The 56,318-nt window shown below is 66.7% G+C and carries 54 protein-coding genes and 3 pseudogenes; 39 read left to right on the forward strand and 18 right to left on the reverse strand.

The window, feature by feature from the left end:
• Nucleotides 1-581 (forward strand): annotated as a pseudogene (locus BN4332_RS19305) (hypothetical protein); the annotation flags it as partial.
• Nucleotides 582-676: 95 nt separating this feature from the next.
• On the opposite strand, the gene BN4332_RS19310 reads toward BN4332_RS19305, so the two are convergent.
• Nucleotides 677-1,846, reverse strand: coding sequence for a glycosyltransferase family 4 protein (locus tag BN4332_RS19310; protein WP_066900725.1), 1,170 nt, complete (start codon nucleotides 1,844-1,846; stop codon nucleotides 677-679).
• Between the two features lie 48 nt (nucleotides 1,847-1,894).
• Here BN4332_RS19310 and BN4332_RS19315 point away from each other — a divergent pair, with 48 nt between their 5' ends.
• Together BN4332_RS19315 and BN4332_RS19320 are read left to right on the forward strand one after the other, a co-directional pair.
• The gene (locus BN4332_RS19315) at nucleotides 1,895-2,653 is read left to right on the forward strand and encodes a class I SAM-dependent methyltransferase (RefSeq protein ID WP_435405198.1); all 759 of its coding nucleotides are present in this window, start codon (nucleotides 1,895-1,897) and stop codon (nucleotides 2,651-2,653) included.
• 55 nt (nucleotides 2,654-2,708) lie between these two features.
• Nucleotides 2,709-4,184, forward strand: coding sequence for an aldehyde dehydrogenase (locus BN4332_RS19320; RefSeq protein ID WP_066900729.1), 1,476 nt, complete (start codon nucleotides 2,709-2,711; stop codon nucleotides 4,182-4,184).
• Nucleotides 4,185-4,533: 349 nt separating this feature from the next.
• On the opposite strand, the gene BN4332_RS19330 is transcribed toward BN4332_RS19320, so the two are convergent.
• The 3 genes from BN4332_RS19330 to BN4332_RS19340 are packed head-to-tail and all read right to left on the reverse strand — an operon-like array spanning nucleotide 4,534 to nucleotide 6,891.
• Nucleotides 4,534-5,067: a dihydrofolate reductase family protein gene (locus BN4332_RS19330; RefSeq protein ID WP_066900735.1), complete on the reverse strand. Its 534-nt coding sequence runs from the start codon at nucleotides 5,065-5,067 to the stop codon at nucleotides 4,534-4,536.
• A 3-nt stretch (nucleotides 5,068-5,070) separates the two neighbouring features.
• Complete coding sequence (locus tag BN4332_RS19335; RefSeq protein ID WP_074133119.1) at nucleotides 5,071-5,994, reverse strand: helix-turn-helix domain-containing protein; 924 nt, start codon at nucleotides 5,992-5,994, stop codon at nucleotides 5,071-5,073.
• A gap of 57 nt (nucleotides 5,995-6,051) precedes the next feature.
• Entirely contained in the window at nucleotides 6,052-6,891 is an 840-nt protein-coding gene (locus BN4332_RS19340) for an arylamine N-acetyltransferase family protein (RefSeq protein ID WP_066900737.1), read from the reverse strand.
• 59 nt (nucleotides 6,892-6,950) lie between these two features.
• On the opposite strand from BN4332_RS19340, the gene BN4332_RS19345 reads away from it, so the two are divergent.
• From BN4332_RS19345 to BN4332_RS19365, 5 genes are all read left to right on the forward strand, one after another.
• Complete coding sequence (locus tag BN4332_RS19345; protein ID WP_066900739.1) at nucleotides 6,951-7,523, forward strand: HD domain-containing protein; 573 nt, start codon at nucleotides 6,951-6,953, stop codon at nucleotides 7,521-7,523.
• A gap of 160 nt (nucleotides 7,524-7,683) precedes the next feature.
• Complete coding sequence (locus tag BN4332_RS19350; protein WP_066900741.1) at nucleotides 7,684-8,493, forward strand: 1-acyl-sn-glycerol-3-phosphate acyltransferase; 810 nt, start codon at nucleotides 7,684-7,686, stop codon at nucleotides 8,491-8,493.
• A gap of 6 nt (nucleotides 8,494-8,499) precedes the next feature.
• Entirely contained in the window at nucleotides 8,500-10,137 is a 1,638-nt protein-coding gene (fadD12, locus tag BN4332_RS19355; protein WP_264077782.1) for an acyl-CoA ligase FadD12, read from the forward strand.
• Entirely contained in the window at nucleotides 10,130-11,374 is a 1,245-nt protein-coding gene (locus BN4332_RS19360; protein ID WP_066900743.1) for an alpha/beta hydrolase, read from the forward strand. Before fadD12 ends, BN4332_RS19360 begins: the two co-directional genes overlap by 8 nt.
• Nucleotides 11,375-11,384: 10 nt before the next feature.
• Nucleotides 11,385-12,758, forward strand: coding sequence for an FAD-binding oxidoreductase (locus BN4332_RS19365; protein WP_066900745.1), 1,374 nt, complete (start codon nucleotides 11,385-11,387; stop codon nucleotides 12,756-12,758).
• Here the strand turns inward: BN4332_RS19365 and BN4332_RS19370 are convergent.
• Genes BN4332_RS19370 through BN4332_RS19380 form a run of 3 tightly spaced genes read right to left on the reverse strand, consistent with a single transcriptional unit; the run spans nucleotide 12,755 to nucleotide 16,408 of the window.
• A complete protein-coding gene (locus tag BN4332_RS19370; protein WP_066900747.1) occupies nucleotides 12,755-14,425 on the reverse strand; it encodes a nitric oxide reductase activation protein NorD in 1,671 nt (556 codons plus the stop codon). The genes BN4332_RS19365 and BN4332_RS19370 overlap by 4 nt on opposite strands.
• Complete coding sequence (locus BN4332_RS19375; protein WP_066900749.1) at nucleotides 14,422-15,243, reverse strand: CbbQ/NirQ/NorQ/GpvN family protein; 822 nt, start codon at nucleotides 15,241-15,243, stop codon at nucleotides 14,422-14,424. Before BN4332_RS19375 ends, BN4332_RS19370 begins: the two co-directional genes overlap by 4 nt.
• The gene (locus tag BN4332_RS19380; protein ID WP_066900751.1) at nucleotides 15,230-16,408 is read right to left on the reverse strand and encodes a spirocyclase AveC family protein; all 1,179 of its coding nucleotides are present in this window, start codon (nucleotides 16,406-16,408) and stop codon (nucleotides 15,230-15,232) included. The genes BN4332_RS19375 and BN4332_RS19380 overlap by 14 nt, the downstream gene beginning before the upstream one ends.
• Nucleotides 16,409-16,533: 125 nt before the next feature.
• On the opposite strand from BN4332_RS19380, the gene BN4332_RS19385 reads away from it, so the two are divergent.
• Nucleotides 16,534-17,136, forward strand: coding sequence for a TetR/AcrR family transcriptional regulator (locus BN4332_RS19385; RefSeq protein ID WP_066900755.1), 603 nt, complete (start codon nucleotides 16,534-16,536; stop codon nucleotides 17,134-17,136).
• 78 nt (nucleotides 17,137-17,214) lie between these two features.
• Here BN4332_RS19385 and BN4332_RS19390 read toward each other — a convergent pair whose 3' ends face one another.
• Together BN4332_RS19390 and BN4332_RS19395 are read right to left on the reverse strand one after the other, a co-directional pair.
• Nucleotides 17,215-18,357, reverse strand: coding sequence for an amidohydrolase family protein (locus tag BN4332_RS19390; RefSeq protein WP_066900756.1), 1,143 nt, complete (start codon nucleotides 18,355-18,357; stop codon nucleotides 17,215-17,217).
• 10 nt (nucleotides 18,358-18,367) lie between these two features.
• Nucleotides 18,368-19,828 (reverse strand): aldehyde dehydrogenase, encoded by a 1,461-nt coding sequence (locus BN4332_RS19395; protein ID WP_066900758.1) that lies wholly within the window; start codon nucleotides 19,826-19,828, stop codon nucleotides 18,368-18,370.
• A 141-nt stretch (nucleotides 19,829-19,969) separates the two neighbouring features.
• On the opposite strand from BN4332_RS19395, the gene BN4332_RS19400 reads away from it, so the two are divergent.
• From BN4332_RS19400 to BN4332_RS19450, 11 genes are all read left to right on the forward strand, one after another.
• The gene (locus tag BN4332_RS19400; RefSeq protein ID WP_066900760.1) at nucleotides 19,970-21,235 is read left to right on the forward strand and encodes an aromatic ring-hydroxylating oxygenase subunit alpha; all 1,266 of its coding nucleotides are present in this window, start codon (nucleotides 19,970-19,972) and stop codon (nucleotides 21,233-21,235) included.
• Between the two features lie 4 nt (nucleotides 21,236-21,239).
• Nucleotides 21,240-21,569, forward strand: coding sequence for a hypothetical protein (locus BN4332_RS19405; RefSeq protein WP_066900762.1), 330 nt, complete (start codon nucleotides 21,240-21,242; stop codon nucleotides 21,567-21,569).
• A complete protein-coding gene (locus tag BN4332_RS19410; RefSeq protein ID WP_066900764.1) occupies nucleotides 21,566-22,831 on the forward strand; it encodes a metal-dependent hydrolase family protein in 1,266 nt (421 codons plus the stop codon). The genes BN4332_RS19405 and BN4332_RS19410 overlap by 4 nt, the downstream gene beginning before the upstream one ends.
• A 32-nt stretch (nucleotides 22,832-22,863) precedes the next feature.
• Nucleotides 22,864-23,316: a MarR family winged helix-turn-helix transcriptional regulator gene (locus BN4332_RS19415; protein WP_066900765.1), complete on the forward strand. Its 453-nt coding sequence runs from the start codon at nucleotides 22,864-22,866 to the stop codon at nucleotides 23,314-23,316.
• 68 nt (nucleotides 23,317-23,384) lie between these two features.
• Entirely contained in the window at nucleotides 23,385-24,443 is a 1,059-nt protein-coding gene (locus tag BN4332_RS19420) for a ferredoxin--NADP reductase (protein WP_066900766.1), read from the forward strand.
• A gap of 10 nt (nucleotides 24,444-24,453) precedes the next feature.
• Nucleotides 24,454-25,200 carry an SDR family NAD(P)-dependent oxidoreductase gene (locus BN4332_RS19425; RefSeq protein WP_066900767.1) on the forward strand — a complete coding sequence of 249 codons (747 nt, stop codon included), beginning with the start codon at nucleotides 24,454-24,456 and terminating at the stop codon, nucleotides 25,198-25,200.
• A 55-nt stretch (nucleotides 25,201-25,255) separates the two neighbouring features.
• A complete protein-coding gene (locus BN4332_RS19430) occupies nucleotides 25,256-26,524 on the forward strand; it encodes an aromatic ring-hydroxylating oxygenase subunit alpha (protein WP_066900768.1) in 1,269 nt (422 codons plus the stop codon).
• Nucleotides 26,525-26,526: 2 nt separating this feature from the next.
• The gene (locus BN4332_RS19435; protein WP_066900770.1) at nucleotides 26,527-26,862 is read left to right on the forward strand and encodes a hypothetical protein; all 336 of its coding nucleotides are present in this window, start codon (nucleotides 26,527-26,529) and stop codon (nucleotides 26,860-26,862) included.
• A 22-nt stretch (nucleotides 26,863-26,884) separates the two neighbouring features.
• Nucleotides 26,885-27,730, forward strand: coding sequence for a TauD/TfdA dioxygenase family protein (locus BN4332_RS19440; RefSeq protein ID WP_066900772.1), 846 nt, complete (start codon nucleotides 26,885-26,887; stop codon nucleotides 27,728-27,730).
• A gap of 40 nt (nucleotides 27,731-27,770) precedes the next feature.
• Nucleotides 27,771-28,259 carry a maleylpyruvate isomerase N-terminal domain-containing protein gene (locus BN4332_RS19445; RefSeq protein ID WP_066900774.1) on the forward strand — a complete coding sequence of 163 codons (489 nt, stop codon included), beginning with the start codon at nucleotides 27,771-27,773 and terminating at the stop codon, nucleotides 28,257-28,259.
• Nucleotides 28,256-28,837, forward strand: coding sequence for a hypothetical protein (locus BN4332_RS19450; protein ID WP_160110888.1), 582 nt, complete (start codon nucleotides 28,256-28,258; stop codon nucleotides 28,835-28,837). The genes BN4332_RS19445 and BN4332_RS19450 overlap by 4 nt, the downstream gene beginning before the upstream one ends.
• A gap of 13 nt (nucleotides 28,838-28,850) precedes the next feature.
• Here BN4332_RS19450 and BN4332_RS19455 read toward each other — a convergent pair whose 3' ends face one another.
• Entirely contained in the window at nucleotides 28,851-30,269 is a 1,419-nt protein-coding gene (locus BN4332_RS19455; RefSeq protein ID WP_066900778.1) for a WS/DGAT/MGAT family O-acyltransferase, read from the reverse strand.
• Nucleotides 30,270-30,296: 27 nt separating this feature from the next.
• Nucleotides 30,297-31,520, reverse strand: a complete 1,224-nt coding sequence (locus tag BN4332_RS19460) for an alpha/beta hydrolase (protein WP_066900781.1) — start codon at nucleotides 31,518-31,520, stop codon at nucleotides 30,297-30,299.
• A gap of 123 nt (nucleotides 31,521-31,643) precedes the next feature.
• Here BN4332_RS19460 and BN4332_RS19465 point away from each other — a divergent pair, with 123 nt between their 5' ends.
• Nucleotides 31,644-33,506: an acyl-CoA dehydrogenase family protein gene (locus tag BN4332_RS19465; RefSeq protein ID WP_066900783.1), complete on the forward strand. Its 1,863-nt coding sequence runs from the start codon at nucleotides 31,644-31,646 to the stop codon at nucleotides 33,504-33,506.
• Between the two features lie 145 nt (nucleotides 33,507-33,651).
• Nucleotides 33,652-34,397, forward strand: a pseudogene (locus tag BN4332_RS19470) (alpha/beta hydrolase fold domain-containing protein).
• On the opposite strand, the gene BN4332_RS19475 reads toward BN4332_RS19470, so the two are convergent.
• Nucleotides 34,377-34,622 carry a hypothetical protein gene (locus tag BN4332_RS19475; RefSeq protein WP_066900785.1) on the reverse strand — a complete coding sequence of 82 codons (246 nt, stop codon included), beginning with the start codon at nucleotides 34,620-34,622 and terminating at the stop codon, nucleotides 34,377-34,379. The pseudogene BN4332_RS19470 and the gene BN4332_RS19475 overlap by 21 nt on opposite strands.
• Nucleotides 34,623-34,672: 50 nt before the next feature.
• Complete coding sequence (locus tag BN4332_RS19480) at nucleotides 34,673-36,208, reverse strand: APC family permease (RefSeq protein WP_066900787.1); 1,536 nt, start codon at nucleotides 36,206-36,208, stop codon at nucleotides 34,673-34,675.
• Between the two features lie 185 nt (nucleotides 36,209-36,393).
• On the opposite strand from BN4332_RS19480, the gene BN4332_RS19485 reads away from it, so the two are divergent.
• From BN4332_RS19485 to BN4332_RS19530, 10 genes are all read left to right on the forward strand, one after another.
• Nucleotides 36,394-37,674 carry a class-III pyridoxal-phosphate-dependent aminotransferase gene (locus BN4332_RS19485; protein ID WP_066900789.1) on the forward strand — a complete coding sequence of 427 codons (1,281 nt, stop codon included), beginning with the start codon at nucleotides 36,394-36,396 and terminating at the stop codon, nucleotides 37,672-37,674.
• Nucleotides 37,671-39,224, forward strand: a complete 1,554-nt coding sequence (locus BN4332_RS19490; RefSeq protein ID WP_066900791.1) for an aldehyde dehydrogenase family protein — start codon at nucleotides 37,671-37,673, stop codon at nucleotides 39,222-39,224. The genes BN4332_RS19485 and BN4332_RS19490 overlap by 4 nt, the downstream gene beginning before the upstream one ends.
• 4 nt (nucleotides 39,225-39,228) lie before the next feature.
• A complete protein-coding gene (locus tag BN4332_RS19495; protein WP_066900793.1) occupies nucleotides 39,229-39,834 on the forward strand; it encodes a BMC domain-containing protein in 606 nt (201 codons plus the stop codon).
• 31 nt (nucleotides 39,835-39,865) lie between these two features.
• Nucleotides 39,866-40,378 (forward strand): hypothetical protein, encoded by a 513-nt coding sequence (locus BN4332_RS19500; RefSeq protein ID WP_066900795.1) that lies wholly within the window; start codon nucleotides 39,866-39,868, stop codon nucleotides 40,376-40,378.
• 25 nt (nucleotides 40,379-40,403) lie between these two features.
• Complete coding sequence (locus BN4332_RS19505; protein ID WP_066900797.1) at nucleotides 40,404-40,667, forward strand: EutN/CcmL family microcompartment protein; 264 nt, start codon at nucleotides 40,404-40,406, stop codon at nucleotides 40,665-40,667.
• Nucleotides 40,668-40,679: 12 nt separating this feature from the next.
• The gene (locus BN4332_RS19510; RefSeq protein ID WP_044514625.1) at nucleotides 40,680-40,961 is read left to right on the forward strand and encodes a BMC domain-containing protein; all 282 of its coding nucleotides are present in this window, start codon (nucleotides 40,680-40,682) and stop codon (nucleotides 40,959-40,961) included.
• 2 nt (nucleotides 40,962-40,963) lie between these two features.
• Nucleotides 40,964-41,626 carry a microcompartment protein gene (locus tag BN4332_RS19515; RefSeq protein WP_066900799.1) on the forward strand — a complete coding sequence of 221 codons (663 nt, stop codon included), beginning with the start codon at nucleotides 40,964-40,966 and terminating at the stop codon, nucleotides 41,624-41,626.
• Nucleotides 41,627-41,721: 95 nt separating this feature from the next.
• Nucleotides 41,722-42,726: a phosphotransferase enzyme family protein gene (locus tag BN4332_RS19520; protein WP_066900801.1), complete on the forward strand. Its 1,005-nt coding sequence runs from the start codon at nucleotides 41,722-41,724 to the stop codon at nucleotides 42,724-42,726.
• 19 nt (nucleotides 42,727-42,745) lie between these two features.
• Complete coding sequence (gene fabG, locus BN4332_RS19525; RefSeq protein WP_066900803.1) at nucleotides 42,746-43,525, forward strand: 3-oxoacyl-ACP reductase FabG; 780 nt, start codon at nucleotides 42,746-42,748, stop codon at nucleotides 43,523-43,525.
• A 49-nt stretch (nucleotides 43,526-43,574) separates the two neighbouring features.
• Nucleotides 43,575-44,342 (forward strand): GntR family transcriptional regulator, encoded by a 768-nt coding sequence (locus BN4332_RS19530; protein WP_066900805.1) that lies wholly within the window; start codon nucleotides 43,575-43,577, stop codon nucleotides 44,340-44,342.
• Nucleotides 44,343-44,346: 4 nt separating this feature from the next.
• Here BN4332_RS19530 and BN4332_RS19535 read toward each other — a convergent pair whose 3' ends face one another.
• From BN4332_RS19535 to BN4332_RS19545, 3 genes are read right to left on the reverse strand one after another with little or no spacing between them, the layout of a single operon-like run.
• Complete coding sequence (locus BN4332_RS19535) at nucleotides 44,347-44,598, reverse strand: hypothetical protein (protein WP_066900807.1); 252 nt, start codon at nucleotides 44,596-44,598, stop codon at nucleotides 44,347-44,349.
• Nucleotides 44,599-44,611: 13 nt separating this feature from the next.
• Nucleotides 44,612-46,711 (reverse strand): catalase, encoded by a 2,100-nt coding sequence (locus BN4332_RS19540; protein ID WP_066900842.1) that lies wholly within the window; start codon nucleotides 46,709-46,711, stop codon nucleotides 44,612-44,614.
• Nucleotides 46,712-46,753: 42 nt separating this feature from the next.
• A complete protein-coding gene (locus BN4332_RS19545; RefSeq protein ID WP_084459336.1) occupies nucleotides 46,754-47,779 on the reverse strand; it encodes an alpha/beta hydrolase in 1,026 nt (341 codons plus the stop codon).
• A 73-nt stretch (nucleotides 47,780-47,852) separates the two neighbouring features.
• Here BN4332_RS19545 and BN4332_RS19550 point away from each other — a divergent pair, with 73 nt between their 5' ends.
• Nucleotides 47,853-48,554, forward strand: coding sequence for a UdgX family uracil-DNA binding protein (locus tag BN4332_RS19550; protein WP_066900809.1), 702 nt, complete (start codon nucleotides 47,853-47,855; stop codon nucleotides 48,552-48,554).
• Here the strand turns inward: BN4332_RS19550 and BN4332_RS35010 are convergent.
• A pseudogene (locus tag BN4332_RS35010) lies at nucleotides 48,470-49,228 on the reverse strand (Orn/Lys/Arg family decarboxylase); the annotation flags it as partial. The gene BN4332_RS19550 and the pseudogene BN4332_RS35010 overlap by 85 nt on opposite strands.
• A 169-nt stretch (nucleotides 49,229-49,397) precedes the next feature.
• Here BN4332_RS35010 and BN4332_RS19560 point away from each other — a divergent pair.
• The 5 genes from BN4332_RS19560 to BN4332_RS19580 all read left to right on the forward strand — a co-directional run bounded on the left by BN4332_RS19560 (nucleotide 49,398) and on the right by BN4332_RS19580 (nucleotide 55,297).
• The gene (locus BN4332_RS19560) at nucleotides 49,398-50,111 is read left to right on the forward strand and encodes a hypothetical protein (RefSeq protein WP_049234150.1); all 714 of its coding nucleotides are present in this window, start codon (nucleotides 49,398-49,400) and stop codon (nucleotides 50,109-50,111) included.
• A gap of 64 nt (nucleotides 50,112-50,175) precedes the next feature.
• Nucleotides 50,176-51,432, forward strand: coding sequence for a helix-turn-helix domain-containing protein (locus BN4332_RS19565; protein ID WP_070930154.1), 1,257 nt, complete (start codon nucleotides 50,176-50,178; stop codon nucleotides 51,430-51,432).
• Nucleotides 51,433-51,454: 22 nt separating this feature from the next.
• Entirely contained in the window at nucleotides 51,455-52,660 is a 1,206-nt protein-coding gene (locus BN4332_RS19570; protein WP_036435507.1) for a tyrosine-type recombinase/integrase, read from the forward strand.
• On the forward strand, nucleotides 52,647-54,887 hold the full coding sequence (locus BN4332_RS19575) for a tyrosine-type recombinase/integrase (protein ID WP_072279042.1): 2,241 nt from the start codon (nucleotides 52,647-52,649) through the stop codon (nucleotides 54,885-54,887). Before BN4332_RS19570 ends, BN4332_RS19575 begins: the two co-directional genes overlap by 14 nt.
• Nucleotides 54,884-55,297, forward strand: coding sequence for a DUF6262 family protein (locus BN4332_RS19580; protein WP_036432609.1), 414 nt, complete (start codon nucleotides 54,884-54,886; stop codon nucleotides 55,295-55,297). The genes BN4332_RS19575 and BN4332_RS19580 overlap by 4 nt, the downstream gene beginning before the upstream one ends.
• Before the next feature lie 80 nt (nucleotides 55,298-55,377).
• Here BN4332_RS19580 and BN4332_RS19585 read toward each other — a convergent pair whose 3' ends face one another.
• Nucleotides 55,378-55,737 carry an Rv2640c family ArsR-like transcriptional regulator gene (locus tag BN4332_RS19585; protein WP_036432606.1) on the reverse strand — a complete coding sequence of 120 codons (360 nt, stop codon included), beginning with the start codon at nucleotides 55,735-55,737 and terminating at the stop codon, nucleotides 55,378-55,380.
• A 100-nt stretch (nucleotides 55,738-55,837) separates the two neighbouring features.
• On the opposite strand from BN4332_RS19585, the gene BN4332_RS19590 reads away from it, so the two are divergent.
• On the forward strand, nucleotides 55,838-56,314 hold the full coding sequence (locus BN4332_RS19590) for an ArsI/CadI family heavy metal resistance metalloenzyme (RefSeq protein ID WP_036432603.1): 477 nt from the start codon (nucleotides 55,838-55,840) through the stop codon (nucleotides 56,312-56,314).
• Nucleotides 56,315-56,318: the final 4 nt, after the last annotated feature.

Raw genomic sequence — 56,318 nt, forward strand, 5'->3', positions numbered from 1 at the left:
CGGACACGTTGCGCCGCTTGCGGATACCGGCCGCCGCGGCCGCCACCGTGAGTTGCGCGGCGCTGATCGCGGTGCTGCCCGATCTGGCCTGGGGCGTGGGCAATCAGATGCGCGCCGTGCAGTATCCCGGCAGCTGGACCGCTGCAGCCGCGCAGATCAACGCCGACCCGCGGCCGGTGACCGTGCTGCCGCCCGACAGCATGCGGGATTTCTCGTGGACACCGACCGGTCCGGTGCTCGACCCACTGCCCCGGTGGCTCCGCGCCGAGGTGCTGATCACGGGTGACCTGTCCATCGGTGGTCAGACGGTGCCCGGCGAGGGAGCACACGCCCGGGCCGTGCAGGACCTGGTGCTGTCCGGCGCGACCGATCAGCGACTGGCCGAGGCCGGCGTGGGTTGGGTGGTACACGAATCCGATCACCAGGTGACGGTGCACCGGGTGGGCGGCACGGCACCCGCGTCGACGCGGCGCGGCGTGATGATCGCCGCACACCTGGTGTGGTTGGCCGTGCTGGCTGGTGGGGCCGCCGGGATGGCGGTCAGCTTCTGGCGGGCTCGGCGCTCGTCGGGCCAGATCTAGATCGGCACCACCGGCGACGAGAGTGGCGTTGATGCCCGAAATCCGGGCCAATCGTGTGCCGGAACGTCACAGTCGGCACGGCGGCGGCCGAAGCCCTACACCAGCCCGCTGACGTACTGGCCCTCGTGCACGGATTCCAGCACCGAGCGCATCGCGTCCGCGCTGAGGGTCCAGGAGAATTCGTCGCTGCGGGTCTGAGCCTTGCTGCCCAACTGAATTCGCATCACCGGGTCCTTCAGGAGCTGACGCACCCCGGCGACCAGGGCGTCGCGGTCCTCGACCAGCAGCCCGGTGACCCCGTCGACGATCGAATCGGTCAGCCCACCCGAGGACCGGTAGCCGATGGTGGGCACGCCGTGCTGGGCGGCCTCGGTGACCGCCAGGCCCCAGCCCTCCTTGCGCGACGGCAGTACGTGGACCCAACTCTGCTGCAGCACACGGTGTTTGGTCTCTTCGTCGACGTGACCGTGGAACGTCACCGAATCGGAGATGCCGAGCAGCTCAGCGTGCTCGACCAGTCGCTGCTGCCACCAGCCCCCGCCGACGATGTCCAGGTGCAATCCGGGCACTTCGGCCCGCAGCGTCGCGACCGCCTCCAGCGCATCCTCGATCTGCTTGTGCGGGACCAGGCGGGACAGCACCACGAGCCGCGGAGTCGACGACCGAGGCAGCTCCAAGGTGCGACCGGGTGCCTCGTCCAGCCCGTTGCGCACCACCGCGATCCGGCCGGAATCGACACCGAGCTCGTTGAGGTCGCGCGCCGAGGGCAGCGACACCGTGACGTACTGGTTGCGACGGTGCAGCCGTGGGGAGAGCTTGGACTCCACGAACCAGCCGATCCGTCCCTTCATCGGGCCGGCCACCGGCCACAGTTCGCGGTGGCAATGGTGCACGAGCACGGCCACCCGGCGACCGAACGCCAGCCGGGCCAGGAACGGCAGCCCGTTCTGGGTGTCGACGACCACGTCGGGCCGGACCTTGCGCAGCGGCCCGAGGCCGATACGGGAAGCCACCATGGCCAGCCCGGCCCAGATGTACACGCTGTAGGGCCCGCCCGCGCGGTTGATCTGCACGCCGTCGACCACCTCGCGGCGGGCCGCGCCCGGGTAGCGCGCGGGGCGCAGCGTGACGTGGACACCTTCGTCGGCCAGACATGCGCCGATGCGCTGGAGATAGGCCTCGCTGCCACCGCCCTGGGGATGGCCGGTATCACGCCAGCACAGGAGCAGAACGCTCCGCAGGCGCGGGTCGGGACGGGCAGACATCGTGTTGAGGGTACCGGTCAGTAAGTTGGGTGGGTGCAGCCCAGCGACATCTCGGCACGCTTCGCCCGCCGCGCGACGCTGAGTCGGTCGGTGCGATTGCTGGCGCAGTTCCGCTTCGAGCAGAGCGAACCGGCCCGGTTCTACGGCGCGCTGGCCGCCGATACCGTCGCGCTGGTCACCGATCTGTGGACGTCGGCCACCGAGGAGGCCCCGGCCGGGCGCACGGTCCTCGACGTGGGCGGCGGGCCCGGTTACTTCGCCTCGGCGTTCGACCAGGCCGGCATGCGCTACATCGGGGTGGAGCCGGATCCCCGGGAAATGCATGCCGGGCCGGCCGCCGACGACTCGGAGGGCACGTTCGTCCGGGCCTCCGGGATGGCCCTGCCGTTCGCCGACGACAGCGTCGACATCTGCCTGTCCTCCAACGTGGCCGAGCATGTGCGGCATCCGTGGCGGCTCGGCAACGAGATGCTGCGGGTCACCCGTCCCGGCGGCCTGGCGGTGCTGTCCTACACGGTGTGGCTCGGCCCATTCGGCGGCCATGAGATGGGATTGACGCACTACCTCGGCGGCGCCCGGGCCGCCGAGCGCTACACCCGCAAGCACGGTCACCGGCCCAAGAACGACTACGGATCGTCGTTGTTCGCGGTGTCGGCGGCCGACGGCCTGCAGTGGGCGCGCTCCACTGGCTCACTGATCGCCGCTTTTCCCCGCTACCACCCACGATGGGCGTGGTGGATGACGTCGGTGCCGGGGTTGCGGGAGTTCCTGGTGAGCAATCTGGTGCTGGTTCTGCGGCCCCACTGAACCGACCAACTGGAACAGGTTCTCGTTTGGCCGAAATCTCGGTAGTGTGACGCTCATGACACAGAGTTCCACCGCCACGCGCACCGAGTTCGACAAGCTGTTCATCGGTGGCCAGTGGGTCGAGCCCTCGACCACCGAGATCATCGAAGTGTTCTCCCCGGCCACCGGCGAGAAGGTCGGCCAGGTCCCGCTGGCCGCCGAGGCCGATGTCAACGCCGCGTGCGCCGCGGCCCGCAAGGCGTTCGACGAGGGCCCCTGGCCCCACATGTCGCCCGAAGAGCGCCAGGCCGTGCTGGCCAAGGCCGTCGAGCTCATCAACGAGCGGGCCGAGGAGTTCAAGCATCTGCTGAAGCTGGAGACCGGCCAGCCGCCGACCATCGTCGACATGATGCAGTTCGGCGCGGGTGTGTCGAGCCTGCAGTACTACGCCGGCGCGGCCGACAAGTACGACTGGAAAGACATCCGCGACGGCATCTACGGCCAGACCCTGGTCATCAAGGAGGCCATCGGGGTTGTCGGCGCCGTCATCGCCTGGAACGTGCCGTTCTTCCTCGCCTGCAACAAGCTGGGCCCGGCCCTGCTCGCCGGCTGCACCGTGGTGCTCAAGCCGGCCGGTGAGACCCCGCTGACCACCAATCTGTTCGCCGAGGTGCTGACCGAGGCCGGCCTGCCCGAGGGCGTGCTCTCGGTGGTGCCCGGCGGCCCGGAGACCGGCCGCGCCCTGACCGCCAACCCGGAGCTGGACAAGTTCACCTTCACCGGCTCCAGCGGCGTCGGCAAGGAGATCGGCAAGATCGCGGCCGAGAAGCTCAAGCCGTGCACGCTGGAGCTCGGCGGCAAGTCCGCGGCGATCATCCTCGAGGACGCCGACGTGGACTCCACCCTGCCGATGCTGGTGTTCTCCGGCCTGATGAACTGCGGCCAGGCCTGTGTGGGCCAGACCCGCATCCTGGCGCCGCGGTCCCGCTACGACGAGATCGTCGAGAAGCTCTCGGCCGCGGTCGCGGCCATGCAGGTCGGCCTGCCCGACGACCCGGCTTCGATGATCGGCCCGCTGATCTCGGAGAAGCAGCGTGACCGCGTCGAGGGCTACATCAAGAAGGGCGTCGAGGAGGGCGCGCGCATCGTCACCGGTGGCGGCCGCCCCGAGGGCCTGGATTCGGGCTGGTTCGTGCAGCCGACCGTCTTCGCCGACGTCGACAACTCGATGACCATCGCCCAGGAGGAGATCTTCGGGCCGGTGCTCGTGGTCATCCCGTTCGACGACGAGGACGACGCGGTGCGCATCGCCAACGATTCGCCGTACGGCCTCGCCGGCAGTGTGTACACCACGGACTTCCCCAAGGCCATCGAGATCGCCTCGAAGATCCGCACCGGCACCTACGCGGTGAACATGTACGCCTTCGATCCGGGCGCACCGTTCGGCGGATACAAGAACTCGGGTATCGGCCGCGAGAACGGCCCCGAGGGCATCGACGCGTACACCCAGGCCAAGAGTGTGCTGCTGCCGTTCGGTTTCACCCCGCAGTAAATTCTCGAACAGTCGCAAATGTCCCGGAAGACCGCGGTTTTCCGGGACATTCGCGTCTTATCGGCCGAGATCGTGGCGCCCTCGTTCAGCAGCCGTTCATTTGCTGGACGTCTGCAGGTGCGCACGCTCGTTGACTGCTCGACACCACGCGCGGCTTCCATCGATGGTCAATGGTCGACGATAGAGAAAAGGCGGTGCGCGATGTGGGTCGTTGAACTCAACCTCGCCGGTCACCGGTTCACTCGTCGGGTCAGGGCGCCCCACGGCCCGGTGCGCACCATGACCCCCAGGATGTTGCTGCGCTGTTCGTCGCAGTTCCTGCACGACCGAGTGGCCTGAGCGGCCCGGTTCAGCCGACGGTCTGCGCCTTCACCCAGCGGGCACACAGGAACTCACCGTTGGCGGCCGATTCGGCCAACATCCATTCGGAACGAACCGGCAGCACCGGCGCGCCCGCCCCCAGTGAACACGGGGCGTAGCTGACGATCATCTCGTCGATCAGCCCCTCCGCGACGAACTGGGCGGCGACCTCTCCCCCGCCGACCACCCAGACATCCTTGCCCGCCGCGGCCGACGCGAGCTTGGCATACAGTTCGGCAATATCACCGGAGAACACCTGCACCGGATGTTCGGCGGCGATGATCTCCGGGCGGTGGGTCAGCACCCACGTCGGCTGGTCGTACATCCACTCGTCGGGGTGGTTCCGCACGATCCACTCATAGGTCGTCGCCCCCATCGCAAGTGCCCCAATGTTTTTGATGAACTCTTCGTAGCCGAACGGGCCATCCTGGTCGATGTCGCGTGAGATCAACCAGTCCAGGCTGCCGTCGGCGTCCACGATGAACCCGTCCAGGCTCGACGCGGTGTAGTACACGGTCTTCACCGTTCAGTCCCTCCTCATCCATTCCAATGGGTCACCCCGGTCGGTGTCGACCCCGTGACGGGCCAACATGCCGCGGGCGAGTGCCCGCCGGTGCGCCGAGTAGGTCAGCACGTGCGCGATGATCCCGTACAGCTGAAAGGATTCCGGCGGATCGCACAGCGCGTCGATAACGGTGTCGCCCAGCCGTCCCGCCGCCGAGTACTCGGAGATCAGTGTGGTCCAACGCTTTCCGATGACGCGGTGGTGCCCGGCGAGCTGCGCGGCCGTCGTCTGTGCGGTGGTGGCTCGCGACGGGAAGTCCCGGCCCTCGATCGTGGCCAGCCACACCTCTTTGGTCCATACGATCGCCCCGAGCACGGCTGCCACACTGGGTTCGGGACCGTCCCAGTCCAGCACCACCTGGCCCGGTGAAACCTCTTGTGCCCATTGCTGTTCGGAGAGTCCCCCGGCGGCGTCGATCAGGTAGTCGGTGTCGGCGACGTCGTGCACCAGCATGAACTGGGCGATATCGGGGCCGGCGCTCTCCCCCGGGTCGGCGTCGCACCACAGCGACTGCGGTGGGTGAAAGTGCACTCCGTTGGGCGCGCTCAACCGGAACCCGACGTCGTCGGCACGCGACGGCGGCACCCCGAACGCCCGGCGAAACGCCCGGGAGAACACCTCGGCCGACGACCAGCCCTCGGCCTCGGCCACCTCCGCCACCCCGGCGCCCTGCTGCAACCGCCAGGCCGCGCGTTCGAGCATGATGCGCCGCCGCAGCGCCGCCGGCGGCTCCCCGGTGAGCCGGCGCACCTCCCGGGAAAAGTGAAACTCCGACGCGTAGCTGCTGCGGGCCATATCGCCGACGCCGGTGTTGTCGTCGTCGACGACGGCGTCGAGCAGTTCCCGCAGCCGGTCACGCCCGTTCGGTTGAACCTCCACGTTCACCGAGTATGGTCGCCGGGCACCGGCATGAACATGACATTTCCTGCTGTGGTGCCGAGCTCAGCTGTCCAGCACCTGCGCCACCCGGGCTTCGACGTCGATGCCGCCGAGATCGGCCAGGTTGATGCCGAATCGCCCGGTGAGCGCGTCGAGAACCTGTGTGGCGGTGTCGAATCGGACGCGTTCGGTCTCACCGTTGCGATGGATGGCCAGGTTCCGGCCGCGCAGGTTGATCCTGGCGTCGTCGGTCACCAGCGCCGCAGTCAGGCCGACGGCGAAGATGCCACCGGGATGTGTTGAGACATACCAGCTTCCGACTTCCAGATCGATGCGCGGTTGCGGCGCGGTGGTGAACCGGTACAGCGGCTGCCAGGCCCCTCGGATCTGGGCGGCCAACTCGTACTCCCGGCCGTGGACGGTGGGCAGCTCCAGCAGGCGGTAGGGCTCGTGGCGGGTCTGCTGCACCGCGCCGGTGTGCAGCCGGATCGGCGAGGAAAGCGTCTGCCCGCCGAAGCCGACGTCGACCAGGAACCGTCCGGGCTCATCGGGGATCGTCACGGCCAGCACGTTGTGAGTGAGGGCGGGCAGCGGCGCGTCCGGCTCCTTCATCCAGACCACCCGCCCGGCCAACCGGTCGACGCCGTACCCCAATTCGTCGAGCGCATAGCCCAGCAGGCCGTTGTGCTCGTAGCAGTAGCCGCCACGACGGCGGGTGACCAGCTTGTCCGACAGCGCCTCCGCGCTGAGGTCCCCGACGGGGATACCCAGAAGCGGATCCAGGTTCTCGAACGGGATGGAACGGCCGTGGGCGGCGACGACGTCGCGCAGCGTGTCCAGGCCGGCTGACGCCGAACCCTGATAGCCGATCCGGTCGAAGTAGGCGGCGAGATCGAATCCCATGGTCGCCAATGATGCTGCCTCAACGGCGGTTGAGGTCAACCTCGGAGGAGACTGGTCTCATGGCTGCACATCTCACCGAACGCCTGCGGGAGGATCTGCTGGCCCGCTGGTCGGAATCCCACCGCAAGCATCACACCGTCGCGCACCTGCATGAAGTGCTCGACGCGATCGGCGTCCTGGCCGACGACGGACTGCACTTCGACCGGGAGACGGTCGAACTCGCGGCGTGGTTCCACGATGCGATCTACGACATCGGCCGCGACGACAACGAGGAACGCTCGGCGGATCTGGCCCGCACATTGCTGGGCGATTCCCCGGACTGCGACGAACTGGCCCGTCTGGTGCTGACCACCAAGTCCCACAAGGTCGACGACGGAGACATCAACGGCGCGGTGCTCAGCGATGCCGATCTGTCGGTGCTCGGCTCGTCGACCGGGCGCTACCGCGAGTACGCCGACGCGGTGCGCGAGGAGTACGCCGCGGTTCCCGACGAGGTGTTCAAGCCCGCGCGGGCGCGGGTGCTCACGGCGTTGCTCGACGGGCCGATCTTTCACACCGCCGCCGGCCGCAAACGCTGGGAGGCGCGGGCCCGGCTCAACGTCGCGGCCGAGATCAGCGAGCTGACCAGCTGAGCAATCCGATGTCGGCCCCGCGTGAGCTGCGGTTTTGAGAGTATGGACCGCAGCTACCCGGCGGTAGGTTCGCGGCCCGCAGATGCGAATGGGTTTTTGACCCTCCACCTGGGTACACTAGCAAAACTAGAACACGTTCCAATCCACATAGGGGGACCCTGTGGCCGCGACCGACATCGACCCGTCCGAAATCACCAAGTGGGATCCGGGCCTGACGGAAAAGGTCATGGGCTTCTTGCGGCCGCTGATCAAGGGCTACCACCGCGCCGAGGTGCGCGGGCTGGACAGCTTCCCCAACGGCGGCGCGCTGGTGGTGTCGAACCATTCCGGCGGCCTCTTCGCGCTGGACGTGCCGGTGTTCGCGACGGGCTTCTACGAGAAGTTCGGCTACGGCCGCCCGGTGTTCACCCTCAGCCACGACATGCTGATGACCGGCCCCACCGCGGCGTTCTTCAAGAAGACCGGCTTCATCCGGGCCAATCACGAGAACGCCGACGAGGCACTGCGCTCGGGCGGCGTGGTGGTGGTCTTCCCCGGCGGTGACTATGACGTCTACCGCCCCACCCTTTCGGCGAACAAGATCGACTTCGGCGGACGCACCGGGTATGTGAAGGCGGCGATCAACGCGGGCGTGCCGATCGTGCCGATGGTCGGCATCGGCGGGCAGGAAACCCACTTGTTCCTGTCTCGCGGCACCCAGATCGCCAAGGCACTCGGCCCGATCGCGCGGATGGCCCGCACCAAGATCGTGCCGGTGTCGTTCGGTTTCCCGTTCGGCCTGTCCGCGGTGCTGCCGCTCAACGTGCCGCTGCCATCCAAGATCGTGATGAAGACACTGCCGCCGATCGACATCGAGGCCGAGTTCGGCGAGAATCCCGACATCGACGAGGTCGACGCGCATGTCCGCCGGGTCATGCAGCGCGCCCTGGACGAACTGGCCGAAGAGCGCCGCTTCCCGGTGATCGGCTGAGCCGCGGTGAATCCCCTTGAGCTGCTGACCGGGCCGCTGGATCGGGTGATCGACACCGCCGGGCTGGTCGCCACGATGCGCCGGGCCGGGGTGCTCGCGGCGATGCGCCCGGACAAGTACCTGCGCATCGGCGCCGCGATGGCCCGCGAGAACATGAGCGTCACTTCGGGTTTCGCGGCCTCGGCGCAGCGTTGCCCGAACCGGCCCGGTCTGGTGGACGAACTCGGCACACTCACCTGGCAGCAGGTCGATCAGCAGGCCGACGCCCTGGCCGCCGGATTGCAGGCCCTTCCGGGTGGTGCGCCGAAGGTGCTCGGCATCATGGCCCGCAATCACCGCGGCTTCGTGTTGTCCCTGATCGCGGCCAATCGCATCGGCGCCGACGTACTGCTGCTCAACACCTCGTTCGCCGCGCCCGCACTGGCCGAGGTGGTGACCCGCGAGGCGGTGGACGCCGTCATCTATGACGAAGAGTTCACCGAGACCGTCGACCGGGCTCTCGCCGAGCGGCCGAGCGCGGCGCGAATCGTGGCGTGGACCGATACCTTCCTGCATGACGTCACCGTCGCCAAGCTCGTCGAGGAACACCGTGGTGAGGAGCCCCGGCGTGCGACCGAGAAGAGCAAGGTGATCCTGCTGACCTCGGGCACCACGGGAACTCCCAAGGGCGCCAAGCACTCCGGTGGCGGCCCCGAGGTACTCAAGGCGATCCTCGACCGCACCCCGTGGCACGCCGAGGAACGGGTGGTGATCGTCGCGCCGATGTTCCACGCCTGGGGCTTTTCCCAGCTGGCCTTCGCGGCGTCGATGGCCTGCACCATTGTCACCCGGCGAAAGTTCGATCCCGAGGCCACGCTCGAGCTCGTCGACCGGCACCGGGCGAAGGGACTGTGCGTGGTGCCGGTGATGTTCGACCGGATCATGGAATTGCCGGAGAGCGTGCTGAACCGTTACGACGGCCGCTCGCTGCGGTTCGCCGCGGCGTCGGGGTCACGCATGCGTCCCGATGTCGTCACCGCGTTCATGGACCGGTTCGGCGACATCATCTACAACAACTACAACGCCACCGAGGCCGGCATGATCGCCACCGCGACGCCGGCCGATCTGCGGGCCGCACCGGATACTGCCGGTAAACCCGCCGAGGGCACCGAGATTCGCATTCTCGACGCGGAGTTCCGTGAGGTCCCCACCGGCGAGGTGGGCACGATCTACGTGCGTAACTCGACCCAGTTCGACGGCTACACGTCGGGCTCCACCAAGTCCTTCCGCGATGGCTTCATGTGCTCGGGCGACGTCGGCTACCTCGATGCGGCGGGCCGGCTGTTCGTGGTCGGCCGCGACGACGAGATGATCGTCTCCGGCGGCGAGAACGTGTACCCGATCGAGGTGGAGAAGGTCCTCGCCGGCCACGGCGACGTCGCCGAGGCCGCCGTGATCGGCGTCGACGACGAGCAGTTCGGTCAACGTCTCGCGGCGTTCGTGGTGCTCTCCGGCGCCGTCACACCCGACGACCTCAAGGTCTACGTCCGCGAGAATCTGGCCAATTACAAAGTGCCGCGGGAGATCACGGTGCTCGAGGAATTGCCTCGCAACAGCACCGGCAAGATCGACCGGCGCCAACTCCAGGAGAAGGTGAATGGCTGACCGCCATCCTGGGCCAAGAAGGCGGCTGCTCCTTGCCGCCGCCGAGTTGCTCAACGCTGCCAACGCGGTGAAGCCGCTCGGCCGCAAGGGGTACAGCACCATCGCGGCGTTCAGCTTCGGCTGGCCGACCTCGGAGAACGCGCCACTGGTGATCACGGTTTCCGCACTCGATGCGCTGCGCCGCGGCATCCGCGGCGACTACCGCACCACGGGTGGACGAATCTCCCTGGTGCTCAAGGCGATTTCCTGGGCTCTGCTGGTCCTCGTGCACCGGCGCGGTGTCCAGTCCCGGCCCTATTTCGAAGATCCGGTACACGAGGCGCTGGCCGACGAGTACCCGACGGTGCTGCGGCCACTGCGCCGCGGCGAGGTGTACTCCACCTCGATGAGCCGACGTCGTTACGCGGGGACGACGGTGCAGTACGGCCCGCATCGGGCCAACCTGGCCGACATCTGGATGCGTCCGGATCTGCCGCGGGACGGCAAGGCCCCGGTGCTCGTGCAGGTCCCGGGCGGGGCGTGGATGATCGGCATGCGCCGGCCACAGTCGTATCCGCTGATGAGCCACCTGGCCGAGCAGGGCTGGATCTGCGTGTCGATCGGTTACCGGATCAGCCCACGACACCCGTGGCCCAATCACATCATCGACGTGAAGCAGGCCTTGGCCTGGGTGAAGGCGAACATCGCTGAGTACGGCGGCGATCCCGACGCGGTCTGCATCACCGGCGGCTCGGCCGGTGGGCATCTGACGGCGCTGGCCGCGCTCACCCCCAATGACCCGAAGTGGCAGCCCGGCTTCGAGGATGCCGACACCTCGGTGGCCGCCGCGGTGCCGATCTACGGCCGCTACGACTGGTTCTCCACCACGGGCCCGGGGCGCGCCGAGTTCATGGAGGTGCTGGAGCGGCTGATCGTCAAGGCGCCGTTGGCGACCGATGACCGGGTGTATCACGAAGCCTCGCCGATCACCCTGGTGCACCCGGATGCCCCGCCGTTCTTCGTACTGCACGGCACGAACGACTCGCTGATCCCGGTCCAGGAAGGGCGAGACTTCGTCGCCGCGCTTCGCGAGGTGTCGAATTCGCCTGTTGTCTATGCCGAGATTCCGCACGCCCAGCACGCGTTCGACATCTTCGGTTCGCCACACGGGCATTACACGGCCGACGCCGTGGGGAAGTTCCTGAACTGGGCCCGAGCCAGGGCGCAGATCACCGCGGCCTCGGCAGCTGGCCGGTAAAATTCCTCAGATGTCCACGCCGGACACCGAGATCGCCACACTGGCAGCCGGATTGTCGGACGGCGCGGTGCTCACCGATCCCGCTGTGATCGAGGGATATCGCCGGGATGCCGCAGCCGATCCGAAGTCGGGCCTGCCCCGCGCCGTCGTCCGCGCCGCCAGCACCGAGGACGTGCAGGCCATGCTGCGCTGGGCGAGCGCTCATGGTGTGGCGGTGGTTCCCAGAGGTGCTGGCTCCGGGCTCTCGGGCGGCGCCAACGCCGTCGACGGCGGCATCATCCTGAGCACCGAACGGATGCGGCAGGTCCGGATCGACACCGCGAACCGCACCGCCGTGGTGCAGCCCGGCGTGCTGAACTCCGAGGTGAAGCGGGCCGCGGCCGAGCACGGCCTGTGGTATCCACCAGACCCCGCCTCGGTCGAGATCTCCTCGATCGGTGGTAACGCGGCAACCAACGCCGGCGGACTGTGCTGTGTGAAGTACGGGGTCACCAGTGACTACGTCCTGGGCATGGAGGTGGTGCTGGCCGACGGCACCGCGGTTCGGTTGGGCGGCCCGCGCCTGAAAGACGTTGCCGGACTGTCGTTGACGAAGCTGTTCGTCGGCTCCGAAGGCATTCTCGGGGTGATCACGGAGCTCACCCTGCGGTTGATCCCGGCCCAGCCCCCGGCCTCAACGGTGGTCGCGGTGTTCGCCTCGGTGCAGGACGCCGCCGATGCCGTGGTGGCGATCACCGCCAAGGTCCGCCCGGCGATGCTGGAACTGATGGACCACGCCAGCATCAACGCGGTCGAGGACTACAGCCGGATGGGTCTGGACCGGGAGGCGCAGGCGCTGCTGCTGATCCAGTCCGACGCACCGGGTGCTGCTCAGGAGGAGATCGCCCACATCGTCGCCGCCTGCGAGACGTCCGGAGCCACCGAGGTGTTCGCGACCGACGATGCCGAAGAAGGCGCCGGCTTCACCGCGGCGCGCCGGCTGGTCGGGCTGGCCTTGATGCAACTGGGCACGTTGCTGCTCGAGGACGTCACGGTGCCGATACCGGTCCTGCCCGAGTTGGTGGCCGGCATCAAACGTGTTGCCGAGGACTGTGATGTGCTGATCTGCGTCGTCGCGCACGCCGGCGACGGAAACACCCACCCAGTGGTGGTTTTCGACGCCGACGACCCGGACATGAGCGCCCGCGCGGAGATGGCGTTCGCCCGCGTGATGCAGCTGGCGATCGCCCTCGGCGGCACCATCACCGGTGAGCACGGCGTCGGCCGGCTCAAGCGGGACTGGCTGCCGATGCAGCTCGGCGACGACGTGATGGCACTGACCCGCCGGATCAAGGAGGCACTCGATCCGCACGGCATCCTGAATCCTGGTGCGGTGCTGCGCTAGTCCCGGCGCAGTGGTCTGGGTGCGGCGAGTTCTCGCAGGGCTGCCAGGAACAGCTCGCCCATCCGCGGACTCAGCTCGCGCAACGTCGCGGCGCTGGCATGACTCGCCGGGCCGAAGGCGCGGTCGAGGGTATCGACGTCGGCACCGGAACCGATGGTCAGACACAGGCAGGCCACCCCGTCCGACCGGAGCTCTTCGAGCGCCTTGGCGGCGTCGGCCTGCGCATAGCGACCTTCGTAGCCGTCGTCGTACGGATAGCCGTCAGACAGCACCACCAGGAGTCGATTGGGTGTTCCCGCTTGGCTTTTGATAATTTCCCCGGCTCCTCGGATCCCGGCGCCGAGCCGGGTGTAGCCGAACGGCCGCAGCTGTCCGAGCCGAGCCCGACCGGCGGCGCCGAAGCGTTGGCCGAAGGTCTTGACGGCGAGCAGATGCACGGCGAGTCGCCCCTGTGACCGAAACCCGTATACCGCAACACGGTCGCCGAGTTCCTCGAGTGTGACGGCGAGCGTCGCGGCCGCACGACGTTGGTGCTCGTGGATGGCGAGACCGTCACCGTCGGCATCGGTCGCCGATCCGGATGCGTCGACAAGGATGAGAACCCCGAGGTTGCGGGCAAGCTTGCGGCGCTGCGTGTACACGTTCTCTGGCGGGGAGTGGCCTGAGCGCAGATCGACGAAGAGATCGATCAGGGCCTCGTGGTCCACGTCGTCGCCGTCCGCGCGGGCGCGCAACACTTTGGGACCGAGGCCCACTCGCGCCAGGCTGCGCCGCAACTCCGCGTCACGCGACACGTCGACCGCTGAGGCGTCTACCGTGGCGGTGATCGGAAAATCGATGACGCGGCACCAGTCCTCCCGATATCGGTTTCCGAAAACGTCCCATTCGGGATACCTGGCGCCACCGACCGCGAGTGCCGCATCTGGCGTCCCGGTGAACCGGATCGGGGTGGGCACCGGACGCGCATCGACGCCGGACTGCGACGTTCGTCGTATCGAGCCGAGGCCCAATTCGCCCCCGGCACTCTCACTTCCGGAGGATCGGGAGCTACCGAACAGCGTGCGCAGGAACTTTGCGGGCGCCTGCGCCCCGACGGGCACCTCGAACAGCTTGAGGATCCAGCTCTTCTCGGCCGGTCCGTCGTCGTCATCGTCCTCATCCAGCTCGGACAGGTCGATGGGCTCGGCGTCGGACGCCGACGACCGCGACCCATCGCGGTGCCGAACCAGGATGGATGGCTTGACGGTCCCGAACCACTCCGGTGGCGCATCGAGTTCGGTTCTGCCCATGGCGATGCGCAGCGATTCCTCCGCGCAGGCCGACCGGGCGCCGGAGTCGAGTCCGACGGCCGCCGCCAAAGGTATCCGCGGGGCGAGCTTGGCCAGGACACGCTGCCCTTCGAGCGCCAAGTAGCGGCGTGCCGTCGAGGGCCGGGCCCGCAGCCGCTTGACGTACTGACCGTCGAGGCTTCCGGCTCCGAGAAGTGCGCTCTGAACCAGCACTTCGCGACGCTGCCGATCCGGATCGGCACTCGCCGACACGAAGACGACACGCCCATCGGTGTACGCCAACTCACCCGGGCGGGCCACGGCCACGTCGACCGGCCGCCCGGCGAGAAAACCGGCCAGAAACCGGAAGTGTTGCGGCTCTGGGCGGTCGGTGGTCACGGCCGTGGCAGGATGGCGTCGACGAGTTCTCCGAGTCCGCGGATCACATCGGGATCGTCGGACAGCACCTCCACCACCGCGGACTGCGCGGCGTCGCGCAGGCTGAGTCCTTCGGCGACCAGCCCGCCGGCCAGGATCAGCATCCGGGTCGAGGCCACCTCGCTGAGGGCCGAGCGGTCCAGATCCCGGATGGCGTTGCCGAGCGTGACCAACAAGGCGGCGGTGGACGAGTCGATTCCTGCCTCGTGGGCCACGATCTCGGTTTCGATCTCTGCGGCCGGGAAGTCGAGGCTGATCGCGACGAAACGCTGCCGGGTCGAGTCCTTGAGGCTCTTGAGGATGCTCTGGTAACCGGGATTGTAGGAGATCACCAGTTGAAAGCCCGGAGCCGCGGGCAAGGTGGTGGCGAGCCGATCGATGGGCAACTCGCGCCGGTGGTCGGCGAGCGGATGGATCACGACCGTCGTGTCCTGACGCGCCTCCACGATCTCGTCGAGATAGCAGATGGCACCCTCGCGCACCGCTCTGGTCAACGGGCCGTCCACCCAGACGGTTTCGCCGCCCTTCAGCAGGAAGCGCCCGACCAGATCGGCCGAGGTCATGTCCTCGTGGCCGGCAACGGTGATGAGCTCACGGCCGAGTTCGTGAGCCATCGCCTCGACGAAACGGGTCTTGCCGCACCCGGTCGGTCCTTTGAGCAGAACCGGCGCACCGCGGCGGGCGGCTGCCAGGAAGGTCTCGGCCTCCCGACCCGCGGCCCGGTAGAACGGCGGCGGTGAACCCGGTTCGGCGATCGGCCGGAACTTACTGACCGTCATCGCTGTTCGGCCTTTGGATCGGCACGACAGGCGGGATGGTCGTGCCTTCGGGCAGGACCAGTTCACCGTCATGGTTGACGTACCCCGAACGATGGGTCGGCAACGGCAGGTCGGGGTTCGGGCACGGCCGGTCGGTGCCCTCGCCACAGATGCCGGGGTTGAAGTAGGAACGCTTCTGCACGTCTTCCGGCCACGCATCGGCCTGCGTGCCGAGCCACGTCGCCGGAACGTTGTAGAACAGGAAGAAGCACGCACTGACACCGCCGAAGATCGCCAGGAACCGGATGAACTGTTGCTTGACGAATCCGCCTCGGACCCGGTCGATTCCACGTTCGACCACGGTGCGTCCCCGGTCATCGGTGAAGAAGCGCAGGCAGACCAGTGCCGTCTGGACGCCGCCCCACATCAGCCCCTCGTAGATGGGCCACTGGTAGTAGGTGCCGGCGTTGAACGACAACGACTGGATGGCGCCGGGGTAGGAGTAGAACCCGATCGGCAGGAGGATCAGCCCCTCCATGACGAAGTCGAAGACGAAGGCGATCGCGTAGGTGACCAAGACCAGCCGCAGATTGCTGATCCCGGGCCAACGGTTCTTGATCTTGCGCATGATCGCGCACCCGACGATGGTGAGCAGCAGCACGCCGTACGCGTAGCCGGGGATGTTGGTCAGCAGCGGTTCGGGCACGGTGTGGCCCGGTTCTTCGTGCGCCACCCAACCCGGGAAGTACGGCGCCCAGGACCCCTGGTTGAACAGCCAGGCGTTGTACGTGCACCAAGTGCTGTAGTAGTTCAGCATCGGATCCTGGAACATCATCAAGCCCATCGACACCAGCAGCATGCCGTCGAGCGTGATACGCCTTTCCCGCACCCAGGGCCGAATGAGGAAGAACCACAAGGCAAACGGCAGGCCGACCCACAGCATGACGGCGTTGGCCATCAACGGGATCTTCATGTACAGCGGCGGCTCGCTCGGGCCGCCCGACACCGACTCGAAATAGGGGCCGGTGACCCAACGGGTGATCAGATACAACGTCAGCGCCAGAAACACGCCGCCGACGGTCGCCCAGATCTTGAACGCGTTCGATGACGGCGGTCCCTGCTTTTCGAGGGCAGCGATTCCGCTGATCGATTCGGTGACGGCAGGCTTCTTGGACAGATCACTCATGATCGGGTTCCCCTTGGCGAATCGTGGAGGCAGTCGGCGGTGCGAGCTGGACCAACGAGTGCGAATATACTCATCGGTATCTGAGATTCCAATAGGTCACTGAGATTCTGTGGCAGACTTTTGCCATGGCGGAGCGCTGGACCCGGGAACGCAGACTCGAGCACACTCGCTCCGTGCTGCTCGACGCCGCCGAGGAGGTGTTCGCCGAAAAGGGGTTCGCACCAGCCACTCTCGATGACATCGCGCGAGCCGCCGGTTATACGAAGGGCGCCATCTACAAACACTTCGCCACCAAGGAGGACCTGTTCCTGGCCGTGAGCGACCGCTATTGGCGGCGCTACTTCGACAATTTCGCCGAGGTGATGGCCAGCGCCAAGCAGGTCGGGGTACGGGAACGCGACGAGATCGCCAAGCGCTGGCGCGAATTGAGCCAGGACCGCGGCGCCGAGCACGCCGCCCTGGGCCACGAGTTCACCCTCTATCTCAGGAGAAACCCTGAATCGCGGGACCGCGTCGCGGCCAAGCGGTCAGAGGTGGTCGACGCGCTGGCGAAGTTCATCGTCGAAGGCATCGAAAGACTAGGCGGCACACTGCTGATCCCACCGAAGACATTCGCCCAGGTGCTCATCGCCACCAGCGATTCGGTGGTACTGGGCAGCGAACTCGATGACGTCGACCTTTATCGGCCGATCGTCGACATGTACGTGTCAGCGATCAAGCTGCCCTGACTCGATCCGCCGACACTACGGTTCTTGACGTAATTCGCCGGGAAATGCACGAAAAACCGTGGTCTCGGCGGAGTTTGTTCAGAAGACCCGCACCTGGCCTTCCAGCACCGGGACGGTGTCGGGGAGCTTGTAGGTGGCAATCCCGTTGCGGAACATCACGTTCTCGCGGGCGTGCTCGGGCAGGTGCTTGACCAGCCAGCGCGGGTCGTCGAAGGTCCAGTGCGGGTAATCGCTGGAGAACAGCAGGATCTTCTCGCATTCCATCCACTCGAAGGCCCGGGACAGCTCGGTCTTGTCCTCGGGGTAGTCCAGCGGCTGGGTGGTGAACTTGATGTGGTCCTTGACGTATTCGCTGGGCTTGCGCTTGATGTCCATCCAGCTCTTGCGGGCCTGGTAGATGGCGTCCATGCGCCACATCAACGGCAGGATCCAGGTGAACGCGTGCTCGACAAACACGATGCGCAGCGTCGGGAACCGATCGAAAACCCCGTCGAAGATCAGGCTCATCACCTGATTGGCCGCCAACAGCGAGTAGGTGACCATGAAGTCGTGGTTGTAGCTCGGTAATCCGACCGGCGGAAGCGGGAGCTCGTCGTATTCCCCGCGGGACAGATGGCAGCTCACGGTGATGTCGTGCTTGGTGGCCGCCGCCCAGATCGGGTCATACTTCGGATCGCCCCACGACGGCCGCGGCTCGGCCTTGATCAGGATCTGCGCCATGTACGGGTGGCCGGCCCACCGCTCGATCTCCTGTGCCCCAAGCTCCGGTGCTTCGACGGCCAGGCAGATGGATCCGCGCCAGCGCTCATGCCAGTTGTTGTGACTGTCCAGCCAGTGATTGGCCTGCCAGTCGTTGAGCGCGCAGTTCATCGCGTGGTTGGCCTCGGGGATATGGGCGGAGTACGCCGCGGGTTCGAGGATCGCGATATCCGCGCCGGCCTCCATGATCAGTTGCCGGAAAGCCAGATCCGGATCGCTGCCGGCGAACTCGCCGTCGTCGGGGAAGGTGTCGGTGCGCATGGCATAGGCGTGCGCGTAGTCCGGCGCGTCGTAATAGATCAGCTCCCCGACGTCGTGGGTTCCGAAATACCGGCTGCGCCACGGCTCGGGGATGTACTCCACCAGCACACCGCGGCGCGGCACAGGGTGCACGTCGGAGTCGACGCATCGCACGGCGATACGCTCTTTGGCCGGAATCCTCGGCGATGCCGTGACGGTCATGTTCGTCCCCTCAACGTGTGGTTGCGACGGCGATGGACTTGGTCTCGAGATAGCCCTCAAGGCCTTCGCGGCCGAGTTCCCGGCCGTATCCGCTGTCCTTGATGCCGCCGAACGGTGCGAACGGATCCATTGTGTACCCCTGGTTTACCCCGAAAGTTCCGGTTTGTACACGCTCGGCGATGCGGACGCCGCGGTCGGTATCGGCCGTCCACACCGACCCTGCCAGGCCGTATGCGGAGTCGTTGGCGATCGCGACGGCCTCGTCCTCGTCCCGGTACCCGATCACGGTGAGCACCGGCCCGAAGATCTCCTCGCGGGCGATGCGCATCGCGTTGTCGGCCCCGGCGAACAGGGTGGGTCGGACGTACCAGCCGGCGTCGATGCCGTCGGGCAGGTCGGCGCCACCGCAGATCAGCCGGGCGCCCTCTTGTTGGCCCAAGTCGATGTAGTCGCGCACCCGCTGCTGTTGCCGTTGCGACACGAGTGGCCCCAGGTCAGTGGCCGGATCGGCGGGATCACCCACTTTCAGCGCACTCATCCGGGCGGCCAGGGCGTCGACGAACTCATGCTCGCGGCGGGCCGGGACCACGATCCGGGTCAGCGCATTGCAGATCTGGCCGCTGTTGGACAGGCTGGCCGCCCGAATTCCGGCGGCGACGGTGTCTGGGTCGGCATCGTCGAGGACGATGGCCGCGGATTTGCCGCCCAGCTCGAGGCTCACCTTGGTCAGGTTGGCCGCGGCCGCCGCGGCCACCGCCCGGCCGGCGGCGCTGGAGCCGGTGAACGAGACCTTGTCGACCCCGGGATGCCCCACCAGGTGGGCGCCCACCGTTGCGTCGCCCGGCACCACGGTGACGACCCCGTCCGGCAGGCCGACCTCCTTGAGCATCTCAGCTAGAAGCAATGCGTCCAAAGGGGATTCGGGCGCAGGCTTCAGTACTACCGCACAGCCGGCCAGCAGTGCCGGGATCAGCTTGGTGACGATCAGGAACTGCGGCATGTTCCACGGCACGACGGCCGCGACCACACCGACGGGCTCTTTGCGGAGGTGCACGTCGGATCCGAAGAAACCGCCGCGCCTCTCCTGCCACGGATAGGCCTCGGCCAGGTCGCAGAACGCGGACATCAGCATCGCCGGCAGCCCGACCTGCGCGCGTTGGGCGAAGCTGATCGGTGCGCCGATCTCGGCCGAGATCAGCTGCGCCATCTCACCGCGTCGCCGACCGTAGATCTCCGCGAGCCGTCGCACCACCGCGATGCGCTCGGCCGGGCCGAGCCGGGGCCACGGCCCCTGGTCGACGGCCGTGCGGGCGGCCGTGATCGCGGCGTCCACATCGGCCGGCCGGCTGGCCACCACGCGCGCGATGGGCTGTTCGGTGTGCGGCGAGACGACCTCGATCGTCTCCGCGGGGTCGCCGGTGGGCGACCAGTCGGCCTCGATTCCGAGGTACTCCCCAAGATGCTGATCCATTCGGATCCTTCCGCCTCAGTCCCCGCCAGAGTATCAACTACTTGTTATTGGCGGAACTGCCGTCTACCGTCGAGCGTGAGCCGCCGGCGCCAACAGCCACGGGCCGGCACGTCGGTCGAAACACATCACAGAGGAGCGGGCATGGCTCGGTTTCCCAAGCCGGCTGAAGGCAGCTGGACTCAGCACTATCCCGAACTGGGCACCGGCCCGGTGTCCTATGAAGACTCGATCAGCCCGGAGATCTACGAGCTGGAACGCAAGGCGATCTTCAAACGTGCCTGGCTGAACATCGGTCGTGTCGAACAACTTTCACGCAAAGGCAGCTACTTCACCCGGGAGATGAAGGCAGCCAACACCTCGATCATCGTGGTGCGCGCCAAATCCGGGGAGATCAAGGCCTTCCACAATGTCTGTCGCCACCGTGGCAACAAGCTGGTGTGGGATGACATGCCGCTGGAGGAGACCAGCGGGGTGTGCCGGCAGTTCACCTGCAAGTACCACGCCTGGCGTTACGACCTGGATGGCGAGCTGACCTTCGTCCAGCAGGAAGGCGAATTCTTCGACCTCGACAAGAGCCGTTACGGCCTGGTGCCCGTGCACTGCGAGGTGTGGGAGGGGTTCATCTTCGTCAACTTCGCCAAGACACCCGAGCAATCCCTACGCGAATTCCTGGGCCCGATGATCACCGGCCTGGAGGGCTATCCGTTCGACAAGATGACCTCGCGATTCACGTATCGCTCTGAGGTGAAGGCGAATTGGAAGCTCTACATGGACGCGTTCCAGGAGTTCTACCACGCCCCGATCCTGCACGCGAACCAATCCCCAACCGCCTATTCGAAGGCCGCCGCGGAAGCCGGCTTCGAAGCGCCGCACTACCGACTGGAGGGTCCCCACCGCCTGGTCAGCACCTCCGGCGTGCGGGCCTGGGAGATGGCCGACGAGATGCGCAAACCCATCGAAGACATCTGCCAGAGCGGGCTTTTCGGCCCGTGGGACAAGCCGGACCTGGGCCCCATGCCGGGCGGGTTGAACCCGGCCAAGTGCGACCCGTGGGGCTTGGACTCATTCCAGTTGTTCCCCAACTTCGTCATGTTGTTCTGGGGTCAGGGCTGGTATCTGACGTATCACTACTGGCCGACGTCGTACAACACGCACACCTTCGAATGCACGCTGTATTTCCCGCAGCCGCGCACACCGCGGGAGCGGTTGGCCCAGGAGCTGGCCGCGGTGTCGTTCAAGGAGTACGGCCTGCAGGACGCCAACACCCTGGAGGCCACGCAGAGCTCGATCGAGACCCGGGTGGTCGACGAGTTCCTGCTCTGCGACCAGGAGATCCTGCTGCGTCACCTGCACAAGGAGACCGCCGCATGGATCGAGGACTACCAGCGCAAGACCGCAGGAGTGTGACCCGATGACCACCCGACTTCCGGCTGAATTCGCCGACCTCGAACCGTTCTCGGACTGGTGCCTGCCCAGCGAACCGCAGCGCTACGCCAAGCGCCTCGGTTCCACCATGGCCGAGATGCAGGCGTTCTACGACTCGATCACCCCGCGGGCCGAGGAAGCGATCAGCTTCTGCGACAAGTTCAGCCTCGACGCCTTGCCCGAGGACGTGCTCAACCTGATGCACCTGCTGTACTCCATGGTGACGGTGTCGTTCCCGGTGGAGTGCTGGAAGCAGCCCCGAGTACCGGATTCCGGTGCCACCTCGCTGGACTGCGTCGCCGAGCCGGTGCCGTGACCCAGGCCGCAACCGGTACGACAGTCCTGCGCGCCGCCCGCTGGGTGGACGTGACCGGTGGCCAGGTGCGGTCCCCGGCCGTCGTGGTCATCGAGGGCAACCGGATCACTGCCGTCAATCCCGAAGAGCCGCTACCGGATTCGGCCACCGTCGTCGACCTCGGTGATGTCACCCTGTTGCCCGGGCTGATGGACATGGAGCTGAACCTGCTGATCGGCGGGCCGGGCAATCCCGGCGGACTGCCCACCCCGATGCACGGCGTGCAGGACGATCCGGCCTACCGGACGCTGCGCGGCGCCGTCAACGCGCGCACCACGCTCGACGCCGGGTTCACCACCGTGCGCAATCTGGGCCTGATGGTCAAGACCGGCGGCTATCTGCTCGACGTGGCGCTGCAGCGGGCCATCGACCAGGGCTGGCATCAAGGACCACGCATTTATCCGGCCGGCCACGCCGTCACGCCGTACGGCGGGCACCTCGATCCCACGGTGTTCCAGCGGCTGGCCCCGGGCATCATGCCGCTGTCGGTCGCCGAGGGCATCGCCAACGGGGTCCCGGATGTGATCGCCTGCGTCCGTTACCAGATCCGACACGGCGCCAAACTCATCAAGGTGTCCGCCTCCGGCGGGGTGATGTCGCACAGCACCGCCCCGGGCGCCCAGCAGTACTCCGATGCCGAATTCGCCGCCATCGCCGACGAGGCCCACCGCGCGGGCGTCAAGGTCGCCGCCCACGCCGTCGGGGACACCGCCATCCAGGCCTGCATCCGGGCCGGCATCGACTGCATCGAACACGGCTTCCTGGCCAGCGACGAGACCATCCAGATGATGGTCGACCACGACACCTTCCTGGTGTCCACCACGTACCTGACCGACGCGATGGCCATCGACCGGATCGCACCGGAACTGCGCAAGAAGGCGCTCGACGTGTTTCCGAGGGCGAAATCCATGCTGCCCAAGGCGATTGCGGCCGGTGTTCGCATCGCGTGCGGCACCGACGCCCCGGCGATCCCGCACGGCGAGAACGCCAAGGAGTTGTGCGCACTGGTCGACCGCGGCATGACGCCGATGCAGGCCCTGCAGGCCGCGACGGTGGTGGCCGCGGACCTGGTCGATGCCGCCGACGAACTGGGACAGCTGGCGCCGGGATACCTGGCCGACGTCATCGCCGTTGCCGGTGATCCGACGGTGGACATCGCGACGACGCTCGATGTCCGGTTCGTGATGAAGGACGGCGTGATCTACAGGAACCCCGTGCGCTAGCGTCGAGTTGATGCACGCGGCAGGAGACGGGTATGGACCTCACTGAGAACACCCTCTGGTGGCTCAAGCAGGCGTTCTACTTCTCGCTCACCGAGGTCAACGAGTCGGTCAAGGAGCACGGGGTGAGCACCGCCCAGATCGGCGTGCTCCGTCAGCTCGCCAATCAACCCGGGCTCTCCGGGGCCGAGTTGGCTCGCCGTCTGCTGATCACCCCGCAGGGCGTGCAGCTCGCGCTCACCGCGTTGGAGAAGCGGGGCCTGGTCGAACGCAAACAAGACCCGCAGCACGGGCGCATCCTGCAGGTGTTCCTGACCGATGAGGGCCGGGCGGTGGCCTCTGCCGTGGTGGCCGACGCGGTCGCCGCCCACGATCGGGTGTTCGGTGTACTCACCGACGAGGAGCAGGAGCAGCTGAAGACCCTCCTGCGCCGGGTGATCGAACAGGGCACCGGACACACACCGCACTCGGATCACATCGACCCGTAGCACCGAACTCATCTCTGGTGTATCAACCTCTTGAGATTAATGACAAGTACTTGATATTGTCGATCTCAATGGAGACGTCGATGACACCGCTATACGAATCCGGCGAGCTGACCGATGCCGACGGATTCACCCCCTTGCGCGTCAAACAGGTGGTGCCGGAAACCGCCGACGCGGTGTCGCTCGTTCTCGACATCCCCGCACCGGCGAGGGACCAATTCCGTTACCTGGCCGGTCAGTTCGTCACGATCCTGGTACCGATCAATGGCACCGAGCATCGCCGTTGTTACTCGATGTCCTCGTCTCCCGCCGTCGAGGCCGATCTGCGGATCACCGTCAAGCGCGATCGGGACGGTCTGGTCTCCAACTGGATCAACGACACCGTGCGCGTCGGCGACGTCCTGCACACCGCATCCCCCGAGGGGCGCTTCGTTCTCACCGCCGCCGACCGCGACATCGTCACCTTCGCCGGCGGCAGCGGGATCACGCCGGTGTACTCCCTGGTGCGGTCGGCGCTGGCCACCACCGACCGCCGGGCCCGGCTGTTCTATGCCAACCGCGATCCCGAATCGGTGATTTTCGGCAATGCGCTGGCCGACCTCGCCGACAGCCACGGCGGCCGCTTCCAGCTGCACCACCATCTCGACGACCGGGCCGGTGTCGTCACGCCGCAGCACATCACGGACTTCCTCGGCGACGGCACCACACACGCCGACTATTACATCTGCGGCCCCGCGCCGTTCATGGACACCGTCGAACGCGCCCTGCTCGGTGCCGGGATCCCCGGACAACAGCTACACCTTGAGCGCTTCACCGTCGCCGCGATTCCCGCTCCGGATCCGTCCGAAGCCGCCGTCACCGAAGAGGTGACCATCGAGCTCGGCCGCAGCACCGTCACCGCACCCTACCGCGCCGGTAACACCCTGCTGCAGACCGCGCGGCTGGCCGGCCTGAAGGCGCCGTCGTCATGCGAAACCGGTTCGTGCGGAACATGTATGGCGCAGGTGGTGCAGGGCAGCGCACGCATGCTCAACAACGACGCCCTCGACGATGACGAGATCGCCGAGGGCTGGGTGGTGACCTGTCAGGCGCTGCCCACCAGCCGCACCGTGCGAGTGGTCTATGAGTGAAGGTACTGACATGAGAAACCGGGTGGCCGTGGTGACCGGCGGAGCGTCGGGCATGGGTGAGGCGACCTGCCACGAGTTGGGCCGGTGCGGCCACAAGGTCGCCGTGCTCGACGTGAATGCCGATGCCGCGCAACGTGTCACCGACGACCTGCGGTCGGCCGGCGTCACGGCCGTCGCCGTCGGGGCCGACATCACCGACCGCACCGCGGTCGAGGAGGCCTTCGCGAAGATCCGTAGTGAGCTCGGACCGGTCGGCATCCTGGTCACCAGCGCCGGCATGTTCGGATACGCGTCGTTCGCCGAGATCACCGAACAGGCCTGGACGCAGATGCTCGAGGTCAATCTCACCGGGACCTTCCGCTGCGCTCAGGTGGCCCTTCCCGACATGGTCGAGGCCGGTTGGGGGCGCATCGTGATGATCTCGTCGTCGAGCGCCCAACGCGGCACCCCGTTCGCGGCCCACTACGCCGCGTCCAAGGGCGCACTGTTGACCCTGACGAAATCGCTGGCCCGTGAGTACGCCGCGCACGGCATCACCGTCAACAACATCCCGCCGTCGGGCATCGAGACGCCGATGCAACACCAGTCGCAAGCCGCCGGCTACCTGCCGTCCAACGAGACCATCGCCGCCAACATCCCGCTCGGCCGGCTCGGCACCGGAGCCGATATCGCTGCCGCCGTGGGGTTCCTGTGCTCCGAGGAGGCCGGCTTCATCACCGGCCAAACCATCGGGGTCAACGGCGGCGCAGTGATGTAGCGGCGCCGAAGCCGCCCGAGCAGTCCCGAAACGCACCAGTCACAAGGAGGTTCAGATGGCAACCAAGTGGCCCAAGCCGGCTGAGGGATCCTGGACCCAGCACTATCCCGATCTGGGTACCGGGCCGATCCCGTTCCGGGACTCGATCTCTCCCGAGTTCTACGCCCTGGAGCGCGAGACGATCTTCAAGCGGGCGTGGCTCAACGTCAGCCGGGTCGAGGAGACGCCCGAGGCAGGCAGCTACATCACCCGCCAGGTCGAGGCCGCCGGCGCGTCGCTGCTGCTGGTGAAGGCCCACGACGGCACCGTCCGCGCCTACCACAACCTGTGCCGGCGACGCGGCCACACCGTGGTACCGGCGGACTTCCGTGCCACCGAGTTACGCAGTACCGGACACGAACTCGAGTGCGCCCACTGCGGGTGGCGATACGGCCTCGACGGCACGCTGCGCTTTCTGCCCGATGCGGACCGCTTCGCCGGGCTCGACACCGCCGACTACGGCCTGATCCCCGTGCACTGCGACGTGTGGGCCGGATTCGTCTTCGTGAACTTCGACCGGGAACCGCGTCAGAGCCTGCGCGAGTTCCTCGGCCCGATGATCACCGCGCTCGACGACTACCCGTTCGACAAGCTCACCGAGCGCTACGACTGGGTGGCACACAACAACAGCAACTGGAAGATCTTCGCCGACGCCTTCCAGGAGTACTACCACGTGCCGTCCCTGCACACCCAGCAGGTGCCGCCGGAGGTCCGGGATCCCAACGCGGGCTTCACCTGTGGGCACTTTCAGCTCGACGGTCCGCACCGGCTGGTCTCGACCGCAGGCACCCGGCGCTGGCTGCTGGCGCCCGAGTACATGTACCCGATCGAGCGGGCCACCCAGAGCGGCCTGGTGGGCCCGTGGCGGACACCGGACATCGGCGAACTGCCGATGCACGGACTCAACCCCGGCAACATCGAGCCATGGGGAATCACCAACTTCCAGATCTTCCCCAACCTGGAGATCCTGATCTACGGCGGCTGGTACCTGCTGTACCGCTACTGGCCGACCTCACACAACACCCACCGGTACGAGGCATTCACCTATTTCCACCCGGCCCGCACCGTCCGCGAGCGCATCGAGCACGAGGTGGCCGCAGTGGTCCTCAAGGAATTCGCGCTACAAGACGCCGGGATGCTCGGCGGCACCCAGGCCGCCCTCGAGTACGACGTCATCGACGACTACCCGCTCAACGACCAGGAGATCCTGGTGCGTCATCTGCACAAGATGGCGGTCGACTGGGTCGAGACCTATCAACACGAACTCACCCCGGCCGGAGCGTGACCATGGCTTCCGCCCGGTTGCCCAGCGCCTTCGCCGAACTGGAGCCCTACGCCGAAACTTGGTGTCTGCCAACGGAGACCGAACGCTGGGAGCGACGCCTTGCCAGCACCATGCCCGAGATGCACGAGTTCTACGACGCCTTCTTTCCCCGCCTCGAAGAGGCGATCGAATACTGCGACAAGTTCCCGCTCGACGATGTCCCCGACGACGCGCTCAACCTCCTGCACCTGATCTATTCGCTGATCATGGTGGCGATGTCGGTGGAGATCATGCATCAACCGGCCCCGACCGACTCCGCCGACGCCGTCATGATCCGCACCGGAGAACCACGGCCGTGACCACCATCGAAAGGACACGCCGATGAGTGTGTTGACCATCAACAAGCTGACCGCGTCCGTCGGGGCCGAGGTTGTCGGCATCGACCCCGAACGCCTCGGCACCGACGACGGCCTCGCGGCCGCCGTGCTGGACGCGCTGGAGGACAACGGCGTATTGGTCTTCCACGGCCTGCATCTGAATCCCGCGGCGCAAGTGGCCTTCTGCCAACGTCTCGGCGAGGTCGACCGCTCCGCCGACGGTCATCATCCCGTCTCGGGGATCTACCCGATCACCCTCGACCAGACAAAGAACAAGGCCGCCGAATACCTCAAGGCGACCTTCGACTGGCACATCGACGGCTGCACTCCGATGCATGACGAATGCCCGCAGAAGGCGACGGTGCTGTCGGCGGTCGAGGTCGCCGCCCGCGGCGGGGAAACCGAGTTCGCCAACGTGTACGCGGCGTACGACTCGCTCACCGAGGCCGAGAAGGAGCACTATGGCGCCCTGCGGGTGGTGCACTCCCTCGAGGCGTCGCAGCGGCGCGTCTACCCCGACCCGACACCCGAACAGCGCCAGCGGTGGGCGGCCCGCCCGACCCACGAGAACCCGCTGGTGTGGACGCACCGCAACGGGCGAAAGTCACTGGTACTCGGCGCTTCTGCGGACTACATCGTCGGGATGGATCGCGACGAGGGGCGTGCCCTGCTCACCGAACTCCTCGCCCACGCCACCACGCCGGACAAGGTGTACCGCCACAAGTGGTCCGTCGGCGACACCGTCATCTGGGACAACCAGGGGGTGCTGCACCGCGCGGCGCCCTACGAGCCCAACTCACCGCGGCACATGCTGCGCACCACCGTGCTCGGTGACGAACCGATCCAATAATCAGGAGCGCCCGTCGTGGCATGCCCACTAGCGTGGCGTCATGATCCGCCTCGATGTCCGACAACTGTTTCCGGTGGAACGGCATGCACTGCTCAGCCTGCTGGAGACGCTGCAGCCGGCGGACTGGGCCAGGCCGACGGTGTGTCCGGGCTGGGCCGTGCAGGACATCGTGGCGCACATCCTCAACGACTACATGCGTCGCCTGTCGGGCAGCCGCGACGGATACGCTGGTGCGTCATTCGCCGACGACGAGACGCTGCCGGCCTACCTGGCTCGCGTGAACGGCGAGTTCGTCCGCGCGATGCGCCAATGCAGCCCAGAGATGATGATCGACCTGCTGGCCCATCTGGGACCGCAACTGGACGCCGTCTGGGCAGACATCGCTATGGACGGTGCCGCGCATCTGAATGTTTCGTGGGCCGGCTCCCAGACGAGCCCGGCCTGGCTCGACGTCGCGCGCGACTACACCGAGTTCTGGGTGCATCAGCAGCAGATCCGCGACGCGGTGTCGCAGGCGGGCGCCNCGTGAACGGCGAGTTCGTCCGCGCGATGCGCCAATGCAGCCCAGAGATGATGATCGACCTGCTGGCCCATCTGGGACCGCAACTGGACGCCGTCTGGGCAGACATCGCTATGGACGGTGCCGCGCATCTGAATGTTTCGTGGGCCGGCTCCCAGACGAGCCCGGCCTGGCTCGACGTCGCGCGCGACTACACCGAGTTCTGGGTGCATCAGCAGCAGATCCGCGACGGGGTGTCGCAGGCGGGCGCCGACGACCCCCGCCTGCTCAATCCCGTTCTGATCACGTTCCTGCATGCCGTGCCGGTCGCGTTGCGCGATCTGCCGCGGCCGTCCGGTACGGCGGTCGAAGTCGAGGTCACCGGTCCCGCCGGCGGGCGATGGGCGGTGATTTCCGATGGCGCGCAATGGGATCTGACTGCTGAATCGAAGCACGATCCGGTTGCCACCGTGCGCATGGACCAGGACACGTTGTGGCGTCTGGCCAGCCGTGGAATCACCGTGGAGCAAGGACGGGAACGCGCCGAACTGAGCGGTGACCGTCAACTGGCCGAAGCGGCGGCGGCGCTACTGGCGGTGGTCGCCTGACCGCCGCCAGACACTACTGCGGCATCGCGGACTCGACCACGGTCAACTTTTCGGAAAGCCCTGCCACCCGCCGGATTTCGCGGAACTCCTCGACCATGCCGTCGGTGACCTCGTGCGGGTCATCGACCGTGGCATCGTCGGAGAGCACCGAGATGTTCAGCTGGTCGACGTAGCTCCACACCGTGATGTTGAGCCCGCTGCCGGTGGTGATGGGTCCGACCGAGTAGATCTCGGTGACGGTGGCTCCGCCGACCTTGCCGCGTTCCCGCGGGCCCGGCACGTTCGAGATGTTGAGGTTGAGCACCTTGTTCTGGCCGTCCTTGTTGGCCAACCATTTGAACGCCGCCTCGACCGGGGCCGGTGGCATGTAGGCGGCCCAGCGAGCGATCAGTTCCGGACCGATCAGCTGATGGCTCTCCTTGGCCAGGGCCGCGGCGTCGTGCGCCCGCTGGACCCGCTCCGCGGTGTCGGCGACGTCGACCGGCAGCGCCACCAGCACACCGCTGAACCGGTTGCCCGAGATCCGATCCGGCGAGAAGTCGAAGCTCATGGGCACCGAGGCCAGCAGCGGATGGTCGGCCTTGCCGTCGTACTTCAGGGACAGCTTGCGCAGCGCCCCCGACGACATGGCCAGCACCAGGTCGTTGATCGTGACCCCGAGCTTCTTGCTGGTCTCCTTGACGTCGGCCAACGCCAGCGTCGCGGTCGCGAACAGCCGCTTCTCGTCGAGGATGTGGTTCATGAAACTGGGCGGCGGCGTGAACGGCCGGGTCAGTTCCGGGGACAGCTTGCGGTGGCTGCGTCGCACCCGACCGAAGCCCTGCGCGGTGTAGCGGAACGTTCCCGGCAAGCGGCCGAGCTGACGCATGTGATCGGCAAACGCCGAACGCACCAACTCGGAATTGCTGGGCGCGGGATCGGCGGCGTACGAATCGTCGTCACGCTGCGGCCCGTCCTGCAGATCCATTCCCCTGGCCAGCAGGTTCGCCGAGGCGATCCCGTCGGCGAGCGCGTGGTGGATCTTGCCGACCACGGCGATGCGCCCGTTGGCCAGGCCCTCGACGAAATACATCTCCCACAGCGGCCGGGTGCGGTCCAGCTGGGTGCTGCCGATCTCGCCGATGGCCTCGTCGAGTTCGCGGCGGCCGCCCGGCGCCCGCACCCGCCACGGCCGGACGTGGTATTCGAGGTCGACGTCGCAGTTCTCCCGCCACATCGGGTGGTGGAACTTGAACGGGATGTCGACGAGCTGGTAGCAGAACGGTTCGAGCTTGTGCAGCCGCCCGCGGATCACCTCACGAAACTCGTCGATGCCGAACGTCCGGTCCCCCAGGTCGTCGAGCGCGATGACCGCGATCTTCAACGTGTGCATGTGCACGTTGGGCGTCTCTGTATACAGCAGGAACGCGTCCCACCCACTCAACCGTTTCACGGTGTCCCTCCCCAGGTGTGGAGGCGTCTATATAACCGCTTTATCCCGGTCAATCGCCCTGTTTCGATGAATTTGGTTGAGGAACAAGCCAATTGCGGTGGCCATGGCCCCCGTCCGGGCACCGTCGGTCATGTCGAAGGCGTGCCCGGCCCCCGGCAGTTCAATGTAGCCGACAACCGATCGGGACACCGCCTTGAGCCGGTCGACGAAACTGCGGGCCTGCGCCACCGGGATGACACTGTCGCCGGTTCCGTGGATGACCAGGAACGGTGGCGCGTCGGGGTGGATCTGGGCGATCGGCGAGGCCTGCCGGTAGATCTCGGGATGACGGTCGATCTTGCGGCCCACCACGACTCGTTCCAGGAAATCGACGAATCGGACCCGCTCCTCGGTGGAACGGTCCTCCCAGTCATAGCGGCCATAGATACCGACCACGGCGTCGACGCTGGTATCCGCATTGTCCGGCAGATCACCTTGCAGGTCAGGATGATTCGGGGTCAGCCCGGCCAGCGCCGCGAGGTGGCCACCGGCCGAGCAGCCCGCGATGGCGACGAAGTTGCGGTCACCGCCGAACTTGTCGACGTTGGCGCGCGCCCAGGCGATCGCCGCCTTGACGTCGGTGATGTGACGCGGCCAGCGGTGGTGCGGGGCCACCCGATAGTCGATCGACAGACACACCCAGCCCTGCCGGGCCAGATGCGACAACAGCGCGTAGCCCTGCAGGATCCGGCCGCCGTGCACCCAGGCGCCCCCGGGCACGAACAGCAGCACCGGTGCGGGTTCGGTGGGCAGGTGCTTGGGCCGCCACACATCGAGCAGCTGGGCCGGGTCGTCGCCATAGCGCACCGAGGTCCGGTAAACGTCGCGCCGGTACTCGGCGGTGTGCCACAACGGCGGCATGTTGTCGGGGGCCGGCCAGTCGATGGCCAGGTCGACGGCGGGCACGACACCGCGCAGTCCCTCTTGCGCCACCGCGTTGGTCTGCTCGCGCTCGGCCTTGCGAAGTTCGCCGTTACCCGGGGCCAGCCAAGACTTCGCCGAGGCTGTCACGAACTCGGGGAGGTGACGGAAACCCCAGACCCCCATCGCGGCCATGGCACCGAACGGTTCCAGGTGCTTACCCACCACGGGCAGCGAAGCCGATGCCACGCTCAGCGCCAGCATATGGTCAGCTGGCGTGGCCTTCAGCAACCATCGCGCCCGATCGGCGAGCGTCGGTGCGGGGTACCGGTAATCCGGTCGTGCCGTCATTGCGCGAGCGTACCGCGCAACCTATTGACTCAGGCGACAACTTCGCCGACTTGTCCACTTGCCGTCGAAATGTGACCTGGATCACGTCGACGTGCGGGCGGCACCCCGTTAGCTTCGCTAAGCATGACTACGTCTGCGCTGGCCATCACCGAAGAGCACCAGGATCTCGCCGACTCGGCCTTCGGACAGCTGAACCGACTCGGCAGCCGCGCAGCCGCCCGGGCCACACTCGAGGAACCCGGCCATTACCCCGACGAGATCTGGTCGGCCGGTGCCGAACTCGGCTGGAACGGCCTCGCCGTCGCCGAGGAGTACGGCGGCTCCGGGTTCGGTCTGCCCGAGCTGGCCGTGGTGGCCGAGGTGGCGGGCCGCGAACTNAGCATCGGTGCGGTGGACCTGCGCGCGGTGGCCGTCGACGAGAGCCGGATCCTGCGCGGCGCGGCGCGCGCGGCCCGCACAGTGTTCCGCATCCTCGGCTCGGCCGAGGCCGTCGGCGTCGCCTGGGCGGCTCTGGACATGGCCGTCGAGTACGCGAAGGTGCGCGAGCAGTTCGGCCGCACCATCGGCACGTTCCAGGCCGTCAAGCACCACGCGGCCAACATGCTCGTCGACGCCGAACAGACCACCGCCGCGGTATGGGACGCCGCCCGCGCCGACAATCTCGACGGGGCCTGGTTCGCGGCAGCGGTGGCCGCTGCCCATGCCATCCGGGCGCAGATCTTCTGCGCGCAGAACAACGTTCAACTCCACGGCGGCATCGCCTTCACCTGGGAGCACGACGCACACCTCTACCTGCGCCGCGCCCGGACGCTGGCCGCGGTACTCGGTGACGGCGCCGATCCCCTGGTTGACGTCGTCGACGCGCAACGCAGCGGGCAGGCGCGCGGGGCGTCCTTCGCACTTCCGGAGGAGGCCGAGCAGTACCGGCAGGACGCGCAGGCCGCGGCATCGGCGGTCAAGGCGCTGCCCGAGGACCGGCGTCGTGACTACCTGGTGGACTCCGGCTATCTCGTACCGCACTGGCCCAAGCCCTGGGGCCGTGCGGCGAATGTGTTGGAGCAGTTGGTGATCGAGGAAGAATTCGCCGACATCGAGCGTGCCGACATGGGCATCACCGGCTGGGTGACCCTGACCATCGCCCAGGCCGGCACCGACGACCAGCGCGAGCGGTGGGTCGAACCCGTGCTGCGGGGACAGGTGATGTGGTGCCAGCTGTTCTCCGAGCCGGGCGCCGGTTCGGATGCGGCAGCAGTGCGTACCGCGGCCAAGAAGGTCGACGGCGGCTGGCGGGTCAGCGGACAGAAGGTCTGGACCAGCCTGGCCCAGCACTGCCAGTGGGGCCTGGCCACCGTGCGTACCGACCCCGACGCGCCCAAGCACGCCGGCGTGACCATGATGGCGATCGACATGAAAGCCCCTGGGGTGACGGTGAACCCGCTGCGGGGGCTGACCGGTGACGCTCACTTCAACGAGGTGTTCTTCGACGACGTGTTCGTTCCCGATGCCGATGTGGTCGGCGACGTGAACATGGGCTGGCTCGTGGCTCGGGCCACGCTGGGCAACGAACGCATCTCGATCGGCGGCGGCTCGGCGGCGCCGACCGGATTCGACGCCGACGAGCTGGTGGCCCTGATCGACGCGGCTCCCGACGGCGCCCGGTACGTGCGCCGGGCCGGCGAGGTGATCGCGATCGGCCACACGCTCCGGTTGCTGAACCTGCGCCGGGTCAGCCGGGCCATCGCCGGCACCGAGCCCGGATCGGAGGGCAACGTCACCAAGCTGCTGGTGGCCGAGCATTCCCAGCAGCTGACAGAACTCGGCATGGACCTGGTCGGCTCGGCCGGGGTGACCGGACAGACTCCGAAGCTCACCCGGGCCTACCTCGGCAACCGAGCCATGACGATCGCCGGCGGGACGTCGGAGATCACCCGCAACACCATCGCCGAACGCATCCTGGGCCTGCCCCGCGACCCGCTGCTGAAGTAGGGCCCACTGCCGCTGCTGGCTCGCCGGTTTCTACCTGCGGGTCGCTGCCACACGCGATGCGCGGCCCTGGCGTGGAAAACGGCGCGCCTGGAGGACGGAGGGCCTGCTTGACACGGCGCCGAGAGCGCCCGGTAGAACGGTAATTGTGACCTCAAGCACAGACATCAGGCCCGCGTTCCACCCCGACCTCGAACGCATCGCCCGCTTCATCCCGCGCCAGCTGGTGACCAGGCGTTCGCTGCCGTTGCTGCAGCGGCTGACCGCCCTGCAGAACCGGCAGACGCCCAAGGACGTCGAGGTGTTGACCCTGAGTTCGGGAGTGGGTGTCCGGCTGTTTCGCCCGAAGGGGGTCACGGAGCCGACGCCTGCGCTGCTGTGGATCCACGGCGGCGGCTACGTGCTGGGCAGCCCGGCACAGGACGATGCCCTGTGCCGGCGGTTCGCCAAGGAGCNCTGGCCGCTGCGCTGGCCCTGCTGGCCCGGGATCGCGGGGAGATTCCGCTGGCCGCGCAGATCCTGGTGTACCCGATGCTCGATGACCGCTCGGTCGGTGCGGAGCTGGAGAACCCGGGGCATCGGCTGTGGACCCAGGGCAGCAACCGGTTCGGCTGGTCGGCCTATCTCGGCAATGCCGATCCGGCCGTGGCCGTGCCGGGCCGGCGCGAGGATCTGGCCGGGCTGCCGCCGGCCTGGATCGGGGTGGGCACCCTGGACCTGTTCCACGACGAGGACCTGGCCTACGCCGAGCGGTTGCGCGCGGCCGGGGTCGACTGCCAGGTCGAGCAGGTGCACGGAGCGTTCCACGGGTTCGATCAGATCGCGGCGAAAACCCCGGTGGCGCAGGCCTTCATGGCCAGCCAGACCGCCTATCTACGGGCGGCGTTCGGCTAGTTCGCGTCGATGACGCAGATACACGCAGGCTCGTTCCAGCAGGCAGCGGTCGGCAACCGACAGGGTGCTGGCCCGCGGTACCAGCTGCTGGACGGTCCGGGCGAAGCGCAGGCACAGCTGGTCGGTCGTCATACCGAACTCGAGCCAGACGTCGTCCTCGCGTGGACCACCGTAAGGGGCCCACGCGAGGACGAACTTCAGCAGGAGACGTTCGAAGGTGTCCATTTACCGTCTGGTCCGTGACTCAGTCGCGGAACATGCCGGTCTCGGACCGTTCAGTCTCGAACAACGTTGTCCTCGAATACAATCCGGCCGATCAACTCGTAGCGGCGCGGATCGCGCAGCTTGAAGTAGGTCGCCATGCCCGCACCGAGGACGAAGATGCCCACCACGATCCACGGGGTCAGCTTGAACAGCAAGGTGCCCGATGCCGTACCGGCGGCCGTGTCCTTGTGCTCCCACAGCAGGTACACCACGTAGAGCATGCCGATACCGCCGAGACCCGGTGCGACCAGTGTCTTGAACCAATGCTTGGACACCGGATGGTTCTTGCGGATGTGGAAGTAGCTGATCACCGAGAAGGCACACAACGACTGCACGATCAGGATCGCCATGGTGCCGAGGATGGCCAGCAGGGTGTACATGTGCACGTACGGGTCCATCCCGGCGAACAGGAAGGCCAGGATGATCACCAGGGCGATGCCGCTCTGGACGAAGGACGCGATGTAGGGCGAACCGTGCGTGGGATGCGTTGCGCCGAGGGTCTTCTGCAGGCTGGTGGACAGACCTTCACGCCCGAGCGCGTACAGGTAGCGCGAGGCGCAGTTGTGGAACGCCATGCCGCACGCGAACGACCCGGTGACCAGCAGGACGTTGAAGACCGTGATGGCCCACTCGCCGTAGGTGTTGCGCACCGGGCCGAAGAAGATCTCCGAGGACGTCGCGGAGTCCTGCGCGAGCTCGACGGCGTGCTGCGGGCCGGTGCCGGCGATGGCCATCCAGGACACGAACACGTAGAACACGCCGACTCCGACGACGCTGAGCATCGTGGCCCGGGGAATGATCTTCTTCGGGTTACGCGACTCCTCACCGTACATGGCGGTCGACTCGAATCCGACCCACGACCAGAACGCGAAGAACAGACCCAAACCGGCGCTGGCACCGGCGATTCCGGCGGCAGGTGAGAACGCGCCCAGCGGGTTGATGGTCTCGGCCACGGCGAATCCCTGCGGGCCGCCGCCCTTGAACAGCACCGCCACCGCGCCGAGGGCCAGCATCACGATCTCGGTGACCAGGAACACCCCGAGCACCTTGGCGGTCAGGTTGACGTCGAAGTACGTCAGCACCGCGTTGGTGGCCAGCATCAGCAGCGCCGGGATGATCCAGTGGATATGGATGCCCAGCTCGGATTGCATGAAGTTCTGGAAGAAGAACGAGAAGATGCCGATCAGGGAGGCCTCGAACACCACGTAGGCCATGGTGATCAACCCGCCGCTGGCCATGCCCACGATGCGGCCGAGCCCGTGGGAGATGTAACCGTAGAAGGCGCCGGTGGTGGTGATGTGCTTGGCCATGGTCGCGTAGCCGACCGCGAACAGGCCGAGGACGACGGTCGCGACGATGTAGCCGGCCGGCGCGTGTGAACCATTTCCGAATCCGACAGCGATCGGGACGTTGCCGACCATTGCGGTGATGGGGGCGGCGGTAGCTACCGCCATGAAGATGACGCCGACAGTCCCTACGGCGTTGCGTTTCAGCCGTTGGACGTCTTGAGCTGCGTTTTCGCTCGCTGCGACAACTTGATCGGTCATAGAGCGGGATACCTTCCAGGTAACAGTGGAATACCCCTTGTGGCCTGGGCCACAGTTGGGACCTACGTATATTGGCACTACCAAAAGCCGTTGGCAAGCATTTCCCTGAACCATTGACACAAATGGTTGCAACCGTTTACGGTGAGGCCAGTCACAGCTACCGGGTAGCTAGTCAAGGGAGCCGCATGTACGACTACGGCACGTTCACGTTCGATTCCAAAGCCGAAGTGCTGGAACGGGCGAAGACGTTCTGGAATCCAGACAAGACACAGTTCTGGACTGATACCGGCGTCGATCTGGTGATCGACCGCCGCGAGGGATATTTCCTGTGGGACATGGGCGGCCGCCGCCTGATCGACCTGCATCTCAACGGCGGGACCTACAACCTGGGTCACCGCAATCCCGAAGTGATGCAGGCGATTACGGAGGGCATGACGCACTTCGACGTCGGCAACCACCACTTCCCGTCGGTGGCCCGAACCGCCCTGGCGCAGCGACTGGTCGAGACCGCGCCGGCGTCGATCAAGAAGGTCGCTTACGGGTCCGGAGGCGGCGAGGCAATCGACATCGCGCTCAAGAGCGCCCGCCACGCCACCAAGCGACGCAAGATCGTCTCGATCGTCAAGGCCTACCACGGCCACACCGGCCTGGCCGTGGCCACCGGCGACGACCGGTTCGCCAAGTTCTTCCTGGCCGATCAGCCCGACGAGTTCCTGCAGGTGCCGTTCAACGACATCGAGGCGATGGAACGCGTGCTGGCCCCCGGCGATGTCGCCGCGGTCATCATGGAGACCATTCCGGCCACCTACGGATTCCCGCTTCCCGCACCGGGTTACCTCGAGGCGGTCAAGGCCCTCACCGAGAAGCACGGCACGCTCTACATCGCCGATGAGGTGCAGACCGGTCTGATGCGCACGGGTGAGCTGTGGTGCATCACCAAGCACGGCATCGAGCCCGACATCCTGGTGACCGGCAAGGGCTTGTCCGGCGGCATGTACCCGATCACCGCGGCGCTGCTCAGCGACCGGGCCGCACAGTGGCTCGATGAGGACGGCTTCGGCCACATCTCCACCTTCGGCGGTGCCGAGCTCGGTTGCGTGGCCGCGCTGAAGACGCTGGAGATCTCCACCCGGCCCGAGGTGCGCTCGATGGTGCACTACATCGCCGACCTCTTCGATCACGGGCTGCGCAGCATCCAGGCCGACCATCCGGACTGGTTCGTCGGCATCCGGCAGAACGGCGTGGTGATCGGCCTGGAGTTCGATCACCCCGAAGGCGCCAAGTTCGTGATGCGCGAGCTCTATGAGAACGGAGTGTGGGCGATCTTCTCGACCCTGGATCCCCGTGTCCTGCAGTTCAAACCAGGTCTGTTGCTCTCGCGCGAACTCTGCGAGGACGTTCTGGACCGCCTCGCCGTTGCGGTGGCCAGGGCCGAGACCGTCGTGAGAGGACGTAAAGCGTCATGACCAGTACCGCACAGGCCGGCCACATGCTGGAGCGGGCCCGTTGGGCCGCGGCCGCATACGCCGATTACGACGCGGCGGCGGTGAGCACCATCGTCGATGCGGTCGCCGAGGCCGGCTACGCCGAGGCCGAACGGTTCGCCACCGAGGCCGTCGTCGAGACCGGGATGGGGGTGGCCGCCGACAAGGTGACCAAGAACCGGGCCTGCTCGCGCGGCATCGTCGACTACTACCGCGGGGAAGATTTTGTATCCCCGCGGCTCGACGAGGCCCGCAAGATCGTCGAGTTGCCCCGTCCCGCCGGCGTGGTCCTGGCATTGACGCCGACGACCAATCCCGTTGCCACCGTGTACTTCAAGACCATCCTGGCACTGATGACCCGCAACGCCGTCGTCATCGCACCGCACCCGCGGGCCAAGCGGTGCTCCGCCGATGCCGCCCGGGTACTGGCCGAGGCGGCAGTCGCCGCGGGGGCACCCGACGGCATCGTGCAGGTGGTCGAGGAACCGTCGATCCCCTTGGTGCAGGCCCTGATGGGCGACGAGCGCACCGACGTGATCGTGGCCACCGGCGGCACCGGAGTGGTACGCGCGGCCTACTCGTCCGGCAACCCCGCACTCGGGGTCGGGCCCGGCAACGTGCCGGTGTTCGTGGACGCCAGCGCCGACATCACAGCCGCGGCCAAGCACATCGTGAACAGCAAGGCGTTCGACAACTCGGTGCTGTGCACCAACGAATCGGTGCTGATCGCCGAGGAAGCGATCGCCGACAAGCTCCGCGGTGCACTGACCCGCGCCGGCGCCCACATCCTCGATGAGGACGGAGCCCGGCGGCTGCGGGCCTACATGTTCACCGAAGGGCACCTCAATACCGACGTCGTCGGCCGCGACGCGGCCTGGATCGCCGGGCAGGCCGGTCTGCGGGTCACCCCGAAGACCAAGGTGCTGATCGCGCCGTTCGATGACGTGATCGCCGAGGAGATGTTGGCCCACGAGAAGCTGTCGCCGGTGCTGGGGATGACCACGGCGGCCGACGCCGCGCGCGGTATCCGGGCCGCCCGGGCGGTGGTGCGGATCGGCGGCGCCGGCCACTCGGCCGCCATCCACAGCGAGAACCCTTCGGTGATCACCGATTTCGCGGCCCAGGTACCGGTGCTGCGGGTGTCGGTCAACGTCGGCAACTCGACCGGCAGCTCCGGGCTGGACACCAACCTGGCGCCGTCGATGACCATCGGCACCGGGTTCGTCGGGCGCAGCTCGATCGGTGAGAACCTGCAGCCGCAGAACCTGATCAACTGGGCCCGCATCGCCTACAACAGCGACGCCGGGGTTCCGATGGGCAACTTCGCCGGAATCAACCCGTGGCACGCCCCGGCCGGACCGGTACCGGAGTATCCGCGCGCCTCCAACGACCGCAACGGAATGCCCTCCGGGACAAGGCCGGTTCCGCGCTCGTCGCACCCGACCCGCTCGACCGACCTGGGGCTGGACGCACTGCGCGCCGAACTGCGCGCACTGGTCGCCGAAGAACTCGCACAACTGATCAAGAGGTAGATTCGTGGCTGAACTGCGTTCCTTCATCTTCATCGACCGGCTGCAACCGCAGACCATGTCGTATCTGGGCACCTGGATCAAAGGTGCTCTTCCCCGGGCGAACATGGCCGCTCAGATCATCGAGGTGGCGCCTGGTCTGGACATCGAGGGCGTGACCGACGTCGCGCTCAAGCATGCCGAGGTCAAGGCCGGAATCCTGGTGGTAGAGCGCCAATTCGGCTACCTGGAATTCCACGGCGAAACCGGCGCGGTCAAGGCCGCGGCCGATGCCGCACTCGATGAGCTCGGCGGTGACACCGGCAGCGCGAAGGCGCCGCAGGTGCTGGCCTCCCGGATCATCTCCAGCGTCGATCACCAGCACGCCTTCCTGATCAACCGCAACAAGATCGGGTCGATGGTGTTGCCGGGTGAATCACTGTTCGTCCTCGAGGTGCAGCCCGCGTCCTACGCGATCCTGGCCACCAACGAGGCCGAGAAGGCCGCCGACGTCAAGGTGATCGACTTCCGGATGATCGGCGCCACCGGCCGGGTGTACCTGTCGGGTACCGAGGCCGACATCCGCACCGCGGCCGAAGCCGCCCAGGATGCGCTGGCGAGGGCCACTGCATGAATGGGCAGCGAGAAGCGGAGGCGGATCGCGCATGAACGTAAGTCGTGACGAACTGCGCGCGCTCGTGCGCGAGGTGGTTCGCGAGGCGGTCGCCGGATTGTCTTCGGCAGCCAAGACTCCGGGGCCGGTGGCGCTCCCCCCACCACCGGCCCCGGCTCCACCAGCACCCGCCACGATCGCCGATCAGATGGGACTGGAGCCCACCGGGCCGCGAGCGGTGGAGGGCAAGAACCGCACCGAGACCGTGCAGCTGGGCAATGACCGGGATCTCGACAATTTCGTCCGGAAGCTGTTGCGGCTGTTCGAAAGCCCGAAGACGCGCGCCGATCTGAAGGCCGGTCGGTTGAGTTTCCGGCTCGCCGGGGCGGCCAGGCCCGCCGGCGGCGGTGCCGTCCACCGGATCGAATCCGGTGCCGTCACCGAACGGCACATCGCCGATATGGCCGGCGGCACGCTGGTGCTCGGCCGCAAGGCGGTGCTCACCCCGCTGGCCCGGGAAAAGGCCCGGACTCTGGGGATCACGATTGAGAAGGAGCGCAGATGATGGCCCGAGCGACGAAGGAGCGCAGATGATATCAGCGACTGTCACCGGCAACGTGTGGTCGACCCGGCGTATCGAAGGCATCCCGGCAGGGGCGTTCCTCGAGGTCGAGATCGACGGAACCAAGTCCCGCATGATCGCGTTCGACGTACTCGGCACCGGCGTCGGTGAGCACGTTCTCATCGCCCAGGGCTCGGTAGCGGCGAACTGGTTCACCGGGACACCACCGCCGGTCGACGCACTCATCATCGGTTCCATCGACTCGAAATCAGACACCAAACCCAACAAATAAGGAGAAACACCTATGTCCAGCAACGCAATCGGACTGATCGAGACCAAGGGCTACGTGGCTGCGCTGGCTGCTGCCGACGCCATGGTGAAGGCCGCCAACGTCACCATCACCGACCGTCAGCAGGTCGGCGACGGCCTGGTCGCCGTCATCGTCACCGGTGAGGTGGGCGCGGTCAAGGCGGCCACCGAGGCCGGCGCCGAAACCGCCTCGCAGGTGGGCGAACTGGTAAGCGTGCACGTCATCCCGCGTCCGCACAACGAGCTCGGCGCGCACTTCGCGGTCGCCAGCAAGTAGCCATGCCGACCGAAGCAGAGGAGAGCACGCGGATTCACACCCAGATCCGCGTCTACCTGTTGGTGGAGGACCTGCAGCGCCAGTTCGCCGCCTACCTCGGTACGCCGACCAGGGCACGGGGATACCCGCCGTATGAGGGCGAGCACGCGTTGATCGTCGAGGTGTCCCCCGCCCTGGCCATCGAGCGGGTGATCGATCTGGCACTGCGTGAGGTTCCCGGTATCCAGCCCGGAATCCTCTACGTGGAACGCCAATTCGGTGTCCTGGAGATCCACTCGGCCAATCTGGCGGACGTGCAGCGGGCCGGCGAGGCAATCCTGGCCGGCACCGGCAACAAGGCCTCCGACCAGCTGCGGCCGCGGGTGCTCTACCACGACATCATCGAGAACATCACCGATCAGCACGCGGTGATCCTCAACCGCAACCGCCAGGCCTCCATGATCCTGCCCGGGCAGTCGCTGCTGGTCTACGAGATGACCCCGGCCCTGTTCGCGGCAGTGGCGGCCAACGAGGCGGAGCGGGCGGCACCTGGGCTTACTGTGGTCGACGTGCAGATGATCGGCGCCGCGGGCAGGCTCTACATCGGTGGCAGCACGGCCGATGTCACGGTGGCGCGGGACCGGATCACGGCGGTGCTGGATGGGATCGAAGGCCGGGAGCACTGATGAGCGCTTGCGCGAAGAAGAACCGGCACTGATGAGCGCTTGCGCGAAGAACCGACAAGACTGATGAGCGCTTGCGCGAAGAGGAGACAGCACTGATGGTTATCACCGACGAGATCGATGTCGCACAACTGGCACTGCGCCAGTACGACATCGGGACGGATGCGACGCTGCGGTTGCTGAACCTGTCCGAGAACGCGACCTATCTCGTCGAGGATGCCGGCACCCAGTCGATCCTTCGGGTGCACCGGCAGGACTACCATCAGCCTCACGAGATCGAGTCCGAACTGGACTGGCTGCAGGCATTGCGGGCCGACAGCGACGTCACGGTACCCACCGTGCTGCCGGCCCGCGACGGCCGGCGGTTGGTCACCGTGGACGTCCAAGGAACAGCCCGCCACGTCGTGCAGTTCGGCATGGTCGCCGGGGCTGAACCGGATGAGGGCGCGCTGACCCTCGACGACTTCCACACGCTGGGCCGGATCACCGCCGCACTGCACGACCATTCACAGCGGTGGACCCGCCCGGCCGGGTTCGGCCGGTTCTCCTGGGACTGGGAGCACAGCCTCGGCGCATCGCCGCGCTGGGGACGCTGGCAGGACGCCGAAGGCGTCGGCGCGGCCGAACAGCAGGTGCTCGAACGCGCACAGGACCTGCTGCGTCAGCGGCTGCAGTCCTACGGGACGGGACCGGAGGTCTACGGCCTCATCCATGCCGACCTGAGGCTGGCCAACCTGCTCGTCGACTCGAGCGGGACGGCGGCCACCACGACGTCGAACATCACGGTGATCGACTTCGATGACTGTGGGTTCGGCTGGTACTTCTACGATTTCGGCACCGCGGTGTCGTTCATCGAAGACGACCCGGCCCTGCCCGAATGGCAGGACGCCTGGGTCAGCGGCTACCGGACCCGGCGGGAGCTGCCGACGTCGGACGAGGAGATGCTGGCCTCGTTCGTGCTGCTGCGCCGGCTGTTGCTGTTGGCCTGGATGGGCAGCCACAGCCACTCCCGGGAATCGGCGACCAAGGCGATCAGCTACGCCGCAGGCAGCTGCGAACTAGCCGAGCGCTATCTGAGCTCCAACGGCCTTACCCTGACCTGACTCTCAAAGGATCCCCAACATGTTCGCATCGCTTCAGGGCCGCTCGGCCATCGTCACCGGCGGCAGCAAGGGCATCGGTCGCGGCATCGCCGAGACCTTCGCCAAGGCCGGCGTGGACGTACTGATCACCGGACGCAATCAGACCGATCTCGATGACGCGGTCTCGGCGCTCGCCGGCGCTCCGGGGCGGGTCAGCGCGCTGCGCGCCGACGTGACCAGCCCCGAGGACGCATGCCAGGTGGTCGACACGGCCGTCGAGCGGCACGGTGGGCTGGACATCGTCTGCGCCAACGCCGGCATCTTCCCCTCAGGCCGCCTGGAGGACCTCACTCCCGACGACATCGATCACGTGCTGGCGGTGAACTTCAAGGGCACCGTCTTCATCGTGCAGGCAGCGCTGGAGGCACTGACCGCGAGCGGTCACGGCCGCGTCGTCATCACGTCGTCGATCACCGGCCCGATCACGGGTTACCCCGGCTGGTCCCACTACGGTGCGTCGAAGGCCGCTCAGCTCGGCTTCCTGCGCACTGCGGCAATGGAACTGGCGCCCAAGAAGATCACCGTCAACGCGGTGCTGCCCGGCAATATCATCACCGAGGGCCTGGGCGACATGGGTGAGGACTACCTGAACCAGATGGCCTCGGCGGTGCCCGCCGGCCGGCTCGGATCGGTCGCCGACATCGGTAACGCGGCGCTGTTCTTCGCCACCGACGAGGCCGCCTACATCACCGGCCAGTCCCTGGTGGTCGACGGCGGACAGATTCTGCCCGAATCGCACATGGCGATCGCTGAACTCTAGTTCAGCCCGGATAGAATTGGCTGTACCAATACACGGTAAGGGGGCCGGGGTGGCAGTTCACAGCGAGGAATTGCGCAGACGAATCGTCGCGGATATCAACGCGGGCACCCCCGGCGCCAAACTCGGCAGCGAGCGTGACCTGGCCGAACGCTACGGCACGAGCCGCTCCAGCCTGCGGCAGGTGCTGGCCGCACTGGAGGAGGCCGGGTTGGTGCACCGGGTGATCGGCCGGGCCGGCGGCATCTTCATCAGCCACGGACAGGTCGAGCGGCACCTGTCCGATGTGGTCGGTGTGCCCGCCTTCCTGGCCAACCAGGGCTACGTCGCGGGCACCCGAGTGCTCTCGACCCGCATCACCACGCCCGACGACGTCACCCGGACCGCGCTTCGGCTCGGTCCCGGGGACTACGTCATCGAGATCCAGCGGGTCCGGTTGGCCGACAGCTTCCCCATCTCGCTGGAACACGCGCAGTTCCCCGCCGACGCGTTTCCCGGCCTGCTCGACCAGCAACTCGGCGGATCGCTCTACGAAATCCTGGAATCCCAGTACGGTTTGGTCACCGGACGCGCCGACGAACGCATCGAGGCGGTCAGTGCCACCAGCAGCGAGGCCACTCTGCTCGGCATCAAGCCCAAGGCCGCGCTGTTGTTGATCACCCGCGTCACCTACGACCAGAACGGCACGCCCTGCGAGTTCTCCCGCGATCTGTTCCGTGGGGACCGCACGGCGCTGGCGGTCACGGCGAAGGGCAGTGGCATCGCCACCCATGCCGACGCGAATACCGCCTCGGTCACCCTGCAACGCCAGGCCGGCTGACCTCTCACCGCACCACGTCGTAGAACGAGTCGTCGCCCTCGTCTCCCTCGTCGCGACGTGGGGCACCGGCGGGCTGATCCGGCTCCTCGGCGGCGAGCTTGCGATCCAGTGTCTCGTCGGTATCCGCCCGGTCGGCGCCGTGCCACTCCTCGGGCGGGTCCACCACTTCGTCTCCGTCGGCGTTGCCGACCTCGTCGGAGTCCGTTGACTCGCTGGGCGGCAAGGTATCGTCCGGGCCCATATCGGTATCGCTCATGTTCTCCTCCGAATCAGGCTGGCACCGCGTCGGTTTCGCGGTCCCAGACCCGATGCTTGGCCAGCACCGCGACAGTCGCCTCGACGAACTCGTCGGGTAAATCACCGCCGGGTGCGGTGACCACACCATCACTGGACTCGACCTGATCTCCGGGCGCCGTCGCGATGACGCCCGCGCCCCGCAGCATCTCTGAACCTTCCCCGAATGCAAGTATCGGCTTCAGGTGCCGGTAGGCCTCGGTGACGAAGTGCACCGCATACCCGTCCTGCAGCAGGCTTTCGACCGAGGCGGCTCCGCCGGCCACCGCGACCGCGTCGTAGAGCACCGAGGCCATCGTGGTCAAACCCTTGTCGACCGGGAGTTCACCGCCCGACGCGCCGCGCAGGGTGCCGCCGCCGGTCGGGGACAGCACCTCGACGATGGCGCCGCGCTCGGCCATTGCGCTCTTGAACTGTTCTACGGCGTCGACCGCGACGCCGTGGTCGGCGAGCAGGGCGATCTTGCGGGATTCGACGCTGTCGGTGGCGGTGTTGAGCTGCGACAGCGCAGGCGAGGCCGGCTCATCGTGCTCGATGGGCACCACCTCGGGCGCGGGCAGCCCGAGCTTCCCGGCCACCTGGCCGGCCAGGCCGTTGTCGACGAGGTTGAGCTGCTCCACCACGCGTTCGCGAATCCCGGTGTCGGAGTGGACCTTTCCGAGTTCGAAGGCGAAGGCGGCCACGATGTGTTTGGCCTCCACCGCCGACATGCTCTTCCAGAAGAGACGGGCCTGGCTGTAGAAGTCCTTGAAGCTCTCTGCCCGTTGCCGGATCTTGTGTCCGTCCACGCGCTGGGTGTAGTGGCGGAAGACGTCCTCGTCGGCCAGTGCGGGGCAGCCGCCGCCCAGGCTGTTCTTGAAATAGCTGGTCTTGCCGCGGGCAATCCGTTGCTGACCGTAACCGTCATGCTGGTTGGTGTGAACCTCGGCCACCGGCCGGTTCACCGGAAGCTGGGCGAAGTTCGGGCCGCCCAGCCGGATCAGTTGGGTGTCCAGGTAGGAGAAGTTGCGGAACTGCAGCAGCGGGTCGTTGGTGAAGTCGATCCCGGGCACCACGTTGGCGGTGTGGAAAGCCACCTGCTCGGTCTCGGCGAAGAAGTTGTCGGGGTTGCGGTTGAGCACCATCTTGCCCACCGGGCGGACCGGGATGACTTCCTCCGGGATGATCTTGGTGGCATCCAACAGGTCGAACGGGAACCTGAATTCGTCGGACTCGGCCACCAACTGCACGCCGAGTTCCCACTCCGGGTACTGGCCCGATTCGATCGCATCCCACAGGTCACGGCGGTTGAAATCCGGATCGGTGCCGGCGACCTTCTGGCACTCCTCCCACAGCAGCGAGTGCACGCCCAGCTTGGGCTTCCAGTGGAACTTCACGAAGGTGCCCTCGCCTGCGGCGTTGACGAACCGGAAGGTGTGCACACCGAATCCCTGCATCATCCGATAGCTGCGGGGCAGCGCCCGGTCGGACATCAGCCACATGATCGTGTGCAGGGTTTCGGGCTGCAGTGAGACGAAGTCCCACAATGTGTCGTGTGCCGATGCGGCCTGCGGAATCTCGTTGTGGGGCTCGGGTTTCACCGCGTGGACGAAATCGGGGAACTTGATGCCGTCCTGGATGAAGAAGACCGGGAAGTTGTTGCCGACCAGATCGTAATTGCCTTGTTCGGTGTAGAACTTGGTGGCGAACCCGCGGACGTCACGCACCGTGTCGGCCGAACCGCGGGACCCGGCCACGGTCGAGAACCGCACGAAGACCGGGGTGCGGGTGCCGGGGCTGGTCAGAAACTTGGCGGCGGTGTATTCGGTCAGTGAGTCGTCATATGGTTCGAAGTAGCCGTAGGCCCCCGCACCGCGCGCGTGGACCACCCGCTCCGGAATCCGCTCATGATCGAAATGGGTGATCTTCTCTCTGGCGTGAAAATCCTCCAGAAGCGTTGGTCCGCGATCACCGACGGTCAGCGCGTCGTCGGTGTGGTCGACACGCACGCCCTGCTGGGTGGTCAGGAATCCTTCGGCCCGCTCGAACCGGGATTCATCGAGTTGCTTTTGTTTCGGGTCTGCCTTGTCCGCCACCACGCCTCCTCGTCGCACGTCGGGTCACCCGGGCACTGCCGGTCAACTGGCATCCGCCGCATACCCGGGGCCGGGAACCGGCAAACCCGGTGTCACCTGTGCATCACGCGAGGCTGTGACACCCTTCACGAAGTCCCCGACATAGCCGATGGCCCGCCGCCCTTCCGGGAGGATGTCGGCCGCCAGAGGGAAGTCGTGGATCTGGCCCTGCCACACATGCAGCTCACCCGGTGACCGCGCCTCGGCCAACCGGTCGGCCATCAATTCCGAGTCGGCGAACAGCAATTCGTCCGCGCTCACGTGGATCATCACCGGTGGCATGCCGGAGAGGTCTGCCGTGGCCGGGTCCACCAGCTGTCCGCTGTCACGGCACTGGCTGCGCCGCACGCAGCGGGCGAACGCCGACAATGCCGCCCCGGTGAACATCGAACACCGGGTGAGGTTGCGATGGGCCAGCTTTCGTGCCGGATCCAGGTCCACCAGGGGCGAGATCGCGGCCAGGCCCGCGGCGGGAATAACCCCGCGCGCCAGCGAAGCCAGCGCCGTCCCGAACGCCAGATAGCCGCCTGCCGAGTCGCCGGCGATCACGGTGCGCTGCGGGCCGTAGCCGCGACGCCGCAGCCACGACAGGCCTGCGGTGGCGTCGTCGATCGCATCGCCGAGCCCGCACGTGGGCAGCAACCGGTAACCGACGTTGAGCACCACGGCGTCGGCCGCCGCCGACAGCCGGGTGGCCAGAGCACGGTGGGTGTTGAGCCCACAGACGAGAAACGCCCCACCGTGCAAGTACAGGATGGCGTTACGGGTCGACGCGCCCTGCGCGCGGACCAGTTCGGCCGAACAGTGCGGCAACGTCACCGGCCGGACCGAGGCGGCGAACCGGCTCGGCACCAGCCCGACGATCCGGTCGATCGATCCCAGCGGCCACGCCAGATCGGGCTGCCATGCCCAGGCACGGACCACATTCTTCACGGCTACCCGGCAGCCTGCCCCCAACGCCAACGATTCCAGGCTCCGTCTGCGGTGCAGCACCCGTTTGACCGTGTGCGCCCTGGTCATGTGAACCATCTCCTGTTGTCTGCAACAAACGAGTACCCACCGGATGCGTGGCGAAACGGTTGTTGCGGGGTATCCCTCGGGTATGACCGGTGCCGAGGCATTCGTACCCCAGACGCGTGATCTCGCCGAGTTGGCCAAGGCCGCCCGGCGCTGCGAGGGATGTCCGCTGTTTCGCGACGCCACGCAGACCGTGTTCGGGGCGGGCCCAAAGACGGCCAAGGTGCTGTTGATCGGGGAGCAGCCCGGTGACCGTGAGGACCGCGCCGGCGCGCCGTTCGTCGGCCCGGCCGGGCGGGTGTTGGACAAGGCCCTGGCCGCCGCCGAAATCGACCGCGAGGAGCTCTACCTGACCAATGCGGTGAAGCATTTCAAGTTCACCACCGCCGAGCGGGGCAAGCGGAGGATCCACAAGACGCCCAGCCGCACCGAGGTGGTGGCGTGCCGGCCGTGGCTGCTGGCCGAATTGGACGCGGTGTCACCGGAAGTCGTCGTGCTGCTGGGCGCCACCGCCGCCAAGTCCCTGTTGGGCAACGACTTCCGGGTGTCGCGCCACCGTGGCGAGATCCTGCACGTTGCCGGTCTGATCGACGGCCAGGACCCGGCGCTGGTGGCGACGATTCACCCGTCGGCGGTGTTGCGCGGTCCGTCGGACACCCGCGCGGAAGCCTTCGACGGATTGGTCGCCGACCTACACACCGCCTACTTCACGACGCGGACCGTGCGCAGCGAAGGATCGGCCGGATCCGGCACATTCATGCCCGCCACCAGCCCCGTCCGCAAGTAGTCCAGGACGGCCTGGTTGATCCGTTCACCCGGGACCACCGCCGGAATACCCGGCGGGTACGGGGTGATCTGCTCGGCGGCGATCCGGCCGGCCGCCTTCTCCACCGGGACGTCTTCGACGGGCCCGAAGAACGCGTCGCGTGGCGTGACCACCGACTCCAGCTCGAGTTCGGTGGGTGAGGGCAGCGCGACCCGCGGCGGCGGATCGAACTCGTGGGCGGCCTTGCGCCACAGCTTGAGTGCCTCGACCAAGCGGCCCGCGGTATCCGGTCCGTCGGCCAGCGACATCGTGGCCAGCACCCGGCGATGGTCGGTCATCCCCATGTCGAGCTGGCAGTACTCCCGCAACCAATCCGCCGCCTGATAGCCCGACGTGCCCGTCGCCGAGACGTCGATCAGGACCTGCAGCCGATCGAGATCGTGCGACGCCTCGTTGCCAAGCAATTCGTCGTCGAGAACCTCGATGTCGTCGATCTCCTCGATCTCCCGGCGGGTGGCGTTCGCCAGATCCAATGCCGCACCCATCAACTCGTGCCCGTGCTGCACCATCTGCCGGCGCCACCCGTCGATCGCGCTGTACACCAGCACATTCGGGCTGGTGGTCATCAAGAGGTCGGCGCATGCGGACAGCCGGTTCTGGTCCACCAGATCGCCCTGCAGATGGAAGACCGACCCCATCCTTTATCAGGCGTTAAATTCTCAAAACACGCCTTAAAGGTGTGTTGAAGTGCAGTTTTATCCACGCATACATGTAACCTATTAGGTATGAGCAGCCAAAATTTTGCCGACCGGCAGCGGCGTGGCGCGAGGTTGAGTGTGGGATACCGGGGTAAATGTTTACCCCATGGAACTACACGACGATCCTCAGCAGTTGGTGGAGGAACTCGTCCGGCAGCATGCTCAGGTTTTGGGCGAGGCGCATGGGGATCTGGCTGCGCGGCATCCGGAAGTCCCAGATCGTTTTGTCGATCAGGGCAGCAATGTGCGACCGATCACGGTGTCGTGCTCGGTGTTGGAAACGTTTCTGCTATCGCGGTTACGGCGGGAGACTCCCGATTCGACTCTAAAAGTCAAGGCGGGCAACGGGATGGGAGTTCTTCTGCTCGACGGGAAGGGCTCGCGGATTTATGTGCGCAAGCATCCGCGCAATCGGCGGACTGGTCAGCTGATCGAGACTGTGCCGTTTGTGCCGGGTGGGGAGCAGTACAGCATCGAGGAGGTGCTGGGTCACCCGATCGGTGGCGAAGAGGGTATTCCCGAGCCGCAGAAGTATCGGGAATACCTGTTGTGGTGGCCGGACGGTCGCGGGTTTTTCGGCGGCGCGGTCCTCGCGGCGGGACTACTCCTCGACAATGTGGAGGTTCTTTACGGTCGGACACCGTTGCCGCCGCCGATCATGGAGGACCGCTCATTCAATGTTGGTCTCGGCGGGAGCCGTCGGGAGGGCGCGGGACCGGGGACTTTCGGGACACGGCGCCGCGACGACGACTTCGCCGAGGTCGACGAGGACGCTGCGAGCGATCAGGACGAGGAGGACGGTCCGCCGAAATCGTCGTAGCCATCGTGCACAGTGTTGGGTGCATGTGGGTTTCCCAACCCGGTGACGTTGAATTGAGCGCACGATGATTGAGGTTTTTGGTGCACGGGTCCGGCAGGCCCGGTTGTTGAGGCGGATGACGGCACGGTCGGTGGTGGAAGCCACAGGCTGGAGTACGTCACGGCAGTCCCAGATTGAGAAGTCGCTGACGGTGCGGCTCGACGACGGCGATGTTGCGTTGCTGGCGGGGTTGTTCCGGTTTCCTGCAGCGTTTTTCAGCTCGGAGCCGCGGACACGGATCACCGCGAACGAGTTGCTGTTTCGGGCGCCGAAGTCAATGACGTTGGGTGAGCAGGAGTTTCTGGCGACGTTCGCGTCGTTGGCAGGCGATTTTCTCGGTGAGCTCGATGGCCGGTCGAAGCTGCCTCCGGTGAAGGTTCCGACGGTCAGTCCCGATGAGCTGGCACACAGTTCGATCACGGTGGCCGCAGCACGTCTGCGTGAGGCGATGGGACTGGAACCCGATGAGCCGCTTGACGATTTGATGTATGAGGCCGAGCGGCTGGGTGCTCCGGTGATTGTCCGGCGCCGGGTCGCCGGTGAATGGGAAAGCGAATTCGCCGCTACCGGTGGGCGTTCTCGTGATGAGCGGCATTTGGGGTATTCGAGTTGGGTGGGCCGGTTACGGGACCGGCCGCTGCTGGTGTTGAGGGATAGCGACTCGTGGGAGCGGACCCGGTTCACGGTCGCCCATGAGCTCGGTCATTTGGTGTTGCACAGTCACGCCTATTGCTCGGTCAGTGCCGCCGACGAGTTGGAGGCAAACCGGTTCGCGACCGAGTTGTTGGCCCCGGCAGGGGTCATCGCCGGTGAGTTGCCGCGGGTGATGTCGCTGTTGAATCTGCGTCCGCTCAAAGCCAAGTGGGGTCTGTCGTTGGGGTCGTTGATCATGCATCTGCGGGATTCGGGGCTGATCGCGCCGGATCGGGCGAAAATGTTGACCACCCAGCTGCATTCACGGATCAACCCGGATACCGGGCACACGTGGGGTATGACGGAACCGGGGTGGGCTGACCGCGTCCCGGAGCGGCCCCGGCTGCTGCGTAAGTGGGTGGAGCGCTGCTACGGCGGCGCGTCGGTGCGGATGCTGAGCGCCCGGGATTCGATGATCTATCCCGCTGATGTGCTGGATTGGTTTTTGGCCACGCAGCGGCCGGCGCCGGCGGCCGAGCATAATCCGGTCGCGGCCAGTGTCGGCCATGGCCGCACCGCGGCCCCACCGGCCGATGGCGGCTCCCAGGTGATCCGGTTGGACGATTTCCGTAAGGGCAGGCCATCGTGAATGTGGTGGGGTGCGGCTGACGGTGGCACAGGTGCAGCGGGTGCGCTTTGAGGACCGGCCACCCACCTACACGGTGGTCGGCGTCGACAAGCTGCCCGTGGCCCCGGCGCGCGAGTACCTGACGTTTCTGCGCAACCAAGGGGGCTCACCGAACACGCTGCGCGCCTATGCCTATGGGCTGGCGGCGTGGTGGACGGTGCTGGAGGGTACCGGTACCGCGTGGGATGACTTCCCCACCAGTCTGTTTGGCCAGTTCCTGGCTTATCTGCGCACCGGGGATCTGCCTGGGGTGGCCCGTATCGGTGAACCGGAGCAGAGATTGGCCGAATCCTCGCTGCTGCCGCGCAGTGCGGCGGTGTTGTCGATGTACCGGTATTTCGCCAATGCCCATGACCTGGTGCGCCCCTACCGGCGGTTGTACGCCAGTCATGCTCGTACGTCCCGGCGGGGCCGCTATGCACCGTTTCTGGCCGGGGTCGGCCCGAAACGCGAGCAGGACGGGCCGATTCACCGGCTCCGCGGCCTGCAGCGCGCCGAAACACCGGTGCTGCTGCCGGTGCAGGTCAACGCCATCTTGGATGCGTGCAGTGTCCAGACGGTCTCGGGTGAATGGTCGGGCGGCGGGGCGGGGCTGCGTGACCGGTTGTTCTTCGCGGTGTTGGCCGAAACCGGGATGCGGCTCGGTGAGGCGTTGTCGTTGCGCCACAGTGATTTTGATATTGCCGGTGGCGGTACCCCATCGGTGATGGTGGCGGGCCGTGATGATCATCCGCACGGGGTGCGCGCGAAATCGGGCCCGCGCCGGATTTACATCGGCGACGATCTGGTCGCCCTCTACACCGAGTACGTGTGGCAGTTGGTGGCCGCCGGCGCGGATGTCACGGTCGGCGATCTGGCGTCGTGTTTCGTGTTTGTCAACCTGGTGCGAGGCGTGCGCTATGCCCCGCTGCGACCGGAAACCATCTACGACAAGGTGGATCTGATCACCGCGCGCCGAACCGGCGTGCTGCCTGAGCAGTGGACGCCGCACTGGCTGCGCCACACCCACGCCACCGCGTTGTTGCTGGCTGGGGTGGATGTGCATGTGGTGATGCGTCGTCTCGGTCACGCCGACGTGCAGACCACGTTGTCGACCTACGGGTGGGTGACCGCCGACGCCGAGATGCGCACGCTGGCCGAATGGAAGAACTATGTCGCTGGGTGGAAGGTGAACCGTGACGGGCAATGACAGTCCTGCACCAGCGCATACCCCACCGACGCGCGGTGCCGCCGGGGATCGGTGGACACAGCAGTGGCAACAAGTGCCGCCGCAGTGGCGCAGGCTGGTCTATCACCTGGATACCGGCCCGGCCAACACGGTCTTTCAGCGCAACCCGCGCTACCGGCCCACCCCGGACGGCCACGACTTCACCCCGCAGGGTGTGCCGCAACGGTTGTGCGAGGAGCTCGCGTGGTGGGTGTGGCTGTGTGGACACGAAGAACGTCGCAAGATCGAACCGTCGCTGCTGAAATGGACCAGCGGTGCACTGAGCATCGCCGCCGCCGACTACCACCAACGGCACCGGCGTTACCCGGTCAGTGTCGCTGATCTGAGCGCCGAGGCCATCGTGCGTCACGGGGTACGCGAGTTCGAGCGCCGCACCGGTCGGCTGCCCTCGGCCGGGTTTCGGCGCAACGTGGCCAGTTTCATCGAGCACCTGCACCTGTACGTGTCGGTCCGCTGCACCGACCGGCCATGGTGGGCTCATGACATCTGGGATCTGGACGCTGATCCCCGCATCCCGCAGCGTGAGCACGAACCCTGCCATGACCAGGTTGCCCGCCTCGGAGGGATCGAACCGGTCTGGCTGCGTGAAGGGGTGCGGTTCTGGCTGCGCACCTGTTTGACGGCTGAACTGCTGCGCTGGTCGTCGGTGATCGGCCGCACCCGCGGCATCACCCGCCATCTGGGTCCATTCTTGGTCGAACGCGGGATCGATGATCCGGTGATCAGCACCGACCGGGCGGCGCTGCGGCTGGTGTTCACCGAGTTCACCGAATACCTCAAATCACCTGCCGCGCGGGCCAAACCGGAGCGTCCGCTGTCGGCGGCGACGATCGCGGTCGTCCAGTCCAAGATTCAGATGTTCTACACGTTCATGGTGGACCATGCCGAGGAAGCCGCGGCAGCGACCGGAGATCCTCGCTGGAGCCGGTTGACCGACACCCATACCCGGTTGTGGGGTGCGGCGTTTCGCAGCCGACGCCCTACCGGCGGCCGGGAGCTGACCTGGTTTTCGACCGCCGAGCTGCAGCGGATGCTGTGCTATCTCGACGTGCTGGCCGCCGATGCGGGCAAACCGGTGGTCATCACCCATCCCGATTCCACCATCTCGGTCGTGGCTGGTCTCGGCGATCCGCAAGCGGCCCGGATCTGGCTGCTGCAAGCGTTGACCGGGCGCCGGGCCTCGGAGATTCTGATGCTCGATTTCGACCCGCTGCAGCCGATCCCGGGGCATGACCGCCCCGCGGGAGCCACCGACGTTCCCGATGGGTTCGTGGCCAAACTGCGTTACCAGCAGACCAAAGTCGACGGGGTGGTGCCCACCATTCTGGTCGAGCAGGCCGTGGTCAACGTGATCAGCGAACAGCAAGACTGGATCCGGCGGCGTTACCCGGATTTGGAGACGAAGTACCTGTTCCTCGGGGTGCGCTACCAGCACCAGGGCCAACGACCACGCAGCTATGACTCCTACAGCCGGATCCTCAATCGGCTCGACAACATCCACGGTCTCACCGACACCGCCGGCCACCCGCTGCGGTTCTCCCAGACCCACCGGCTGCGCCACACCCGGGCCACCGAGCTGCTCAACGACGGCGTCCCGATCCATGTGGTGCAGCGCTATCTCGGACACGCCTCCCCGGCGATGACCCTGCGCTATGCCGCCACCCTGCAAGCGACCGCCGAAGCGGAGTTCCTGCGGCACAAAAAGATCGGCGCCCATGGCACCGATATCACCATCAGCCCGTCCGACATCTACGACATGACCCAGCTCTCGGCCCGCACCGACCGGGTGCTGCCCAACGGGGTATGCCTGCTGCCACCGGTAGCCACCTGCGACAAAGGCAACGCCTGCTTGTCATGCGGGCATTTCGCCACCGACGCCACCCACCTCGACGAACTGGTCGACCAACGCGCCAGGACCCTGAAACTGATCGACGTCCGCCGCGAACAGTACCGTGCCCGCACCGGGCGCGAGCTCACCGACGACAACGTGTGGATCCATGAGCGTCGACGCGAAATCGCCTCCCTGGACGCCATCCTCGACCGGCTCCACCGCGACGACGTGACCGATGACGGCGCAAACAGCGTCGCCGGTGCGGGTACCGCCAACCGGGCACCCACGATGCAGACTGCTGCCCGCGGAAGCCACGAATCAGTGTTGCGCAAGGCTGACCCGGACACGCCGCGATGAGTCGCCCCAAGCCGCCGCCACCCACCCAGAAAGCACTGAATGCGCTGGCCGAATACCGCGACGGCCGCAGCGATGAGAAGCGGCGTGCCGTCGAAAAAGCGATCGCCTACCTGCGCAAGACCAACGCCGACATCAACTTCTCCACCGTGTCCCGCCGCGCCAAGGTGTCCCGCAAGACCATCTACAAACACGACGACCTGGTGGCCCTCATCAAGCAGTACCGCGACCGCCCCGCCGCCCGCCAGCCAGCACCGGCCGGCCGCGAAACCAGCATCGACGCTGCGCTGCGCCACCGGCTCGCCGCCAAAGACAAAGAGATCGCCGCACTCAAAGCCACCGTGGCAGAACAACAATCAACGATCGAGCTGCTCTACGGCCAACTCGACACCCTTCACGAACAGATCACCTGATCATCTCACCGTGGGGCGGTCATTCCGGAGCATCCCAGCTGACCCGCGCGCGCGGCGACGGTGTCCAGCTCACCTGTCGGCTAAGTGCAGCAGTCGGGGTCGAGCACCACGCAGAGTGCTTGGAGCGCTTCGGGTTTGACGCGGTGAAAGACGTTCATGCCGCGACGGTCGGAGATCACCAGCCCGGCTTTGCGGAGTTGGCCCAGGTGGTGGCTGACGGTGGATTCGCTCAAGTCGAGCGCCCCGGCCAGTTCCCCGCTGGTCTCCTCGCCGGGGCGCGAACTGAACAGTAGAGACATGATTTTGACCCGCATCGGGTCGGCGAGCGCCTTCAGGCGCATCGCCACCGCCAGGGCGTCGTCGTCGCTGATCGGGCCCGCGGCTACCGGGGCGCAGCATACCGGCGCGGACATGTCGATCACGGGCAGCGCTTTGGGCATGACCCCATCCTGCCACCAATCTTGACATATATCAAAAAGGTGGCATCCTGAGGTCGACGCGTCAATTCGATATATGTCTCAGCCCTAGAGGAGGCGGATTATGTCCCGTGTTCAACTCGCCCTCAATGTTGATGATCTCGATGAGGCGATCACGTTCTACTCCAAGCTGTTCAACACCACTCCGGCGAAGGTGAAGCCGGGCTATGCCAACTTCGCCGTCACCGAGCCGCCGCTGAAGCTGGTGCTGCTGGAAAACCCCGGTAAGGGCGGCACCATCAACCACCTCGGCGTCGAGGTGGAGTCCAGGGAAGCCGTCCATGCCGAGATCGCCCGGCTGACCGGCGAGGGGCTGTTCACCGACGAGGAGATCGGCACCACCTGTTGCTTCGCCACCCAGGACAAGGTCTGGGTGACCGGCCCGGCCGGGGAGAAATGGGAGGTCTACACCGTGCTGGCCGACTCCGACACATTCGGCGCCAGCCCACAGCACCTCGACGAATCCAGTGAGGGTGACGGTGATGTGTGCTGCGGCGGCGCATCCAAGGAGTCAGATCAAGCCGCAGCATCCTGCTGCTAGCCGA

The organism is Mycolicibacterium houstonense, assembly GCF_900078665.2.
GTDB classification, from domain to species: Bacteria; Actinomycetota; Actinomycetes; order Mycobacteriales; family Mycobacteriaceae; genus Mycobacterium; species Mycobacterium houstonense.

Excerpts from the sequence above, each read along its gene's own strand:
- BN4332_RS19310 (WP_066900725.1), bottom strand. The coding sequence starts at position 1,846 with ATGTCTGCCCGTCCCGACCCGCGCCTGCGGAGCGTTCTGCTCCTGTGC.
- BN4332_RS19320 (WP_066900729.1), top strand. The coding sequence starts at position 2,709 with ATGACACAGAGTTCCACCGCCACGCGCACCGAGTTCGACAAGCTGTTC.
- BN4332_RS19340 (WP_066900737.1), bottom strand. The coding sequence starts at position 6,891 with ATGGGATTCGATCTCGCCGCCTACTTCGACCGGATCGGCTATCAGGGT.
- BN4332_RS19345 (WP_066900739.1), top strand. The coding sequence starts at position 6,951 with ATGGCTGCACATCTCACCGAACGCCTGCGGGAGGATCTGCTGGCCCGC.
- BN4332_RS19360 (WP_066900743.1), top strand. The coding sequence starts at position 10,130 with ATGGCTGACCGCCATCCTGGGCCAAGAAGGCGGCTGCTCCTTGCCGCC.
- BN4332_RS19365 (WP_066900745.1), top strand. The coding sequence starts at position 11,385 with ATGTCCACGCCGGACACCGAGATCGCCACACTGGCAGCCGGATTGTCG.
- BN4332_RS19375 (WP_066900749.1), bottom strand. The coding sequence starts at position 15,243 with ATGACGGTCAGTAAGTTCCGGCCGATCGCCGAACCGGGTTCACCGCCG.
- BN4332_RS19380 (WP_066900751.1), bottom strand. The coding sequence starts at position 16,408 with ATGAGTGATCTGTCCAAGAAGCCTGCCGTCACCGAATCGATCAGCGGA.
- BN4332_RS19385 (WP_066900755.1), top strand. The coding sequence starts at position 16,534 with ATGGCGGAGCGCTGGACCCGGGAACGCAGACTCGAGCACACTCGCTCC.
- BN4332_RS19390 (WP_066900756.1), bottom strand. The coding sequence starts at position 18,357 with ATGACCGTCACGGCATCGCCGAGGATTCCGGCCAAAGAGCGTATCGCC.
- BN4332_RS19395 (WP_066900758.1), bottom strand. The coding sequence starts at position 19,828 with ATGGATCAGCATCTTGGGGAGTACCTCGGAATCGAGGCCGACTGGTCG.
- BN4332_RS19400 (WP_066900760.1), top strand. The coding sequence starts at position 19,970 with ATGGCTCGGTTTCCCAAGCCGGCTGAAGGCAGCTGGACTCAGCACTAT.
- BN4332_RS19405 (WP_066900762.1), top strand. The coding sequence starts at position 21,240 with ATGACCACCCGACTTCCGGCTGAATTCGCCGACCTCGAACCGTTCTCG.
- BN4332_RS19415 (WP_066900765.1), top strand. The coding sequence starts at position 22,864 with ATGGACCTCACTGAGAACACCCTCTGGTGGCTCAAGCAGGCGTTCTAC.
- BN4332_RS19420 (WP_066900766.1), top strand. The coding sequence starts at position 23,385 with ATGGAGACGTCGATGACACCGCTATACGAATCCGGCGAGCTGACCGAT.
- BN4332_RS19425 (WP_066900767.1), top strand. The coding sequence starts at position 24,454 with ATGAGAAACCGGGTGGCCGTGGTGACCGGCGGAGCGTCGGGCATGGGT.
- BN4332_RS19430 (WP_066900768.1), top strand. The coding sequence starts at position 25,256 with ATGGCAACCAAGTGGCCCAAGCCGGCTGAGGGATCCTGGACCCAGCAC.
- BN4332_RS19435 (WP_066900770.1), top strand. The coding sequence starts at position 26,527 with ATGGCTTCCGCCCGGTTGCCCAGCGCCTTCGCCGAACTGGAGCCCTAC.
- BN4332_RS19440 (WP_066900772.1), top strand. The coding sequence starts at position 26,885 with ATGAGTGTGTTGACCATCAACAAGCTGACCGCGTCCGTCGGGGCCGAG.
- BN4332_RS19460 (WP_066900781.1), bottom strand. The coding sequence starts at position 31,520 with ATGACGGCACGACCGGATTACCGGTACCCCGCACCGACGCTCGCCGAT.
- BN4332_RS19475 (WP_066900785.1), bottom strand. The coding sequence starts at position 34,622 with ATGGACACCTTCGAACGTCTCCTGCTGAAGTTCGTCCTCGCGTGGGCC.
- BN4332_RS19480 (WP_066900787.1), bottom strand. The coding sequence starts at position 36,208 with ATGACCGATCAAGTTGTCGCAGCGAGCGAAAACGCAGCTCAAGACGTC.
- BN4332_RS19485 (WP_066900789.1), top strand. The coding sequence starts at position 36,394 with ATGTACGACTACGGCACGTTCACGTTCGATTCCAAAGCCGAAGTGCTG.
- BN4332_RS19490 (WP_066900791.1), top strand. The coding sequence starts at position 37,671 with ATGACCAGTACCGCACAGGCCGGCCACATGCTGGAGCGGGCCCGTTGG.
- BN4332_RS19500 (WP_066900795.1), top strand. The coding sequence starts at position 39,866 with ATGAACGTAAGTCGTGACGAACTGCGCGCGCTCGTGCGCGAGGTGGTT.
- BN4332_RS19505 (WP_066900797.1), top strand. The coding sequence starts at position 40,404 with ATGATATCAGCGACTGTCACCGGCAACGTGTGGTCGACCCGGCGTATC.
- BN4332_RS19510 (WP_044514625.1), top strand. The coding sequence starts at position 40,680 with ATGTCCAGCAACGCAATCGGACTGATCGAGACCAAGGGCTACGTGGCT.
- BN4332_RS19515 (WP_066900799.1), top strand. The coding sequence starts at position 40,964 with ATGCCGACCGAAGCAGAGGAGAGCACGCGGATTCACACCCAGATCCGC.
- BN4332_RS19520 (WP_066900801.1), top strand. The coding sequence starts at position 41,722 with ATGGTTATCACCGACGAGATCGATGTCGCACAACTGGCACTGCGCCAG.
- fabG (WP_066900803.1), top strand. The coding sequence starts at position 42,746 with ATGTTCGCATCGCTTCAGGGCCGCTCGGCCATCGTCACCGGCGGCAGC.
- BN4332_RS19535 (WP_066900807.1), bottom strand. The coding sequence starts at position 44,598 with ATGAGCGATACCGATATGGGCCCGGACGATACCTTGCCGCCCAGCGAG.
- BN4332_RS19545 (WP_084459336.1), bottom strand. The coding sequence starts at position 47,779 with ATGGTTCACATGACCAGGGCGCACACGGTCAAACGGGTGCTGCACCGC.
- BN4332_RS19550 (WP_066900809.1), top strand. The coding sequence starts at position 47,853 with ATGACCGGTGCCGAGGCATTCGTACCCCAGACGCGTGATCTCGCCGAG.
- BN4332_RS19560 (WP_049234150.1), top strand. The coding sequence starts at position 49,398 with ATGGAACTACACGACGATCCTCAGCAGTTGGTGGAGGAACTCGTCCGG.
- BN4332_RS19565 (WP_070930154.1), top strand. The coding sequence starts at position 50,176 with ATGATTGAGGTTTTTGGTGCACGGGTCCGGCAGGCCCGGTTGTTGAGG.
- BN4332_RS19580 (WP_036432609.1), top strand. The coding sequence starts at position 54,884 with ATGAGTCGCCCCAAGCCGCCGCCACCCACCCAGAAAGCACTGAATGCG.
- BN4332_RS19585 (WP_036432606.1), bottom strand. The coding sequence starts at position 55,737 with ATGCCCAAAGCGCTGCCCGTGATCGACATGTCCGCGCCGGTATGCTGC.
- BN4332_RS19590 (WP_036432603.1), top strand. The coding sequence starts at position 55,838 with ATGTCCCGTGTTCAACTCGCCCTCAATGTTGATGATCTCGATGAGGCG.